At 45.8% G+C, this 57,671-nt stretch carries 51 protein-coding genes and 1 tRNA gene (1 of these 52 cut by a window edge); 26 read left to right on the top strand and 26 right to left on the bottom strand.

Annotated features, from left to right (window positions below):
* Both polX and NTX75_08655 read right to left on the bottom strand, forming a co-directional pair.
* Positions 1-103 carry the 5' portion of a DNA polymerase/3'-5' exonuclease PolX gene (gene polX, locus NTX75_08660; GenBank protein MCX5816298.1) on the bottom strand. 1,634 nt of this gene lie to the left of the window's left edge, so only the first 103 of its 1,737 coding nucleotides appear in the window; its start codon is at positions 101-103; its stop codon lies off the left edge, out of view.
* Between the two features lie 51 nt (positions 104-154).
* Entirely contained in the window at positions 155-367 is a 213-nt protein-coding gene (locus NTX75_08655; protein ID MCX5816297.1) for a cation transporter, read from the bottom strand.
* 185 nt (positions 368-552) lie between these two features.
* Here NTX75_08655 and NTX75_08650 point away from each other — a divergent pair, with 185 nt between their 5' ends.
* Complete coding sequence (locus NTX75_08650; GenBank protein ID MCX5816296.1) at positions 553-1,128, top strand: EF-hand domain-containing protein; 576 nt, start codon at positions 553-555, stop codon at positions 1,126-1,128.
* A gap of 275 nt (positions 1,129-1,403) precedes the next feature.
* Here the strand turns inward: NTX75_08650 and NTX75_08645 are convergent, their stop codons facing one another.
* From NTX75_08645 to NTX75_08615, 7 genes are all read right to left on the bottom strand, one after another.
* On the bottom strand, positions 1,404-2,087 hold the full coding sequence (locus NTX75_08645) for an ABC transporter ATP-binding protein (protein ID MCX5816295.1): 684 nt from the start codon (positions 2,085-2,087) through the stop codon (positions 1,404-1,406).
* Positions 2,080-3,279: a lipoprotein-releasing ABC transporter permease subunit gene (locus NTX75_08640; protein ID MCX5816294.1), complete on the bottom strand. Its 1,200-nt coding sequence runs from the start codon at positions 3,277-3,279 to the stop codon at positions 2,080-2,082. Before NTX75_08640 ends, NTX75_08645 begins: the two co-directional genes overlap by 8 nt.
* A gap of 12 nt (positions 3,280-3,291) precedes the next feature.
* Entirely contained in the window at positions 3,292-4,758 is a 1,467-nt protein-coding gene (gene lysS / locus NTX75_08635) for a lysine--tRNA ligase (protein MCX5816293.1), read from the bottom strand.
* 47 nt (positions 4,759-4,805) lie between these two features.
* On the bottom strand, positions 4,806-6,125 hold the full coding sequence (gene rimO / locus NTX75_08630) for a 30S ribosomal protein S12 methylthiotransferase RimO (GenBank protein ID MCX5816292.1): 1,320 nt from the start codon (positions 6,123-6,125) through the stop codon (positions 4,806-4,808).
* On the bottom strand, positions 6,122-6,928 hold the full coding sequence (locus NTX75_08625; GenBank protein ID MCX5816291.1) for a TIGR02757 family protein: 807 nt from the start codon (positions 6,926-6,928) through the stop codon (positions 6,122-6,124). The genes rimO and NTX75_08625 overlap by 4 nt, the downstream gene beginning before the upstream one ends.
* 74 nt (positions 6,929-7,002) lie before the next feature.
* Complete coding sequence (locus tag NTX75_08620; protein MCX5816290.1) at positions 7,003-8,562, bottom strand: acetolactate synthase large subunit; 1,560 nt, start codon at positions 8,560-8,562, stop codon at positions 7,003-7,005.
* A gap of 3 nt (positions 8,563-8,565) precedes the next feature.
* Positions 8,566-9,099, bottom strand: coding sequence for a hypothetical protein (locus tag NTX75_08615; GenBank protein ID MCX5816289.1), 534 nt, complete (start codon positions 9,097-9,099; stop codon positions 8,566-8,568).
* Between the two features lie 302 nt (positions 9,100-9,401).
* On the opposite strand from NTX75_08615, the gene NTX75_08610 reads away from it, so the two are divergent.
* Positions 9,402-10,184 carry a transporter gene (locus NTX75_08610; protein MCX5816288.1) on the top strand — a complete coding sequence of 261 codons (783 nt, stop codon included), beginning with the start codon at positions 9,402-9,404 and terminating at the stop codon, positions 10,182-10,184.
* 129 nt (positions 10,185-10,313) lie between these two features.
* On the top strand, positions 10,314-11,234 hold the full coding sequence (locus NTX75_08605; GenBank protein ID MCX5816287.1) for a sensor domain-containing diguanylate cyclase: 921 nt from the start codon (positions 10,314-10,316) through the stop codon (positions 11,232-11,234).
* Positions 11,235-11,401: 167 nt separating this feature from the next.
* Here NTX75_08605 and NTX75_08600 read toward each other — a convergent pair whose 3' ends face one another.
* Complete coding sequence (locus NTX75_08600) at positions 11,402-13,099, bottom strand: glycosyltransferase family 39 protein (protein ID MCX5816286.1); 1,698 nt, start codon at positions 13,097-13,099, stop codon at positions 11,402-11,404.
* A 192-nt stretch (positions 13,100-13,291) separates the two neighbouring features.
* Here NTX75_08600 and NTX75_08595 point away from each other — a divergent pair, with 192 nt between their 5' ends.
* The 5 genes from NTX75_08595 to mgtA all read left to right on the top strand — a co-directional run bounded on the left by NTX75_08595 (position 13,292) and on the right by mgtA (position 18,463).
* Positions 13,292-13,672 (top strand): DUF5329 family protein, encoded by a 381-nt coding sequence (locus tag NTX75_08595; protein MCX5816285.1) that lies wholly within the window; start codon positions 13,292-13,294, stop codon positions 13,670-13,672.
* 168 nt (positions 13,673-13,840) lie between these two features.
* Positions 13,841-14,374 (top strand): phosphatase PAP2 family protein, encoded by a 534-nt coding sequence (locus tag NTX75_08590; GenBank protein MCX5816284.1) that lies wholly within the window; start codon positions 13,841-13,843, stop codon positions 14,372-14,374.
* A 117-nt stretch (positions 14,375-14,491) separates the two neighbouring features.
* The gene (locus tag NTX75_08585) at positions 14,492-14,806 is read left to right on the top strand and encodes a hypothetical protein (GenBank protein MCX5816283.1); all 315 of its coding nucleotides are present in this window, start codon (positions 14,492-14,494) and stop codon (positions 14,804-14,806) included.
* Positions 14,807-15,279: 473 nt separating this feature from the next.
* Complete coding sequence (locus NTX75_08580) at positions 15,280-15,831, top strand: NAD(P)H-dependent oxidoreductase (protein MCX5816282.1); 552 nt, start codon at positions 15,280-15,282, stop codon at positions 15,829-15,831.
* Between the two features lie 100 nt (positions 15,832-15,931).
* The gene (gene mgtA / locus NTX75_08575) at positions 15,932-18,463 is read left to right on the top strand and encodes a magnesium-translocating P-type ATPase (GenBank protein MCX5816281.1); all 2,532 of its coding nucleotides are present in this window, start codon (positions 15,932-15,934) and stop codon (positions 18,461-18,463) included.
* On the opposite strand, the gene NTX75_08570 is transcribed toward mgtA, so the two are convergent.
* The 8 genes from NTX75_08570 to NTX75_08535 form a co-directional block, all read right to left on the bottom strand.
* Positions 18,416-18,700, bottom strand: coding sequence for a hypothetical protein (locus NTX75_08570; protein ID MCX5816280.1), 285 nt, complete (start codon positions 18,698-18,700; stop codon positions 18,416-18,418). The two genes, mgtA and NTX75_08570, sit on opposite strands and share 48 nt — an antisense overlap.
* Entirely contained in the window at positions 18,669-20,069 is a 1,401-nt protein-coding gene (locus NTX75_08565) for an efflux transporter outer membrane subunit (protein ID MCX5816279.1), read from the bottom strand. Before NTX75_08565 ends, NTX75_08570 begins: the two co-directional genes overlap by 32 nt.
* 174 nt (positions 20,070-20,243) lie before the next feature.
* Positions 20,244-23,372 carry a multidrug efflux RND transporter permease subunit gene (locus tag NTX75_08560; protein ID MCX5816278.1) on the bottom strand — a complete coding sequence of 1,043 codons (3,129 nt, stop codon included), beginning with the start codon at positions 23,370-23,372 and terminating at the stop codon, positions 20,244-20,246.
* The gene (locus NTX75_08555; GenBank protein ID MCX5816277.1) at positions 23,369-26,485 is read right to left on the bottom strand and encodes an MdtB/MuxB family multidrug efflux RND transporter permease subunit; all 3,117 of its coding nucleotides are present in this window, start codon (positions 26,483-26,485) and stop codon (positions 23,369-23,371) included. The genes NTX75_08560 and NTX75_08555 overlap by 4 nt, the downstream gene beginning before the upstream one ends.
* Positions 26,485-27,723: an MdtA/MuxA family multidrug efflux RND transporter periplasmic adaptor subunit gene (locus NTX75_08550; protein ID MCX5816276.1), complete on the bottom strand. Its 1,239-nt coding sequence runs from the start codon at positions 27,721-27,723 to the stop codon at positions 26,485-26,487. The genes NTX75_08555 and NTX75_08550 overlap by 1 nt, the downstream gene beginning before the upstream one ends.
* A gap of 135 nt (positions 27,724-27,858) precedes the next feature.
* Positions 27,859-28,434 (bottom strand): TetR/AcrR family transcriptional regulator, encoded by a 576-nt coding sequence (locus tag NTX75_08545; protein MCX5816275.1) that lies wholly within the window; start codon positions 28,432-28,434, stop codon positions 27,859-27,861.
* A gap of 237 nt (positions 28,435-28,671) precedes the next feature.
* On the bottom strand, positions 28,672-28,953 hold the full coding sequence (locus NTX75_08540; GenBank protein MCX5816274.1) for a hypothetical protein: 282 nt from the start codon (positions 28,951-28,953) through the stop codon (positions 28,672-28,674).
* Positions 28,954-28,981: 28 nt separating this feature from the next.
* A complete protein-coding gene (locus NTX75_08535; protein ID MCX5816273.1) occupies positions 28,982-30,964 on the bottom strand; it encodes an APC family permease in 1,983 nt (660 codons plus the stop codon).
* 368 nt (positions 30,965-31,332) lie between these two features.
* Between NTX75_08535 and NTX75_08530 the strand changes: the two genes are divergently transcribed.
* From NTX75_08530 to NTX75_08505, 6 genes are all read left to right on the top strand, one after another.
* Positions 31,333-32,073: a hypothetical protein gene (locus tag NTX75_08530; GenBank protein MCX5816272.1), complete on the top strand. Its 741-nt coding sequence runs from the start codon at positions 31,333-31,335 to the stop codon at positions 32,071-32,073.
* Between the two features lie 93 nt (positions 32,074-32,166).
* The gene (locus tag NTX75_08525) at positions 32,167-32,460 is read left to right on the top strand and encodes a hypothetical protein (GenBank protein MCX5816271.1); all 294 of its coding nucleotides are present in this window, start codon (positions 32,167-32,169) and stop codon (positions 32,458-32,460) included.
* Positions 32,461-32,585: 125 nt separating this feature from the next.
* Positions 32,586-33,839: a TolC family protein gene (locus tag NTX75_08520; protein MCX5816270.1), complete on the top strand. Its 1,254-nt coding sequence runs from the start codon at positions 32,586-32,588 to the stop codon at positions 33,837-33,839.
* Complete coding sequence (locus NTX75_08515; GenBank protein MCX5816269.1) at positions 33,836-34,915, top strand: efflux RND transporter periplasmic adaptor subunit; 1,080 nt, start codon at positions 33,836-33,838, stop codon at positions 34,913-34,915. Before NTX75_08520 ends, NTX75_08515 begins: the two co-directional genes overlap by 4 nt.
* The gene (locus NTX75_08510; protein ID MCX5816268.1) at positions 34,912-37,974 is read left to right on the top strand and encodes an efflux RND transporter permease subunit; all 3,063 of its coding nucleotides are present in this window, start codon (positions 34,912-34,914) and stop codon (positions 37,972-37,974) included. Before NTX75_08515 ends, NTX75_08510 begins: the two co-directional genes overlap by 4 nt.
* Before the next feature lie 33 nt (positions 37,975-38,007).
* Positions 38,008-38,238, top strand: a complete 231-nt coding sequence (locus NTX75_08505) for a hypothetical protein (protein ID MCX5816267.1) — start codon at positions 38,008-38,010, stop codon at positions 38,236-38,238.
* A 31-nt stretch (positions 38,239-38,269) separates the two neighbouring features.
* Here NTX75_08505 and NTX75_08500 read toward each other — a convergent pair whose 3' ends face one another.
* Complete coding sequence (locus NTX75_08500; GenBank protein MCX5816266.1) at positions 38,270-38,794, bottom strand: gamma carbonic anhydrase family protein; 525 nt, start codon at positions 38,792-38,794, stop codon at positions 38,270-38,272.
* A gap of 290 nt (positions 38,795-39,084) precedes the next feature.
* Here NTX75_08500 and NTX75_08495 point away from each other — a divergent pair, with 290 nt between their 5' ends.
* Positions 39,085-39,486, top strand: a complete 402-nt coding sequence (locus tag NTX75_08495) for a zinc ribbon domain-containing protein (GenBank protein MCX5816265.1) — start codon at positions 39,085-39,087, stop codon at positions 39,484-39,486.
* Between the two features lie 65 nt (positions 39,487-39,551).
* On the opposite strand, the gene NTX75_08490 is transcribed toward NTX75_08495, so the two are convergent.
* The 5 genes from NTX75_08490 to NTX75_08470 are packed head-to-tail and all read right to left on the bottom strand — an operon-like array spanning position 39,552 to position 45,048.
* The gene (locus NTX75_08490) at positions 39,552-40,775 is read right to left on the bottom strand and encodes an ABC transporter permease (GenBank protein ID MCX5816264.1); all 1,224 of its coding nucleotides are present in this window, start codon (positions 40,773-40,775) and stop codon (positions 39,552-39,554) included.
* Positions 40,772-41,995, bottom strand: a complete 1,224-nt coding sequence (locus tag NTX75_08485) for an ABC transporter permease (GenBank protein MCX5816263.1) — start codon at positions 41,993-41,995, stop codon at positions 40,772-40,774. The genes NTX75_08490 and NTX75_08485 overlap by 4 nt, the downstream gene beginning before the upstream one ends.
* Positions 41,964-42,638, bottom strand: a complete 675-nt coding sequence (locus NTX75_08480) for an ABC transporter ATP-binding protein (GenBank protein MCX5816262.1) — start codon at positions 42,636-42,638, stop codon at positions 41,964-41,966. Before NTX75_08480 ends, NTX75_08485 begins: the two co-directional genes overlap by 32 nt.
* Entirely contained in the window at positions 42,635-43,765 is a 1,131-nt protein-coding gene (locus NTX75_08475) for an efflux RND transporter periplasmic adaptor subunit (GenBank protein MCX5816261.1), read from the bottom strand. The genes NTX75_08480 and NTX75_08475 overlap by 4 nt, the downstream gene beginning before the upstream one ends.
* A 2-nt stretch (positions 43,766-43,767) precedes the next feature.
* Positions 43,768-45,048 (bottom strand): TolC family protein, encoded by a 1,281-nt coding sequence (locus NTX75_08470; protein MCX5816260.1) that lies wholly within the window; start codon positions 45,046-45,048, stop codon positions 43,768-43,770.
* 298 nt (positions 45,049-45,346) lie between these two features.
* Between NTX75_08470 and NTX75_08465 the strand changes: the two genes are divergently transcribed.
* From NTX75_08465 to NTX75_08435, 7 genes are all read left to right on the top strand, one after another.
* The gene (locus tag NTX75_08465) at positions 45,347-46,555 is read left to right on the top strand and encodes an HD domain-containing protein (protein ID MCX5816259.1); all 1,209 of its coding nucleotides are present in this window, start codon (positions 45,347-45,349) and stop codon (positions 46,553-46,555) included.
* 582 nt (positions 46,556-47,137) lie between these two features.
* A complete protein-coding gene (locus NTX75_08460; protein ID MCX5816258.1) occupies positions 47,138-47,542 on the top strand; it encodes a hypothetical protein in 405 nt (134 codons plus the stop codon).
* Between the two features lie 49 nt (positions 47,543-47,591).
* A complete protein-coding gene (locus NTX75_08455) occupies positions 47,592-48,944 on the top strand; it encodes a tetratricopeptide repeat protein (GenBank protein MCX5816257.1) in 1,353 nt (450 codons plus the stop codon).
* A gap of 192 nt (positions 48,945-49,136) precedes the next feature.
* The gene (locus NTX75_08450) at positions 49,137-50,033 is read left to right on the top strand and encodes a hypothetical protein (protein MCX5816256.1); all 897 of its coding nucleotides are present in this window, start codon (positions 49,137-49,139) and stop codon (positions 50,031-50,033) included.
* Positions 50,034-50,206: 173 nt separating this feature from the next.
* Positions 50,207-50,332, top strand: a complete 126-nt coding sequence (locus NTX75_08445) for a hypothetical protein (protein MCX5816255.1) — start codon at positions 50,207-50,209, stop codon at positions 50,330-50,332.
* Between the two features lie 59 nt (positions 50,333-50,391).
* Entirely contained in the window at positions 50,392-50,676 is a 285-nt protein-coding gene (locus NTX75_08440) for a type II toxin-antitoxin system Phd/YefM family antitoxin (protein ID MCX5816254.1), read from the top strand.
* Positions 50,666-51,004: a type II toxin-antitoxin system RelE/ParE family toxin gene (locus NTX75_08435; GenBank protein MCX5816253.1), complete on the top strand. Its 339-nt coding sequence runs from the start codon at positions 50,666-50,668 to the stop codon at positions 51,002-51,004. Before NTX75_08440 ends, NTX75_08435 begins: the two co-directional genes overlap by 11 nt.
* An 11-nt stretch (positions 51,005-51,015) precedes the next feature.
* On the opposite strand, the gene NTX75_08430 is transcribed toward NTX75_08435, so the two are convergent.
* Positions 51,016-51,088, bottom strand: a tRNA-Phe gene (locus tag NTX75_08430).
* A 116-nt stretch (positions 51,089-51,204) separates the two neighbouring features.
* Here NTX75_08430 and NTX75_08425 point away from each other — a divergent pair.
* The 3 genes from NTX75_08425 (at position 51,205) to NTX75_08415 (ending at position 54,236) form a co-directional block, all read left to right on the top strand.
* Positions 51,205-52,425: a DUF1015 domain-containing protein gene (locus NTX75_08425; protein ID MCX5816252.1), complete on the top strand. Its 1,221-nt coding sequence runs from the start codon at positions 51,205-51,207 to the stop codon at positions 52,423-52,425.
* 69 nt (positions 52,426-52,494) lie between these two features.
* A complete protein-coding gene (locus NTX75_08420) occupies positions 52,495-53,265 on the top strand; it encodes a methyltransferase (GenBank protein ID MCX5816251.1) in 771 nt (256 codons plus the stop codon).
* 2 nt (positions 53,266-53,267) lie between these two features.
* Entirely contained in the window at positions 53,268-54,236 is a 969-nt protein-coding gene (locus NTX75_08415) for a polyprenyl synthetase family protein (protein ID MCX5816250.1), read from the top strand.
* A gap of 88 nt (positions 54,237-54,324) precedes the next feature.
* Here NTX75_08415 and glgC read toward each other — a convergent pair whose 3' ends face one another.
* The gene (gene glgC / locus NTX75_08410; GenBank protein MCX5816249.1) at positions 54,325-55,551 is read right to left on the bottom strand and encodes a glucose-1-phosphate adenylyltransferase; all 1,227 of its coding nucleotides are present in this window, start codon (positions 55,549-55,551) and stop codon (positions 54,325-54,327) included.
* Positions 55,552-55,654: 103 nt separating this feature from the next.
* On the opposite strand from glgC, the gene NTX75_08405 reads away from it, so the two are divergent.
* Positions 55,655-57,637, top strand: a complete 1,983-nt coding sequence (locus NTX75_08405; GenBank protein ID MCX5816248.1) for an ATP-binding protein — start codon at positions 55,655-55,657, stop codon at positions 57,635-57,637.
* Positions 57,638-57,671 lie beyond the last annotated feature (34 nt).

Below are 57,671 nucleotides of genomic sequence, written 5' to 3'. Positions count from 1 at the left end.
TCGCAGCATTATAGTAAGCCCTTGTTTTAAATGGATTATCATCCTTTATCTCAAGAAGCGTACCAATCTCTTCCAGTATTTCAATGATTGATTTGTTTGACATAAATTATTGTTTTGCCGGGGCTGCACAGTACCTGCAGCTATATTGCTATGCTCACTTAAAGCCGCGGCTTACTTTAAACCCGGTCTTTTCTATGGCCGCCTCAATTTCTTCCTTTTTAACCTTCGATTCATCATATTTTATTGCTGCACTTCCTATAGCTACATCAGCATTCTCAATACCTTTCAACCCTCCAATGGCCTTCTTCACAGCCATTACACAGTGCTGGCAACTCATACCTTCAATTTTGATATCCGTTTCTGCCATGACGAAACCTCCATAATGTTTATTGCATTATCAACTTCCATTTTCCTACAACAAGAAAGAATTTACAACCAAAAAAACCTCCTCGATATGTAAAGGTCTTGACATGTTATATGTCCTCTTTATATAACACAACGTAATCAATTGAAGGTGTCTTGACAGACAATTTTATGAAAAAGGAAATATACATGAAGAAAACCTTAATAATAATCATCAGTATCATAGCCTGTATTACCCTGGTGTCGACAGGCTTTACTAAGGAAAAATCATCCGAAAACCCTCCAAAGATAAGGATGAGGGTAAGAACTAAGGGGGATTTCGTTGGTAAAGTCGTCAAGGTTGACACCACAGATAAAATAATATCCGTCAGAAACAAAGGAATAGTGGTCACATTTGATGTGGCCAATCCAAGATTGATAGGCTACAAAAGCCTCGACCAGATTAAAACGGGCGATCCAATTTCGGTCGGATATACCGGCGATGGCGCCATCATATCGAGGTTCACGGGAAAAATTCCGGTAATGCCGACGGGGCCCTCTCAGCAAAAAAGAACAGCCTCCGTTTCAAAGAAGGGAGGCCCTGTACGCGTGAAAGAACGGACAAACAGCACTGTATTTAATGATGTGGACCATAATGCAGATGGCAGGATCAGCCCTGCAGAATTGAGCGCCATTATCCCGGGCCTGACCATGGAACAATTCAAAAAATACGACAAAAATGGCGATGGGTGTCTCGACAGGGGGGAATATAACGCGGCGAGATAAGCGTTTGTTGGGTTTCTTGAGTTTATTGCGTTTATTGCGTTTCCTTAATCACTCAATTACTCAATCACTTAATCACTTTATCCCGGATATGTCATTGGAAGCGGTGTCGGGGTATCCCGGAGCAAACCGTCGAGAGGCGAGGAAGCTTGGTCTTTTGCTGTCAAGCAAAAGTTTCGAAGCCGAACGCGAGCGATTGAAGCCGCTGGAGCGAAATGAGCGTGTTTGAGAGGGATGGTCCGACACCGATACGTATCTTAATGGAAAATCCGGGTTAATTACTCTAACGAGAAGAGCTCCCCATCAACCATATTGAACCTTCTTTTCCCCAACAGACCTATTTCAGGATCATGCGTCACGAGTATAAGGGTTGAGGATATACGTTCATTTATGGAAAGGATATAATTAAGCACCTCTTTACCCGTCTTTCTGTCGAGGTTTCCTGTGGGCTCATCGGCAAGGATAATCTCCGGCTCATTCACTAATGCCCGTGCGATGGCCACCCTTTGCTGCTCCCCACCGGAAAGTTCTCCGGGTCTATGATTTCTCCTATCCTTCAGGCCCATAATCTCCAGAAAGGTTTCCGCCTTTGCAATAGCTTCGATACTGCCAACCCCTTTTATCAGGAGTGGTATGGTAATATTTTCAATAACGGTAAAATCCTGCAAAAGATGGTAAAACTGGAAGACAAAACCCACCTTTTCGTTCCGGAACTTGCTCGCTTCATCTTCGGTAAATCCGTTGATATTCCTGCCTCTGAAAAATATTTCACCTTCAGTTGCAGTATCCAACGTTCCAAGGATATGGAGAAATGTGCTTTTGCCGGCGCCTGAGGGCCCCATAATGGTGATAAAATCAGCTTCATAAATATCAATATCGAGCCCCTTCAATATATTGAGCTCCACATTGTTCTTGTTAAAGCTCTTTTTCAGTCCTGATACCCTTAAAACCGTCTCACTCATACCGCAATGTCTCCACAGGGTCGATTTTTGAAGCCTTATATGAAGGGTAGAGCGTTGCAAGGATACATATCAGCATGGTAACAGATGCAACGAGTGCAACATCAAAGAGGCTTATTTTGACAGGTAAACTACTGATGTAGTATATGTCTTCCGGCAACTTTATAATCTTGTATCTCCTTATAATCTCACATATGCCGTAGCCGCTTATTGAGCCGATCAGGGCGCCAAAAACTCCTATCGTCACACCTTCCACCATGAATATTTTCATGATGCTCTTCTTCTTTGCCCCCATGGCCTTCAGAATTGCAATGTCCTTTTTCTTCTCCATGACCGTCATGATGAGAGAACTTATGATGTTGAAACTCGCCACAAAAATAATAAGGGCGAGTATGATGAACATGGCAACCTTTTCGAGTTTTAACGCCGAAAAGAGGTTTTTGTTCATCTCGATCCATGTCCTTGCAAAATAGTTGCGCCCCAGCCTATTCAATATCTCTTTTCGCACATCATTGGCCTTATAGGCGTCCTTTAACTTTACCTCTATGCCGGTGGCGCCGATGCCCATGATACTTTCCACATCCTTGAGGGACATGATGATGAGGGTGTTGTCAATCTCATACATGCCCGTTTCAAATATCCCGCCAACCTTGACCCGTACAGTCTCGGGCATGGCGCCCATGGGGGAATAGCCGCCAAAAGGGACCATTATCGTGAAGGCATCTCCCGGAAGAAGGCCCATGTGTTTTGCCAATTCCTTACCGATAAGTATATTGCCCTTTTTCTCCAAGGCACTGATGCTGCCTTCTTTGAGAAGTTTTTCCATAAATTTAATATCTTCTGCGTTCAAACCTTTTACAGCTACACCGGATAATTGCCTGCCGCTTTGCACCATAGCCTGAAAGGTAATGAAGGGAAAGGCATGGGTCACGCCATCAACCTGTTTTATTGTATTGACAAGATCTCCCGGCGCTTTTACATCTCCCTCGATACTTAATACGAGAACATGAGGGTTAATACCGAGTATACGCTCCCGTATCTCATTCTGGAACCCTGTCATGACGGCAATAACAATAATCAACGCCATAACCCCTATCGCGATGCCAACTACCGCTATCCAGGTAGTAAAGGATATAAAGGCCTCTTTTCGTTTTGAGCGGAGATAGCGAAGCCCTATGTTAGTTTCGTAGTTCATGTTTTAGCTTTCTCATGGTCTCAGCAGTGGAAAAAGGATTACCTCACGGATGGAGGGGCTGTCTGTAAGGAGCATTGTTAACCGGTCAATCCCAATGCCTTCGCCTGCAGTCGGCGGAAGTCCATATTCGAGGGCCGTTATATAATCTTCGTCCATCATGGCGCCCTCTTCCTTTGCCCTTATCTGTTCCTCAAACCTTTCCCTCTGGTCCTGAGGGTCATTCAACTCATTAAACCCGTTGGCTATTTCCATTCCGCTGATATAGAGCTCAAACCTCTCCGTAATATCCGGATTATCCTTGCTCCGCTTTGCCAGCGGCGACACCTCGACAGGGTAATGGGTTATAAACGTAGGCTGTATTAACTGCTTTTCGCAGAGCTCTTCAAATATCTTCGTGATAAGCTTCCCCTTCGTTTCTTTTTCAGCGCCTTCAATTTCAAGTTCCTTTGCATAGGAGGCAAGTTTCCCTATATCGCCACCCACCTGGGTCAGATCAAAACCGCCTAATTCTCTCAACGCCTCCTCCATGGTAATCCTCCGCCAGGGGACTGAAAAATCTATTTCCTGTCCATTATATGTGACTTTATAACCACCAAAAAGTTCTTTTACAAGTGACGAAGCCATATTTTCCGTAAAGGCCATGAGGTCTTCAAATGTTGCGTAAGCCTGATAAAATTCAAGCATGGTAAATTCAGGATTATGGCGAACAGAGATACCTTCATTCCTGAAATTGCGGTTTATCTCAAAAACCCTCTCGAACCCCCCCACTACCAACCTTTTAAGGTATAACTCGGGGGCTACCCTGAGGTAAAGATCCATTCCCAGGGCATTATGGTGTGTTATGAATGGCTTTGCCACTGCACCGCCCGGGATCACATGCATCATCGGCGTTTCTACTTCAATGAAATCTTTATCTATAAAATAATTTCTGATGTATTCGATAATCTTTGCCCTTCTTATAAAAACATCTTTCACCCGCTCATTCACAATAAGGTCAAGGTACCGCTTTCTGTACCGTTCTTCCACATCCTTCAGGCCGTGCCACTTCTCGGGGAGGGGACGCAATGATTTTGTGAGAAGCTTTACGTTGCCGGCAAGGATTGTCAATTCCCCCGTCTTTGTCCTGAATACCCTGCCTTCAACACCCACTATGTCACATATATCAAATTTCTTAAAGATGCTGTATTCAGGTGACTTGAGCATATCCTTTCTCGCATAGACCTGAATTTTTCCTTTTCTGTCCTGAATGTGGATAAATAAGCTCTTTCCGAAATCCCTGAATGCCATAATCCTTCCCGCTACAGAGACATGCTCTTCTGTTTTTTCCAGTTCATCATGGGAAAAGGAACTGTATTTTTCTTCCACATCTCCTGTGGTTATGTAGGGCCCGTTATCCTGAGGATATGTCTCAATGCCAAGCTCCCTCAACGATTTTTCCTTTTCCATTCTTACAGCAATTAATTCATTAATCGGTTCCATATGTTTGCTCCTGTTATTTTGGACCTGCGAAGCGCTGTTCGTGCTTTTTACACTTCTACTATAACATCATAATCGAGGGTTTTCACTATTTTACCGTCTCTTATCTCTCCTATGGCGCAATCGCCACTTACAAAAGCTATGCCATCAATATCCGGGGCCTGTGTAAGAAGCCTCCCCACCATATGTCCCTCGCCTTTCCCTTCAACGATAACCTTCACTGATTTTCCTTCAAGAATTTTCATCCTCTTTTTTGATATTTCTTTCTGTATCTCCATGATCCTGTTGTATCTCGACTGCTTTATGCCTTTCTTCACCTGCCCCTTCAATTTGAATGCAGGGGTGCCTTCTTCCCTTGAATACATAAAAGCGCCGAGCATATCAAATTCCCATCTCTTTATGAAATCACATAAATGTGCAAAATCTTCGTCAGTTTCACCGGGAAAACCGACAATGACAGTAGTCCTCAATACCGCTTCAGACATAGCGCTCCTGATTGTATATATGAGGGTCTCAAGGTCTGCTTTACTGTAACCCCTTCTCATCAAACCAAGAATGCTGTCTTCAGAGTGCTGGATGGGTATATCCATATATTTGATAATCCTTTCCTCGCTCCTGATAAGATCTATCAGTTCTCTGTCTATGCCCTTCGGGTGCATGTAAAGAAGCCGCAAGAAAAAGTCTCCTTCCATTTTAAGGAGATACCTTAACAATTGTGCAAGACTAAGGCCGTCATGCCTTCCATAAGAAGTAATGTCCTGGCCTATGATATTGATCTCTCTAAAGCCGCTCTTTAAAAGCCATTCAAACTCTTTTCTGATATCCTCAAGGGTTCTGCTTCTAAGCCCACCCCTGATATCCGGGACAGAACAGTAACTGCACCTGTTATCGCAACCCTCCTGAATCTTCAGATAAGCTGAAGGCTTACCGGTGAGCACCTTTCTCGGAAATGTTTCCGCAAATTTACCTTCCCTCAGAAAAAAGCCTTTTTTGTCTGAAAATCCCCCCTTGCCCCCCTTTGTTAAAGGGGGGAATTGGGGGGGATTGAATGTTTCGTTAATAATGGTTTCGATTTCAGTATAAAAATTTCTGCCTATAAAAAGGTTAACCTCCGGTAATAACTCGCGGAGTTTTTCTTTGTAACGCTCAACAAGGCAACCCGTTACCACAATCTTTTTACTGTGTAACGCCTCCTCAAGTATGGTCTCTATAGACTCTTTCGCTGCATCGGCAATAAAAGCGCAGGTATTCACAATGACAATATCGCACTCTTCGGTCAACACGTGTCCTGCGTTTTCTAATTTCCGGGCAATATATTCCGATTCTGTAAGATTTTTAGGGCAGCCAAGACTGATAATCTTAAATTTCACTTGATGAACTCCTCATATTTGTTTAACTTAAACTGAGTATCCCTGGCTACTAAAACACACTTGTTCTCGCATTCAGGCATTCTTTTACCGGTACATCCGGCACCTATGCCCACCCCGTGGCACAGGAAAAAATCGTATTTCAGGGGATCTTCAGGAGAAAACATTTTCAGAGTCTTTGTGATCTCGGAGGCGGCCTTATATGAAGGGGTATTATACTCTATCCACCCCATACAGTTGGCTATCTTGAAAACATGGGTATCGAGAGGTATGATTAAATCTTTTTTATCTATAAATTCCCATAATCCTGCATCAATCTCATCTTTTCGCACCATCCATCTGAGATAGAGGTTCCATCGCTTCATAGGATTTGAGCGTAATGGTTTCGGAAAAAAGAATGTGAGCTTATCACTGCTACCGAAAAGATGTTCCCTTGCCCTCCACAGGGCATTCCTCACATCTCCTTCATAATAGAATTTCACCATATTGCCGATACCGCCGAACTCATTCATAATCCTTCCTAAAACTGTGAAAAGGAGAACGATATCCTCTTCCTTTTGAAATCTGTAATAAAGTCCTTTAAGGATTGTAAAGTCTCCTTTTATAATAAAGAGGTGCGGGCTGCTGCCCATACGCCCAAAAAGGTCCTCAAGAAATTTTTTGAATATATCTATCTTCCCGTAAGCAAACTGGGATGCAAGAAAACCAACAATTTCCTTGTCCCTGTTATCCTTATACCGGTACAAAAATTCTACAGGATCGTTGTTAACGAGATGAGCAAGGTTAGCTTTCTCCTGATTATAGATGTCATCGAGGTTAATCGTTTAATGCTCCAAAATCCAGCAATGCATGTTTTATTGGTTTGAACCAGTATCAAGTATCAAGTATTATTCAAAACCATCTCAATTAAATGAGGTCCCGGTTCAGCCAAGGCCTTACCAATCTCTTTTGCCAGTCCTTCTGCCGTATTGACAGTTACGGCCGGAACACCGAATCCTTCTGCTATTTTTACCCAGTCGATGGTCGGATTATCAAGCTCGATAAGCGATTGCATGCTTTTACCGGGTGATTCGATACCTGCACGCACAAGTTCCATCTTTAAAATATTATAACTCCTGTTTGAGCACATGAGCGTTGTTACATGTAAAGATTCCCGCGCTTCAGTCCAGAGGCCCTGTAAAGTGTATAAGGCGCTTCCATCAGCCTGAAGATTGATCACAGGTCTGTCCGGGCAGGCAATGGCTGCACCAACAGAGCAAGGGATCCCATAGCCAATGGAGCCTCCTGCTATTGTCATCATGCTATGGGGAGGCAAACCTGCCGTAAGGGAGTAATACGACAATGTCGAAGTAAGTCCTTCATCCACTATAATTGCATCTTCAGGCTGTAATGCAGCGAGGATAATGCACGCCTTTTCAGATGTCAATGCACCCTCAAGGAGTGGCGGGCGATTTAATTTTGTTACTATTCCATCCATAGCCTTCGTATTTATTGGGGCCCTCAGGAGGTCGGCCAGATATTCCATTGCTTCTGCAACATCCTCTTTACCCATACCGATAGAAACCTTTTCCTGGTTATGCCCCAGGATAAAGCTCGGCACACCATTATAGCCAAAGAAAGCGACCGGTTCCTTTGCGCCTGCCAGAATTACCGCTTCATACCGGGACAGCATTTCGATTGCCCCTTCGGGAAAATAGGGAATTCGTACCACATCCGGAAACCCTGCGCCTCGCTCCATATAACCGGGGAATGATCCTGCAAAAAGATCACATCCGGTAGCGGCTTTAATATGACCCGCAGCCTCCAAACCTCGCCTTCTCAGCGCCCGCCCGCCTAATATAACAGCCGTCTTCTTTCCGGATCGTAAAAAACCGGCTGCTCTTTCGATTGTATCTGTATCAACAGGGTCATAGGGAAACTCCGGTGAAACAGCCTTTGCATTTCTCCACTCACTCAATTGGAGGTCATGGGGCACAATCAGGCTGGCTATCCGGCCATACATCGTGGCAGCAATAGCGTCAGCCACATCCTGAGATAACATTTCGACAGAATTGCAGTTTTTAAACCATCCGGACACACTGCCTGCCAGCGCTTCAATATCCATTGTCAATGGCGCATCAGCATGGCGGTGCCAGGTTGCATGGTCACCTATAATATTGAGCAGAGGCGTCTGTGCGCGCCTCGCATTGTGGAGGTTGGCAATGCCGTTGGCAAAACCCGGCCCATGGTGAAGGAGCGTCATGGCAGGCTTATCCAGCATCCGGCCATACCCGTCGGCTGCTCCGGTACATACCCCTTCAAACACCCCGAGAATGGCCCGAATCCCGGGTTCTGAATCGAAGGCGGCAACGAGTGGTATCTCTGTAGTGCCGGCATTGACAAAACATACCTCAACACCTGCCGCGTGTGCTGTTTTTATTATAATTTCAGCGCCGTTCATATCTTAAACCAGCTTCTCTTTCCACTCAGCAAAACGACCTTTAAAAACATCCCTTACCTCTTCCATGCCCGCTTTCCATTCATCCCACACCTCTGTGTTCGGCTCCAATCCATCGCCGGAAACACTGTTCTCATTAAGGTGTTCCATTATTTCTTTCCGGATTAGCATCTCCTTCCGTTCCATCTGCTCGGCAAATCTCTTCTGCAGCATCTCAAATTCACGCTTTAAAGGCTCCTCGAGGTCACTACAGACAATGTCGAATAGCTCAAGCAGTCGTCCGTTCTTCTCTTTAATATCAAACTCATCGATGAATAAATCTATAAATACCGATCTCTTGAGGTTCTTATCTGCGTTAATGCCATCGAGTTCTTTTGTGACGCCATCAATCTCCGTCATGCCTTCAAGATACCGCCGGACCGCCGCCCTCACCTTACCTTCTATCTCCTTTTCAGCCAAGGCCCTCTTTTCTTCTTCCCCCAGAACGAGGTTTCTTGTTCTCTCCATTGCCAGTTCTATCGCACTTTTGATCACAGCCATATCTTCAACTCCCGTTACTCGTATCTTAACTGCAGTGAATAGTGAATAGTCGTTAGTCAAAAACCTATTTGCCATTCACAACATTTCATGTTTTCTGCCTTTTTCACTATTCACTATCTACTATTCACTATTCACTATCTACTATTCACTATTCACTATTCACTATTCACTATTCACTATTCACTATTCACTATTCACTGCTTAATATAAAGTTTCAGCGTTGTTTAATCAAGAAAAAGAGTTTTGAAAAAAGAAAAAACAGTTTGACAAAAAACTGCTCATAAAGGCTTAATAAAGGCAAGATGCCGGTTAGTATACTCATTATGCTTCTGACCATTCTCACGTTCTCCGGAACCGCCTTTGCCGGACGGCCTTTGATTACCGATGATACAAGCACACAGGGGACAGGAAAATACCTGCTTGAACTGAGCGGAGAATATTCCCATGACGATGATGAAGGTGTAACTGTAAACAAAAAATCAATAACGGTGGAATTAGATTACGGGATTAAAGACAATATCGACCTTACCGTCTCTTCAGGGTATCAGAACTTCCAGATTGATAATTTAGGAAATACAAGCTCACCGGAGGGTATCACTGACACTTTGATAGAATTGAAATGGCGCTTCTACGAAGATAAAAATGGTCTGAGCCTTGCAATTAAACCGGGCATTTTTATTCCCACCGGTGATTATACAAAAGGTTTTGGCGGCGGGGACGTGAGGCTTGGAACCGGAGAGGTGCGATACAGGCTCTATTTCATCGGCACGAAAGAGTTCAAACATGCTGCATTTCATTTGAATCTTGGCTATTTGAGAAATGAGGCCATGTATGATGCGAGAGAGAACCTGTTGCACGCATCCTTTGCAGGGGAATGGAAGATCACTAAAAAATTCAAAATTGTAGGAAATATCGGGGTTGACACAAGCCCTGACACAGACTCCTGCATCGATCCTGTTTTTCTTCTGGGTGGTTTCGTTTACTCACTTTCAGACAGAATTGATCTCAATCTGGGCGTAAAGCGCAACTTGAATGATCCGGGATATGACCTTACCTTTACCGGCGGAATATCAATAAAGTTTTAAGCATCTAATTTTATTGCAATTTTATGTTATTAGAGTTATTTTAAAGAATATGGGTAGCACAATATGCAGAAGAAACGAACTACCCCGCAGTACGTTGCGGGGCAATCGCTGACAAAGGGAGGGGGAACAATGGCAAGGGCCATCGCAGAAGACCAAAACAACAATTTTTATACGGAATTGCTATGCGAAAACAGCACAGCGGCGCTCATCCTTTGCGACAGTTCAGAAACGATCATTTACTGCAACCAGGCCTTTTTAAATATATTCAATTTTAAAAAACGCAAAGATGTCATCGGCAAAACCCTCTCTATCATACACACTTCCGGAGAAAGCTACAGATCATTTCTCAAAAAACTTCACCATGCGGTACAAGTAAGAAAACCACTCATATTTGAATGGGAATTATCGAAAAAGGACAAATCATCCTTCCATTGCGAAATCAATGTAAAGACCGTAGAAGACGATAAAAAATCAATTGCCTACTCTGTCCTGACGATCAAAGACATTTTACGCTGGAAAAAACACGAGACGGAACTTGCGCATAAGACAACCCACGATCTTCTTACAGGTTTTCCCAATCGTATCCTGTTTAGTGACCGTCTCGCTTTAGCCCTTATCCATGCCCAGCGCAACAGAGAAAGGCTTGCAGTGCTCTTTTTTGATCTCGATGCCTTTAAAGACGTTAATTACAAATTCGGGTATAATGTGGGGGATCTCCTCCTGAAGGAAACAGGCAAAATATTAACAAAGTATCTGCGAAAAGGCGATACCATTGGACGTTTTGGCGATGACGAATACGTTATATTGTTACCGGGCATTATCAGAAAAGAAAATGCTGCCCAGGTTGCAGAGAAACTTCTTCAGGCATTCCATTCCCCTTTATCTATTGATGGATATGAGCTTTCCATTACGGCCAGTATTGGCATTTCAATATTCCCTGAAGATGGTGAGACTTGCGAGGAGCTTGTAAAAAACGCAGACATCGCCATGTTTTTTGTGAAAAATATGGGGCGGGACAGCTTTAAGTTTTACTCAGCAGTAACAACGTAGATAGTTTCTCTGGTTTCTCTCGTTTCTTGTGCCAAGGGAGTTTTATCGCGCTATACGTAATAAAGTCTGTTTTGTTCTGTAAGATCGGTTAGTTAAATATGTTTTTCCTCCATAGTTCGTTATGGGGTGTTACTCTTAATTCTTTAAAGGATAAGGGTCACCAATTCTTACGGTTTTCTGTATTGTTTGTTTGAGAGAAGCACGAGTGTCCGGTCTGTTCCCATCTCTTGCTTCACCAGAACAGAGAACTTGCCTGTGGACAATAATTTCTTTTCCATTTCGTCTTTCTTATCCCTGATCATGATAAAGAAAGGTTCTTCTTTTTTGAGAAGATCATTCCCGAGTTCCTCAATTTCAATGACGTAACGCCCTGTGTAGAAAGGTACAGCGCCCCGCAAGGTTTCATCGGGCTGATAGGCATAAAGCGGCTGATCGGCTGGTACGGTAGCCATGACCTGACGGGAGAAAGGAACGAAGCTCTTGTGACCATCCAGGATGGGAACTATGGCTATCAGGGCAAAGAGCAGCACAATAATGATCGAGAGATTGATTGAAATCCAGTATTTTTTGAGATTCCCACGGTAAAGGCACCAGACCCCTGCAAGAGAGATTGCCGTGACAAGTATGGAAACAACAAGGACCGCAGCGAAGAAATTACCGGAGACACCGGTGAGGAACACCTTCTTCATAGAGAAATAGGCGGGCATCAGAGCAAGGCCTATGATAAGTAAAAACACATCAAAAGCCCAGAGGAAGACCTTTCCGACCCTGTTCAGCCCCTGGGGTGTCATAGTGGAATTGATATAGGCTGCGGTGAGCATGGCCATAGGCGTGAAGATAGGCATGAGATAAAGCGTCCGTTTCGTCGACGCAATACTCAGAAAGATGATGCCTGAAAGGAACCAGCATTTCGCGAATAGACGGCCTTTTTGCGATGCAGCATTGGCAGTATTTAATTGACCGGGTTTTGAAAAGGCATAATAAAAAACCGGCACAAGCAGGATACTCCAGGGGAGAAAACCGGTCGGAAACCCTGTGAGGTAGTAGTAGAAAGGGCTGTGGTGCCCCGATACACTTCCGGAAATGCTCCCGGCCATGCCGGCAGGAAGGAACCGCTGCAGATGGTTATGCACGAAGAAGACCTTGAGATGTTCCATACCGGCCTGCTGCCAGAGAGCAACAAACCAGGGAAGGGTCATAATAATGAAAATAAGGACACCAAGCCACAGCCGCATCTTAAAAAGTTCCCTGAGATTTCTTTCTACTGCCAGAAAGACGAGGATGGTCAGTCCGGGTATGACGATGCCGATGAATCCTTTCGTGTAGAAGGCAAATGTACATGACACATAGAGGAGGACGTAACAGAGAAGCTTCCTCCTGTTACTCCCGGAAAGATATCCTGCAATAAAAAGACCCATGGCGCACATAACAAAGAATGTAAGAGCGCCATCTACTATGACCCAATGGGCTACCCGGAAGTATTCCCCGGTTGTGGCAAGGATAAGTCCGGAGAGGAGGGCAACCCTCGAACCAAAGAGGAGATTTGCCGTGAAGAAAATAACGAGAACAGATGTGAAAGCGAAGACGGCGGATGGGATTCGCACCACTTTATCGGAAACCCCGAAGGCCTTGAAAGTGAGCGCCAGAGTTCCATAGTAGAGAGGAGGCTCTTCAAGAAAGGGCTTCCGGTTCAACGTCGGAACGGCCCAGTTGCCTGTTTCTGCCATTTCCCGGCCAATCTCCGCAACCCTCGGCTCATCGGCTGTCCAGAGTCCGTGGTTGGAAATACCCAGAGAAAAGAGCGGGATCGCTACAATTAAAAGCAGTATCAAATATTTTAGCATATCATTCTTTTTATCGGTCATAGCTGTTTTCCTTTTTAGCTGAGGGTTTTCTCTTTCGCCGATAGTATAGCATAAAAAAGCTGACGAGAACGTTACCCGGATGAAGGCATACATTTTTTTCGTGTCCAGGTTGATTTCACAATAACATTTGTGATATTTGGTATAAAATAATTGTATCAGCACCGGCCGATTTTGATTAGCACAGGATAAAATATGAACAGAAACTTCATTATTATTGCCATCGCAATTGTTCTTGCTGCGACTATGGTCCTTGCCGAAGATATGAGACCTCAGAAAAATACAGACGAGACAATTGCTTATCTGCTGGCTTTCGTTGCCAAATCCGATTATACCTTTATTCGGAACGGTCAATCCTACACTGGCAAACAGGCATCATATCACATGAATACCAAGCGTCAGTATTTCAAGGATAAGATCGTAACCCCCGAAGATTTTATCCGGCTTGCTGCCACTGAGAGCGTTCAGACAGGTAAACCATACCTGATCAGGACGGAGGAAGGAAAAGAATCACGTTGTGACGAGTGGATGAAGCAGGTCCTGGAGGAGTACAGAAAAACCAGGAAAAACAATTAAGAAAAGAAAAATTACAACTAACAACGGCATGCAGGATAGTGCCCTGACCACAGCAAATCCGGATGTGGCGGTCCTTTTACTTGAGACAGAATTCGTGATTTCACTTTTCATCCGGGGGTCTTCTATGATAGTCTGGGTAATACTAAATTTTGGGTCAATGGGGGTAAAATGATCGGGTTAAGGGCTCTGGTAATTGGAATGCTATTCTGTCTCGTAACCGGCACCGGCGTTCACTCGGGCAACAGCATTGAGGCGGCCGGCGAGGTTCTCACCCTTCTTTTACCGGCCACTGCGGCGGGATTAACCGCCGGTTTTAAGGATGGCCAAGGCGCGCTGCAACTGGTGGAGTCGGTGGCGCTCACAGCCGCCATTACCTACGGTTTGAAATACACGGTAACTGAATCTGCCCCCAACGGAGACAGTCATTCCTTTCCTTCGGCGCATACCTCGCTTTCCTTCTCATCGGCTGAGTTCTTGCGCAAACGTTATGGCTGGGGATACGGCATACCGGCATATGCTGCTGCAACCTTTGTCGCCGTGAGCAGGGTTGAGGCAAAAGACCATTACACGCACGATGTGTTGGCCGGGGCAGCTATCGGCATCGCGAGCAGCTATCTTTTTACCCGGCCATACAAGGGTTGGAACATTCAGGCAGAAGGCGATCAGAAATATCAAGGTATCAGACTGAGCCGCACCTGGTAAGCGGCAACCTTTTTGCGCCATTTCTTTCTGCTAAACCATAAGCAAATATAAGGTTCAACGTTGAGCATAAAACATTGAACGGTTTCTTTACGCTCTATGCTCAACGGGCATCCTTCCATGGATCAGGCCAAAGGGATATTGGCATATGTTCAGGTAAAATTACCTGATAAAAACTACGATGTGGCCGGAGTTATGAACGAGTTAATGAATTACAACCTCAAGCCCGACTCCGTATTGAAGGAAGTGACGGACACATTGTCCGTCATCGCTGATATCTCCGGAAAGTCAATACGGACAATGTCTCGCACAATTTCACTTTTAAAACTTCCTCCTGAAATTCAGGCTGCTATTCGGCAGGAAAATCTCCCTGTTTCACAAGGGCATCTCTTCGCTGCCAACCTCGATTGCCCCGATCTTAGAAACAGTGAATAGTGAATAGTAGTCGCAGACTTTAGCCTACGTGGGCTGAAGCAGGAGTCAGGTTGTGGAAGATAAGATTAAAATTTCAAGGATTTTAAAATATGGCAAAAGACTCCTGTCCCCGAACGGGGGGATGACAGTGAGCTTGATAAAATGCCTTTAACTGTTCACTATTCACTGAATCACTGCCGATATTCGCAATCGATATATCCCGTACGATTTAATCCTGCCGAAGGCGGGACAATGGGATGGGGGGGAATAAGTAATTCTGTAATAGTATTTTGACTTGTAAATTAGATAAAATTGCAGGAGAATTATGAAAAGGAGCATATTACTTTTCCAATGATATTCAGGGAGCACCTGCCGAGTTGGGGAAATCTTCCGGACACCTCGATGGCATACGAAAGCGGGGAGATGGTGCCGCCCCGGGGAAAATAGGATACTGAAGGAAATCTAACATCTATAACCTTTAAAAGGAGATCATCATGAGCAAATACCAAATTGCCGTTATCGTAGGCAGCCTTCGTCAGGATTCATTCAACCGCAAGCTGGCTAACGCCATTGTAAAGTTGGCGCCCTCGGAGTTCTCGTTCAAGCAGGTACAAATCGGCGACTTGCCGCTCTACGACCAGGACGACGATGCGAACCAGGCCGAGTCCGTCAAACGGCTGAAGATCGAAATCAAGGCCGCCCAGGGCCTTCTGTTCGTTACGCCCGAATACAACCGTTCGATACCTGGTGTGCTCAAGAACGCAATCGACCACGCTTCGCGTCCTTATGGCCAGAGCGCATGGGCTGGGAAGCCGGCTGGTGTTTTGGGCGCTTCTATCGGTGTCATCGGCACGGCCATGGCACAACAGCATTTGCGCAACGTTCTCGCGTATCTGGACGTACCGACGCTTGGCCAACCCGAAGCATTCATCCAGGTAAAGGATGGGTTGTTTGACGAGGCCGGTAATATCGGTGCAGACAGCAAGCAATTCTTGCAGAACTGGATGGACAGGTATGTCGCATGGGTGAAAAGGCACGCTGCCTGATGCAGCAAAGTAAAAAAACAAGTTAAATTACGATTACAGTGATTGGCACGCTATACAAACCATTGCATAAAAGATGTGGAGAAACTATAATGATTTACGTATGATCAAAGCAACAAATGGATTGCACGCCTTTTGGGCGCTGTCCCCAAATACCTTGCTTACCCGCCTTCAAACAACACTTGACGGCTTGACCCTGACCGAGGCACAAAAACGGCTTCGTGTCTACGGCTATAATACCCTTAAACCAAAGAAGCGAAATGATTCACTCGCTCTTCTCATCGCACAGTTCAAAAGCCCGATCATTATCATATTACTTTTTGCAACAGGGCTCTCTTTTGTACTCCGTGACGTCACCGATGCACTGATCATACTGGCAATAGTCCTGGTTAGCGGCTTACTCGGTTTCTGGCAGGAACGTGGGGCTGTCAATGCAGTTCAGAAATTACTTTCCATTGTCCAGGTCAAGGCAACGACACTTCGTGATGGAGATTTCAAGGAGGTACCGGTTGAGGAAATAGTTTCCGGCGATATTGTCATGTTGAACGCTGGAGACATCATCCCCGGCGACTGCCTGATCCTTGAATCCAAGAACCTCTTTGTTGATGAGGCAACACTGACCGGGGAGACCTTCCCGGTGGACAAGGAAGCAGGGATACTTAACGAGGCAACCTCTCTCAGCCAAAGAACAAACATACTTTTCATGGGCACCCACGTCGTAAGCGGCGATGGGAAGGCAGTTGTTGTACATACCGGGAAGGATACAGAGTTTGGCAAGGTCTCTGAACAGCTTAAATTCAGGCCGCCTGAGACGGAGTTTGAACGTGGCGTCAGTCGTTTTGGCTACCTCCTGTTAGAGGTCACCCTGATACTCATCATAGCGATCTTCGCCATCAACGTATATTTCCACCGGCCGGTACTGGAGTCGTTCCTCTTTTCCCTTGCCCTGGCGGTAGGGCTTACACCTCAGCTTCTGCCGGCCATTATCAGCATCAACCTTGCCCATGGGGCGAAACGGATGGCTGACCAGAAGGTTATCGTAAAGCGGCTTGCATCGATCGAAAACTTCGGAAGCATGAATGTCCTCTGTTCCGATAAAACGGGTACCTTGACCGAGGGCCTGGTGCAGTTGCACTCCGTCCTCGACACAGAGGGCCAGGAAAGCGAAAAAACCCTTCTCTACGCCTACATCAATGCCTCCTACGAAACAGGCTTTACAAACCCTCTTGATGAGGCAATCCGCCAGCACCGACAGTTCGACCTCTCGCGTGTGAGCAAGCTTGACGAAGTGCCCTACGACTTTATCCGCAAACGTCTGACCATACTTGTGGCGAAGGACAATACCCATCTCATAGTAACAAAAGGTGCCCTTTCAAACGTGCTCGCTGTGTGTTCGACCGTCGAAATGCCAGGTGGGCAGGTTACTGACATAGGGGCGTTTCAGGAGAAAATCAATCAGCAGTTCACCGATTTGAGCAACAAGGGTTTCAGGACCCTGGGTCTCGCATACAAGGACATGGGTTCTCAATTTTTCATGACAAAAGGCGATGAGGTCCATATGACCTTTCTCGGTTTCCTCGTCTTCTTTGACCCCCTCAAGGAGGGCATCATCGAAATTATTAAAACCCTCAAGGAATCGGGTGTCACGCTGAAGGTCATCACCGGAGATAGCGAGCTTGTCGCCGCCAGTATGACTGAGCGTATGAGCTTCCCGAACCGTAGTATACTAAACGGTGCCAGTATTCGTGAGATGAGTGATGAAGCTCTGATGAAGAGGGTCAACAACGTGGATATCTTCGCTGAGATTGAGCCGAATCAAAAAGAGCGTATCATCCTTGCCCTGAGGAAATCGGGAAATGTGGTCGGATACATGGGAGACGGTATCAATGACGCATCCGCCTTACATGCCGCAGATGTAGGGATTTCGGTAAACAGCGCGGTGGATGTGGCCAAGGAGGTGGCTGATATCGTACTTCTTGAAAAGGACCTCCGTGTCCTGGCAAACGGTGTGCTGGAGGGCAGGAAAACCTTCGCAAATACCCTCAAGTATGTCTTCATGGCCACAAGCGCCAACTTCGGCAACATGTTCAGCATGGCAGGGGCCTCACTCTTTCTTTCCTTCCTTCCTCTCCTTCCGAAACAAATTCTATTTACGAACCTATTGACCGACTTTCCCGAGATGGCAATCGCCACTGACAGCGTTGATCAGGAGATGCTCAGTCAGCCCCGGAGATGGAACATCAAGTTCATCCGCAACTTTATGCTTGTTTTCGGTTTACTTAGCTCGGTTTTCGACTATCTGACCTTCGGTGTCCTTCTTCTCATCCTCCATGCATCGGTCGAAGAATTCAGGACTGGCTGGTTCATAGAATCTGTTATCTCTGCATCAATGATCGTGCTGGTCGTCCGAACCAGGGGACCTTTCCTGAAAAGCAAGCCGGGCAAGGCTTTGCTGACAGCCACTCTCCTCGTCGCTGTAGTTACAATCCTTTTCCCTTATACCCCTATCGGAACACTCTTAGGATTTGCACCGATACCACTCCCATACCTTTTGACGCTCCTTCTTATTGTCATGCTCTATATCATTTCAGCAGAGGTGGCAAAAAGGTTCTTCTACAAACGGGTAAAGTTCTGACAAAAGAGCAGCCTTTCGTATGACAGCATGGTTGAACCCGGTACGGTTATTCAGCACTTCACATATATCGGCATCTTCTTTCTTCTGATTCTCGGTGGACTGTGATTTCCCCTCCCGGAAAGGGTTGAAGAGGTGCTTTTCTCTCTGTGGAGCACGAGACCGAGGGGGCAATACAATCCCCCACAGACCTTTTTCTACGTTTCTATCAACGAGACTGGAAAACCTCTTCTTCACCATTCCTTTCCCAGCCTCCGCCGAGGGCTTTGATGAGAAGAACGCTGGCAGTCATCCGGCGAGCGAGGATATTCACTGCCGTCCTTTCGTTGTTCAGGGCAGCGGCCTGCGCCACGTTAACCGTGAGGTAGCTCGCGGTACCCTGTTTATACTGGTTAAGGGCAAACTCCACGGATTTCCGGGCCGCTTTTACCGCCTCGTCCTGTGCCCGGGACTCTTCCTCAAGTATTCTAAGTGCTGCCACATTGTCCTCTACCTCCTTAAAACCGATAAGCACAGTTTGACGATAGGATGCCACGGCCGCATCGTAGGCTGCCCGTGCCTGGTCCGTCATCGCCCGCCGCAACCCACCGTCAAAGAGGATCTGGGAGATGGCAGGACCGACAGCCCAGAAGCGGCTCGGCCAGGTGAGCCAGTTTGATACGTCAATACTCTCGTATCCTCCTGATGCACTCAAGATCACCGTAGGAAAATACGCCGCCTTCGCCACTCCGATCTGTGCGTTTGCCGCCGCCATGCGCCGCTCAGCAGCGGCAATATCGGGTCTGCGCTCAAGGAGTTCCGAAGGGATACTTGCAGGTGCAGCGGGCGGGACCGCATTAAGCGGTGCCGGAGGTAGCGAGAACTGCGACGGCGGCTTTCCCACAAGCGCTGCAATAGCATGTTCATACTGGGCACGTAAGACTCCCACGTCAATTGCCTGGGCCTGAGCGGATTTAAGCTGTGTCTCCGCCTGGAGTACATCGCCCCTGGAGACCACTCCGCTTGAATACTGGTTGGTCGTCAACTCAAGGGATCTGCGGTAGGCTTCCACTGTTGCATCAAAAAGCTGCTTCTGGCGATCCAGGGTACGGAGCAGGAAGTAGTTCTCTGCAAGGGCAGCCTTGACACTAAGACGCACTGATTCCAAGTCTGCAGCGCTCGCCTGGGCGCTCGCGCGGGCCGCCTCAACAGTACGGCGTATCCGGCCCCATATATCTGCCTCCCAGGACACGTTGCCAGTCAACAAATAGGTCGTGGTGACATTCGTCGGGGTCGCAAGCCCCTCCCTACCAAGATTTGAGGACCCGCTGGCCCGGTTCGCGGAGGCTCCTGCAGTAGCCAGAGGGAAATAGGCTGCCCGGGCTGCCAGAACCAGGGCGCTCGCTTGTCTGAACTGTGCTTCGGCAATTGCAATGTTCTGATTGGCAATATCGACCTGTCCTTCGAGTTCGTTCAGTTGGGGATCATTAAATACCTCCCACCAGGGACCCCGGATAATCTCGTCCTTCGGCTGTGCCACCTTCCAGCCGTCCATCTCCTTGTAGGTTTCGGGAATGGTTACTGTGGGCTTAACATAATTTGGACCCATCGTACAGGCTGTCAGGAGCATGGGAATCCCTGTAACCATCAGCAGCATGACAAGCCGGTACACTCCCCTCCGCGTCTGTCTCAATATCATCAAAAGATGTAAGAACCGCCCCGGTCGGATGCTTTTTTCACATCTGCCTTTTGTTCGTTTGATTAATACTGCTATCCAGTCAAACATTACAATCACCTCAATTTATCACAGACCATGCAGGTCCGGTGTTGTATCATAATTCATCTGTTTCATGCACCATCCACGCCTGCCCTTGCACCATAGTCTGAACCGGTCAAGGTAGAGATACATCACCGGCGTCGTGTAGAGGGTAAGCATCTGGCTGATCGCGAGCCCGCCGACAATAGTAATACCCAGGGGACGGCGGAGTTCCGATCCTACCCCTGTTCCGAGGGCCAGAGGGAGGGCACCCAGCAGTGCCGCCATGGTAGTCATCATAATGGGACGAAACCGCAATAAACAGGCCTCATAAATCGCATCCTCCGGCCCCTTTCCTTCCTTGCGCTCTGCTTCCAGGGCAAAGTCGACCATCATGATCCCGTTCTTTTTCACGAGACCAATGAGCAAGAAGAGACCGATGAGGGCGATGAGACTCATTTCCGTACGGCAGATGAGCAGCGCGAGCAGCGCCCCCACTCCTGCTGAAGGCAGTGTGGACAGGATCGTTATGGGATGGATATAGCTCTCATAGAGCATGCCGAGGACAATGTAGACCGTTACGAGGGCCGCAAGGATCAGAAACGGTTGATTGGCAACCGAGTCCTTGAACGCCTGGGCCGTGCCCGAGAAGCTGCTCTGGATACCGGAGGGGAATCCCATTTCCCGTTCGGCTTGTTCAATCGATGCTACCGCGTTCCCGAGGGGCACCTTCGGCGCCAGATTGAAGGAGATCGTGACGGAAGGGAACTGTCCCTGGTGAGGAACGGCAAGAGAAGTGGCAGTCCGTTCGAACTTCACAAAAGCGCTGAGAGGCACCATTGCCCCATTGGTAGACTTTATGTAAATTTCCTTAAGTGTATCCGGACTTTGCCAGAAACGGGGTTCAACGACCATGACCACGCGGTATTGGTTCAAAAGCGTGTAGATGATAGAAACCTGACGCTGGCCGAAGGCGTCGTAGAGGGCATTATCTATCATTGCGGCAGTAATCCCGAGCCGCGAGGCCGTATCCCGGTCGATTACGAGCGTGGCCTGCAGCCCCTTCACCTGCTGGTCACTGCTCACGTCAACAAGCTCAGGCAATGTACGCATTTTCTGGACAATGCGCGGGCCCCATGTATAGAGTTCCGAGATTTCGCCGGCCTGGAGTGTATACTGATAGAGGGCGCTGCCCCCTCGTCCTCCGATACGCAGGTCCTGTACGGGCTGAAGATAGGTAGGCGCCCCAGGCAGTCCTGCAAGCTTCTTCCGGAGCCTTGACATGAGCTCACTTAAGCTGCTTTTTCGTTGTTCAAAGGGCTTTAGTGTAATAAACATGGATGCGGTATTCGCGGCGCTGCCGCCTCTGCCGCCGCCGGTAAAGCCGGCCACGTACTCCACATCAGGGTCTTCTTTGATGATGTTTACTACAGCCGCCAGTTTTGCCTTCATGGCCTGAAAGGATATATCCTGTTCCGCCTGAATGGTGCCTCGAATGCGTCCGGTATCCGTTTCCGGGAAAAAACCCTTCGGGACAATGAGGAAGAGGCAGATATTGACTATGAACGTGGCCACTGTTACGCCAAGCATGAAGCGCGAGTGGCGGAGCGCCCACCTGAGCGTCACATCGTAACGATCCCGCATCCGGTTAAAGACACTCTCACTCGTCCTGTAGAGCCAGTGGTGAGCATAGCTTTTCTCAGGCTTAAGAAGCATGGCGCACATCATAGGTGTTGTGGTGAGCGAGACCACAAGGGAGACCATGATCGCGGCGGAAAGGGTCACAGCAAACTCGCGGAACAAACGGCCCACCATGCCGCCCATGAGGAGGATGGGGATGAATACGGCAACGAGGGAAATACTCATGGAAAGGACCGTAAAAGCGATCTCCTTTGACCCCCGCAACGCGGCTTCCATGGGGGACAGCCCCTTTTCCATATAGCGGGTAATGTTCTCGAGGACAACAATAGCGTCGTCCACCACAAATCCTGTCGCGATAGTGAGCGCCATAAGGGAGAGGTTATCGAGATTATAGCCACAGAGGTACATGATTCCGAATGTACCGATGAGTGACACTCCTACTGCAACAGCAGGGATAACGGTGGAGCGGATGTGCCTTAAGAAGCCGAAGACCACAAGAATTACGAGGGCAGCAGAAACGATGAGCGCCCTCTCAACGTCCTTAAGGGAACCGCGTATGGGCGGTGTGCGGTCCTGGACGACCGACACCTTAACGCTCCCCGGCAAGGCGGCTGCCAATTGAGGAAGCAGATCACGAACGCGATCCACGGTTTCGATAATGTTTGCCCCCGGCTGACGGAAGATAATTACCATGACAGACGGTTTACCGTTCACGAGCCCCGTAGTATTCACATCCTCCACCGAATCCTCCACAGTAGCCACGTCCGGCAGCCGTACTGCCGCACCGGCCCTATAGGCAACGATCACCTGCCGGTACTGAACGGCCTGTCGAAGCTGATCGTTGGCCTGGATCTCCCATGTTTTTGTATCATCCGACACCTGCCCTTTCGGCTTATTTACATTAGTGGAGGCCAGCACACCGCGCACGTCCGCCATACTAATCCCATACTTGTTCAGTGCTGTGGGATTTAGCTCCACACGGACCGCCGGGAGTGAGCTGCCTCCGACAAATACCTGACCTACACCCTTTACCTGTGACAGTTTCTGCTGCATTATACTCGATGCGACGTCATACAGTTGGGGCGTGCCTATCACATCGGATTGGAGGGCAACGATGAGGACGGGCGCATCGGCCGGGTTGACCTTACGGTATGTCGGATTATTGGGAAGATTCGGCGGCAAGAATCCCCGGGCTGCATTGATTGCTGCCTGTACATCACGAGCGGCACCGTCGATGTTGCGGTTCAGATCGAATTGCATCGTGATGTTTGTCGTACCGCGGAAACTGGTGGATGTCATTTCGGTTACACCTGCTATACGCCCGAACTGGCGCTCAAGGGGCGCGGCAACGGATGTTGCCATAGTCTCAGGGTCTGCCCCCGGCAGTCCCGCCGATACCTGGATGGTCGGAAAATCCACCTGGGGCAAAGGAGCGATAGGCAGCATCTGAAAGGCAATCACTCCGGAGAGCACTATTCCGAGGGTAATGAGAGTGGTCGCAACAGGTCTATGGATAAAAATCGCCGAGATATTCATGGATGGTTCGGGTCTCTCCCCTCTCTCTCCGCTCCTTTGGACCGCCGCAGCCTTACCCGCTTTGCCATGCGGTCAAAGGCGAGATAAATGACGGGCGTTGTGTAAAGAGTCAGTATCTGACTGATGATCAAACCGCCGACAATCGTGATGCCAAGAGGCCGGCGAAGCTCAGACCCCACACCCGTTCCGAGGGCCAATGGCAGGGCACCGAGGAGCGCTGCCATGGTGGTCATCATGATGGGACGGAACCTGAGGAGCGAAGCCTGATAAATCGCATCTTGAGGGCTCTTCCCTTCCTTGCGCTCGGCATCCAGGGCAAAGTCCACCATCATGATGCCATTCTTCTTCACTATTCCTATAAGCAGGATGATGCCGATGAGGGCGATGACACTGAACTCGGAGCGACAGACCATAAGCGCGAGAATCGCCCCCACTCCCGCGGAGGGCAGTGTAGACAGGATGGTAATGGGGTGGATGTAACTCTCATAAAGTATCCCGAGGACAATGTAGACCGTGATAAGGGCCGCGAGGATTAAAAGCGGTTCATTTTCAAGGGAGACTCTGAACGCCTGGGCAGTCCCCTGGAAGCTGCCCCTGATGCTGGCCGGAAAGTCCATCTTTTTCTCGGCGGATTCTATGGCCGTTACAGCATGTCCGAGGGCTGCTCCGGGCGCCAGGTTGAAAGAGATCGTCGCAGCGGGAAACTGACCCTGGCGACTGATGACGAGTGGTCCTGTGGTCTCTGAGGTTTTGATCAATGCCCCAAGAGGTACCTGTCCGCCGTTTATGCCGCGAAGATAGATGGATTGCAGCGCCTCCGGGCCTTTTTGAAAATCGGGTTTAACGGCCAGGACGACACGGTACTGGTTTAACTGGGTAAAGATGGTGGAGACCTGCCGCTGACCGAATGCGTCATAGAGGGCATCATCGATCATCTGTGGTGTAATGCCCAACCGTGAGGCGGTGCTGCGGTCGAATTCAACAGAGAGCTGCAGTCCTTTGTCCTGCTGATCACTGCTCACATCACGAAGCTCGGGATGGGTACGAAGCGCATCGACGAGTTTGGGGGCCAATGCATTCAGCTCATCGATGTCAGGGTCCTCAAGGGTATATTGATACTGGGTACGGGCCACCCGTGCGTCGACAGTAAGGTCCTGTACCGACTGCATGAACAGCGTGACCCCTTCGATCTTCGCCAATTCCGGCTGGAGGCGCCGGATCACCTCATTCGCATCCACCTTCCTCTTTGAGAGAGGCTTAAGGTTGATAAGAATTCGTCCGCTGTTGAGCGTAACGTTCGTTCCATCTACGCCGATGAAAGACGACAGACTTTCGACTGCCGGATCCTTGAGGATCACACGGGCGAGGGCCTGCTGACGGTCGGCCATAGCCGCGAAGGAGACGGATTGTGGCGCTTCCGATATGCCCTGGATAACCCCGGTGTCCTGGACCGGAAAAAAACCTTTGGGCACAAAATAAAACAACAAAATCGTAAAGACCAGCGTACCCACGGCCACCCAGAGGGTAGATCGCTGGTGTCTCAGCACCCATGTCAATGTCCTTCCATAGAATCCAATCACCCGGTCGAAAACCCTCTGTGACGACCGGTAGAACCTTCCCTGCTGAGCCTCGGTCTTGTGCCTGAGCAGCTTTGCACACATCATGGGCGTAAGTGTGAGTGATACGACAGCAGAAATGACTATCGTAATACCAAGGGTAATTGCAAATTCACGGAACAGCCGTCCCACCACATCACCCATAAACAGGAGCGGAATGAGCACGGCGATGAGCGACACAGTCAGGGACAGGATGGTAAAGCCTATCTGCTTGGAACCTTTCAGGGCCGCCTGTAGCGGAGGTTCTCCTGCCTCAATATATCTGGCCACATTCTCGATCATGACAATCGCGTCATCCACCACAAAACCGGTGGAAATAGTAAGCGCCATCAAAGAAAGGTTATTCAAACTGAATCCGAGCAGATACATGACACCGAAGCTTCCCACGAGGGACAGGGGCACGGCCACACTGGGGATGATCGTTGCAGCGACGTTACGGAGGAAGAGAAACATAACCAGAATGACAAGCACCACAGCAAGCATCATCTCGAACTGGACATCATGGACCGACGCCCGGATTGTGGAGGTACGGTCGGTTAACACGGAAACCTTTACGGCCGGAGGCAGAGCGCTCTGGAGCTGCGGGAGAACTTTCTTAATCTGATCAACAACCTCTATAACGTTTGCTCCCGGTTGCCGCTGAATGTTAACAATAACCGCGGGGGAGCCATTCATCCATGCCGCCTGCTTCACGTTTTCGGCATCATCAACGGCCTCGGCCACATCAGACAGCTTCACAGGTGCCCCGTTACGATAGGCGACGATCAGGGACTGGTATTCCTTACTCGAAAAAATCTGATCGTTGGCCCCGATAATGTAGGACAGGCGAGGGCCGTCGAAGCTTCCTTTTGCCTGGTTGACATTGGCAGTCGCAATAGCAGCCCTCAGGTCTTCCAGGGTCAGACCATACGCTGCCAGGGCTACCGGATTGGCGTGGACCCGCACGGCAGGCCTCTGCCCGCCGCTAATACTCACCAGCCCTACCCCCGGGAGCTGAGATATTTTTTGCGCAAAACGGGTATCCGCAAGGTCCTCCACTTGTGTCAGGGGCATAGTTTCAGAGGTCAAACCAAGCGTCAGGATCGGGGCGTCAGCGGGGTTTACTTTGCTGTACACAGGCGGAATCGGAAGATCCCGCGGCAGATAAGTGAAGGAGGCGTTTATGGCCGCCTGGACCTGCTGCTCGGCTACGTCAAGGCTTAAGTCCAAAGTGAACTGGAGCGTAATTATCGAGCTGCCGCTTGAACTTGTCGAGGTCATCTGAGTAAGGCCGGGCATTTGACCGAACTGTCTCTCCAATGGGGCCGTAACAGATGAAGCCATGACGTCAGGGCTTCCGCCCGGGTAAAAGGTCCGCACCTGAATGGTCGGATAATCCACCTGGGGCAGGGCAGAGACCGATAGCTGCTTGTATGCTACAACACCGCTCAAAAAGATGGCGACCATCAGCAGTGTTGTCGCCACGGGCCGGGTGATGAAAAGGCGGGAAAGGTTCATCAGCGCCCCTTTTGAGGAGTTTCCGCACCCCCGCGCTTTGGCTCTACCTTCGCCCCTTCTCTGAGTCTGTCTGCGCCATCTATCACAACCGATTCGCCCGGTAAAACCCCTGTTTTTATAGAGGCTTCGCCACCCTGAATCTCACTGACGCTGACCGGACGCACTGTGACTGTCCGGTCTTCCTTCACCACGTAGACAAAGGTGCCCTGGGGACCACGCTGTATAGCGGATGAGGGCACAATAGTGGCCCCCCGCCTGATGTCGACAAGCAGTCGCGCATTCACAAACTGATTCGGAAACAGCTCGTTCTGTTTGTTCGGAAAGGTTGCCTTAAGCTTAACGGTCCCCGTGCTTGTATCGATCTGGTTATCAATGGTCAGCAGGAACCCCATGGCAAGTCTTTCCTTTTGTTCACGATCATAGGCTTCTACCGGCAATTGCGAGCCCGTTTTGAACCTGCGAAGCACCTGCGGAAGGCTGTCTTCAGGGATGGGAAACACAACAGTCATTGGCTGAAGCTGGGTAATCACAATGAGGCCACTCGTATCGCTCGCGCGGACCATGTTACCCGGGTCCACAAGACGAAGCCCGATACGACCCGTGATCGGTGAGGTGATCCGGCAATAAACCAACTGCAGTTTTGCACTATCAATAAGCCCCTGGTCAACCTTGACGGAGCCTTCATACTGTCGAACCAGCGCCTCCTGCGTGTCGAGTTGTTGTTTGGAGATTGAATCCTGCTGCCAGAGCGCCCGGTACCTCTGCAGATCGATTTGAGCATTTTTCAGGAAAGCCTGATCACGCGCCATTTGTCCTTCAGCCTGGCTCAACTGCACTTCAAAAGGCCGCGGATCGATTACGGCCAGCAGATCTCCACGGTTGACAATTTGGCCCTCCTTGTAGAGAACCTCCATCAGTTGCCCATCCACACGGGTTTTAACCGTCACCGTACTGAGCGGAGTAACTGTTCCTAAACCGGTGAGATAAACGGCCATATCACCTTTCTTCGCTGCCACTGTCGTGACCGGCACGCTGCGTAATTGAGCGTTCATTCCTTTCTTGGCAGCATTTGATTGCGACATGCCCGGCTTTATTATAAACACGTACACCCCGACGATAAGGATACAAACCGCTGACAGTAAAATCCACCAGCGTCTGAACAATGTGGCAAAATGAACCCTTTTAGGAATGTCGTTTTTTTCAGTTTCTTGTGTATCCATAGTATATATGTCCTCCAAAGATTGTCGTAAGCTTATCTATGACTCCTATTATGGCGGTCATTTGTTTCATCACAATGTACCTGAGTATTGTATTCCGGTTCCATAATGTGAATCGATATTTAAAACATAAACTTTTGCAATATGTATACCGGCTCATACGCTCCTTAACAGCCCGCGAAGCACAAACTCACAACAGCCTTTGACGCTAAAAAAGCCATCGGGTTCGAGGAGCATAGAAAGAACAAATCCGCGCAGCACGGCGATCACTATTTTTGTCACTTCCGCCACGTTGCATTCAAAGAAATCACCTGTCCGTACACCCTCCTTAATTATCTTCTCCACAAGCTTCCTCTGTTTTCGGAAAAACTTTTTTTTCACATCAATCCCGAATGCAAACCCTTTATCTCTGTTCTGAGCCAGGATGATTTCTCTGTGTTTTCTTGCATACTCAAGGTTGATCGTAATAACTTTCCCAATTGCCTCAGCGGGGTTGTTCACGCCCTTAACGGCCCTTTCCGTTTTTTCGGAGAGTTCATCCAGCCGCTCATTCAAGAGGGTCAGACACAAATCTTCCTTGTTTCTGAAATAGAGGTAAATACCGCCGACACTCATATTGGCATTATTGGCAATCATTCTCATATTTGCACCGCTATATCCGTGCTCTGAAAATGCCTTCAATGCGGCATTAAGAATGTTGCTTTTTGAATCTTTTGCTGAACGTCTGTTCATATGAACTTATGTTCAGAATATAAAAGTCATCATAGAATGTCAAGAACTATATACATGAATAAAACATGCTGTCTGTCTCAGAGAGAGGATTGATGAAGGAATGGATTTTCAAATACAAATGTAGACATGCCAACAGCCGCTGTCGTTGTACGTTACTGCGAGAAAGAGTGAGCTTGAGTTGTACGTCTCAGCCGTCCCCGCCGAGGAGCGAATCCATCCACCGAACTCATTCTACCTCTACTTGACCTGCATGAGCTCCCGACAATTGGTAAGGCATCGAAAATAGCGCGAAGCCTCATCTTCCACTGCATCCTGATACTTCATCTTATCGCCTATCTTCGCATACTCCTCCGACAGAAGCTTCATCCTCGCGGAGTGTGTAGCCAGGCATTCCTCCTGGCACCGTGGTTGCTCACCTCGTTTGGCTTTAGCTGTCGTAGAGGAAACCATCACAATAATCGAGAAAAGGGACAAGAGTACAAAGAAGACGAGCTTTCTCGAACAGGACTTTCTCAGCACCGGGCAACCTCCTTCTCACACGATAGATCTATACGTCCACCCGGATCGGCAAAATGACCGTTGGGATGCCGTTCCACTGCAGCCTGCGCTGAATCGAGTGGGCTGTTTCATTATGGAGTATCTTCTGGAATGGATTTTCATGCCGAAATACTAATTTTCCTGTAAATACGGTTGATCTTGGAAACTCTTTGACCGTTGCTTCAACAAGATCAGAGGCTTCATCTACCACATCGGTCCCTACGATTGTTCTGCAGTCAGCAGGGAAACCGTGATGGCGGGTAACCTTTACATATTTCATGAGATCATTTTTGACAGATTCTTTTAAGGCTTCTATTTCAGCAACGCCTTTAAAGGAACCGGAATCAATCTCTGCAACAGAGAGAAAAATATAGTTTTTATAAACATCGGGGAAATAGCGGACAATAGAAAGCAATGTGTGCAAACCAAATCCATTATACCCGCTAACGAGAAGGATAGCGGTCATTTCTTTCGGGTCAATAGGGTCATTATTGAATGGTTCCGAGGCAGGAATATCTGAGAGCATCTCTTCAAGCTTTTTTACGCCAAGCCTTACTTTACGGTAGTGAGCACGAATCAGATAACATAATCCTATTACCATTGATGTAATTACGATTGTGACCCAGCCGCCTTCACCGAATTTTTCGTAAACAGTAACGGTGAGAATTGTAAGGCAGAGTATTAACCCTACGATATGAATCACGATATGCTGTTTCCATTTTTTGTCTTTTTCTCTGTTATGGAGAAAGAAGCGGACCATGCCGAGCTGGGAGAGGGAAAAGGTAACAAAAACATTAATGGAGTACATAATAACAAGGGCTGTAATGGAACCATGCGTGTATATAAGTAAAATAAACGCTGCAAGCCCCATGAGGATAACCCCGTCCTGCATGGTGAGCCGTTCAGATAACGATGCGAAACGACGGGGAAGCCAGGAGTCGATAGCCATATTTGACATAACCCTCGGACCGTCAATAAAACCGGTTTGAGCGGCTACCGTGAGAAGTGCGCCCTCAGTGAGAATCGTTATAAGGGCCAATAATCCTCCAAGAGGCCAATGCGCAAAAACCTGTTCGGACAGGATTGCATTGAGTGTCCTGCCTTCCTCGGGTTTTATCCTGAAAAGAAGATAGCAGACCAGAAGACCGCCAGCCGTTATGGCAAGGGATGTTGCAAGGTATACCATAGTCCTTTTCCCTGTTTGAACTTTTGGTTCACGCATAATCTGCATGCCGTTTGAGACCGCTTCGATACCGGTGTATGTTCCTGCACCCATGGAGAAGGCCCGCAAAAAGATAGCCATAAGTCCAACAAATCCCACACTTGCCAAACCGGTCTGGAGATTTCCTTTCATTTCAGTCACAAGTGGCTTCACCTCGCCGATATGGCTGAAAATGCCGGAGCCGATAAGCAGGATATGGGTAATAATAAAAATGACAAAAATCGGTGCAAGTAGCGTTACCGATTCCTTTACCCCTCTTAAATTCAAAATAACGAGAAGAACAATAAGAAATCCTACAAAAATTAACTTGTACTTCTGGAAGGGGAGGGGAAAGAAACTGAATATGGCATCACCGCAGGAGACAAGGGAGACCGTTATTGTTAACATATAATCAACGAGCAGCGCACAGCCGGAAATAACCCCTGCATCCTTGCTGATGGTGTGGGTTGCAACGATGTAGCCTCCGCCTCCATGAGGGAAGTGTTCGATGATCCGGGTATAAGAATAGGATATGATAACTACGGTAAACGCCGTTGCAAGGGCGATAAAAATGGCAAGGTATGTATGGGACCCCAATGTCCTGAATGCCTCTTCGGGACCATAGGAAGAAGATGAAAGACCGTCTGCCCCGAGGCCAATCCACGCGAGTATCGGTATGAGTGAAAGTTTATGAAATATGGAAGGTTCATTGACATCCTTTGGCGCACCTATGACTTTTCGCTTAAACCTTTCAAATAAACTCGGTTCCGGCTCTGAAATGTCTGGCTCCATATTAATACTCTCCTTTGCTGTTGATGTGCTTGATTTTTATGTTGGGATTTATAATAGCTGATTTTTCAAGTGACATACCTTTGAGATAATTGTAACTCTAAAAGGAAAAGGAATGCAAATCGAATCTCTTCGGGTCCATTCCCCGATGCTTGCCTCGTTCACGTCATGTTGCGAAGCAACATCCAGTTATTTCAGTATCTTATCGACTCAGAGGTGCAGGGGGCTGCAAAAAAGAACATATCTGAAGAGGTAGAGAATTGTGATTACGGATTGTGGCATTGACAAAACACCACCATTTGTTTTAAACAATGGCTATATTTTTGTGGTAAAGAATGTTTATTTAGTGGTCTATTCAGGATGAAAAAATCATGAATTTATTGAAGGCCTTATTTTTTCCATTGTTTATTTTTCTGTCCCTTGCTATTGTTCGGCCGGTATTTGCCGTCCGCCCCTTTGTTACCGATGATGCCCGCGTTGTGGGGGACCATCAGGGACAGGTTGAGACCTCTGTACGGTACACAAAGGACTCTTTTTCGAACCTGAACCTGGCTGCCATTGGTCCGACAGCCCGATCTGAGGTGACAGTGGGTTTTGTCGATGGCTTCCCCCTCGACAAGGAATCGAACCGCAGCTTTTCTATTACCGGACCTCTCGTGCAGTTTAAGTACCTCTTATGGGAGGCCAAACCAAACAGTTATCCCGGGATGGCAATGGCTGTCGGCGCCTCTCCGCCATGGGGCAGAGGCGATTTCAGGCCGGAGCAATGGAGCGGATTTGCCTACGCCGCAATGACGGAATCCCTTTTTGACCGGGAACGGGTGCTTATCCATGCCAACATCGGCATATCCACCAGCAGCGAGATTACCGTTGGCACATGGGGACTCGGCACCCAGATCCGCATGATCGGGGGTCTACACGCAGTTATGGAAATATTCTGTAATGATCCCTATGCAGGAAAAATTGGAGGCGCATATCAGGCAGGTTTTCGCCACATAGTAAGCGACCATATCCAGATTGATTTTACGGGCGGGTCAGGACTCTTCGGGAGCGACCAGATCAACACATTTGTGGGAATGGGCTTGAGGGTGGTAAGCGATAAACTGTGGTAAAGCAGGGATGCGTATGCGTTTCAACATTTAAATTTACATTCCCCCTGTTCTGTGCTATTTTTTCACAAATATATTCGGTAAACAGGATTTTTAATGGTTTCTACAAAAACTTTTTTTAAAGTCACTGCGATTGTTTTTGTCGCTTTTTTTCTGACCTCCATTTTAACCATCGAGTCCGAGCAGATAAACAGGAATTCAAAAATCAAATTCCCTGTTTGTGTAGATTCCGGGGTTGAGTTGGCCTCAACGGCTTACTACGACCCGATGCCATATCTTCTCAATGCTTCTTCAGGGTTCTACCTGTCTCCCAGCATAGAGCACATCGTAAGCCAGCTCCACTTATCATCCCACCTTTACAGAGGTCCACCGGCAACACATACCGTGTAATAATCCTGCGCGCCTGCCAAAACCTGCCGGCACATAAATACTATTGTAATCATCTGAGTAATTCAGATGAAGTTTTATCAGGCTTATCCGGGAATTGAAGGGAAAACTTTTTTCTGAGGTAGTCAATGAAACTGATAAAAAAACCGATACTGCATATATGTGTAATTATACTCTTAATCACACTGGCTGTTACGCCTGTGGCATTGTGCTATGAAGAGATCGGGCTCGATGAGGCCCTTGTCCAATTTTACAAGAGCAACTTTGACATTGTTGCAAGTAAATATGAGATTGACAAGGCGTATGCCGATTACGTAACCGCAAAATTACTACCGAACCCGAACCTTACCGTAAACTACAACAACCTGGCCATGTCTCAGTGGAAGACTTCCCGATGGGACAATACCCAGTTGACCGTACGGGTAGACCAGCTCATCGAAACGGGCGGCAAAAGGGCTTTGCGGACAGGTGTTGCCTCTGAGGTCCTCGAGGCGACACGGATATCCCATAAGGATGTAATCAGGAACCTTCTCATTGGCTTCTACAACCTTTATTACACCCTCAACCTCGATGATTTGAGTATTGAATTTGCCCGCAATGAACTTGCCCGGTATAACAGGCTGCTTCAGGTTGCAGAGAAACGGTTTAGCGCAGGGTTTCTCTCTTCAATCGATTATACAAAGCTCAAGGTTGGTAAAATCGACCTTGAGAACAACCATACAAACCTTGCAAACCAGTTGCTCAACGACATCGATTCATTCAGCCTCCTCTTGGGCAGCGATGTACGGCGCAAGCCTGCAAGAGTTTATATACAGGATCGTTATCCGACCTTTGTTGAGGCAGACCTCTTTGCCGTTGCAAACGAAAACAGGCACGATCTCCTCTCTCTTCAACGTCAGCGTAAGGCGGCTGAGAACAATATTTCGCTTGCTAAGGCATACAGGATTCCCGACTTTTCGATAGGCGGCGAATACGATTCTACAGGCAACCCGGCCACATCGGGGATCGGTATGGGCATAAGCGTCCCACTGCCAATCTTCAACAGGTATCAGGGGGAAATTGCGAAGCGCACCGCCGAAATGCAGCAGCTCGATGTCCAGCTTGCAAAGACAAAGAGGAGAATAGCGTCGGATGTACACCTGGCACTCAACAATTACACTGCGGCCCTGAAGGTCTTCGAATCCTACAGGGACAACAAGGATCAGATGGATACCCTCATGCAGAACAGTGAAAAGGCCTTTTCTTTAGGAGGAATCACGGTGCTTGAACTACTTGACACCCAGAAAACATACAGAGATTTTATCACAAAATATCACCAGACCTTTATCCAGTCGGTGCTCAACGGGCATCTCATAAAAGTATATACAGGAGAAATAAAATGATGAGGCGGATTATTCCATCACTCGTTGTGCTCGTGCTCGTTCTTCTCATTTCGGGTTGCGGCAGGGCAGGTGAAAAAAACGCAAAAGCAGAGAAACAAGAAATAAAAACCTATAAGGTTACTACCACAGAATTGCGTTCCTACGTTGAAGCAACGGGAAGCATCCAACCAGACATTGAAGGCACATCCAGGATACTTCCTTACCTTGCCGGTACTGTCAGTAAAATATTTGTGAAAGTCGGCGACAAGGCGAAAAAAGGAGATGCCCTCATTAGCATTACAAGCCCCGATGTGACCGATACACACTCAAATTATCTATCAACGCTCACACAGTCGAAACAGGCAGAGCGTATATACAACCTCAATAAACAGCTCTTCGAGATCGGTGCGGTTACAAAAAATGACCTGCTGAACAGTGAATCAAACTATAAACAGTTAAACGCCATAGCAGAGGGGTTGAAGAGTAAGCTAAGCATATATGGCTTTTCAGCGGACAATGATGCAGTCGGACTGAAGCAAGGCCGGATGGATACGGTGATGATTAGGGCGCCCATGAACGGATATATTGCAGACATCCAGACACACACGGGCGACAAGGTGGATGCATCAACGCCATTAATGACGATGGCAGACCCCAATAATATAATGGTTGTGGCAAATATATACGATACAGACATTCAAAAAGTAAAAAGAGGGAGTAATGTTACCTTCCATGTAGATACCCTCCCGAATGTAGCATTCAAAGGCATTGTCACATATGTGAGCGATGTATCGGACGTAGATCTTAAGACTGTAAAAACCTACATCAGAATTATGGACAAAAAGGACCTCTTCAAACACAATATGTTTTTACAATTAAAAATAGAAGGAGAGAAGAGGCAGCTCTCCTTGATCCCGCAATCGGCGATGGTCTATAAAGAAGGAAAATTCTATGTATATCGTCCTGACAAGGATGGCAAGAATAATCTGAAAGAAATAAAACCTGTCAAAGAGATCCCGGGAAAACTTATGGCAGTTGAGGGTGTTGCCGAAGGAGAGGAGATTGTCCTTACTGCCATAGAACTGGAAAAGCCATGAGAAAACTGACCGTTTTTGTTGCTACCCACAGTGGCATCCTGCTGGTTTTAACGTTTACCATGTTCATTATGTCGCTTTTTGTCGTGAAAAGCCTCAATGTTGAGGCTTTTCCTGATCCATCTGCACCGAGTATTGAAATTGTTGCCATTTATGAAGGGAAGTCTGCCGAAGAGGTGGAGAGGCGCATTACCATACCGATGGAGGTTGGCCTTGCAGGCATGAGGGGTATGGAGCGAATAAACTCAATCTCTATATATGGCCTTGCAGATGTGAAGTGTAAATTTTCATATGACATTTCATACAGAGAAGCAAAACAGGAGGTTATAAACAGACTCGCCGGCATATCGCTCTCCGATGGAGTGCAGGGCAATATCATCGCAGGAGACATGGGTGAGGTAATGCAGTATGTCGTCTCCGGTTCCAACAACCTGATGGAGCTGAGGACACTCCAGGACTGGACCATAGGCCGTTATATCAAAACTGCCCAGGGTGTTGAGGACGTGGCAAGCTACGGAGGGTACATCAAGGCCTATGTTGTCAAGGTAATCCCCGAAAATCTGATAAAATACGGCATAACCCTGTCACAGGTAATGGATGCACTGTCAAAATCGAATGTGAATGTAGGCGGGAGAACTATCGAGCTGGGCGATCAGTACTATATGGTAAGGGGTATAGGGCTCATAAAGAGTCTCGAGGACATAGAAAACAATGCCGTTATATATAAAAACGGTAAAGCTGTGCTTATTAAAAACATAGCACAGGTGAGCCTCGGAAATATTCCAAGAACAGGCATCATACTATTCAATAAAAATGACGACGCGGTAATGGGGAACGTAATACTCAGGAGGGGCGAAAAGAGTATCCCCTCCATACAGTCCATTAACGATAAAATCAAGGAACTGAACACTAAGATACTTCCGAAAGGTATTCGGATATCCCCTTACTACGAGCGGTGGCAACTTATAAGCACGGTAATAAAAAAGGTTATTGAGTCTGCTTCCCTGGGTATAGCCCTTGTAGCCATCACACTCTTTGTTTTCCTGGGGAATATCCGTGCAGCGATTATGACGGCCCTTGTCATACCTATTTCACTGGCAATTACCCTTGCGGTAATGGCTGTCACGGGGGATTCTGCAAACCTCCTTTCAATCAGCGCCATCGATTTTGGTATCATTGCAGATATTGCCCTTGTTTTAACTGAAAACTACATACGCGTTGCGAGGAAATACGGATCTATCAGCGGAACCCAGGCAAAGGCAGTACATGAAAGATCCCTTGTGAGGGCAACAAAAGAAGTAGGGGTTCCCATTATCCTTCTTGTTTGTATCATTATCATTGCATTCATTCCTATTTTTACCATGAAGGGCGCTGAAAAACAGATATTCTCACCCATGGCAAAAACATATTCCTATGCCCTCATCTTTACCTTGTTGCTCACCTTTACTTACCTCATCGCATCCATCCACACATTCCTTGAAGGGCATGAAGGGAAGGGTTTTCGATTTGTTGAAACAATGAGTGAACATTATGTGCGGTGCGTAACATTTTTGATGCAGAGGTCCCGTCTCGTTCTTATAGTCACTGCCGGTGTAATTCTTGGCGGGTTCGTAACCAGCTTTGCCGTAATAGGTACCCAGTTTCTTCCGAAAATGGATGAAGGGAATGTATATATCAGGATCACATTGCCTTATTCCGTGTCACTCAGCAAAACGCATGAAGTCGCCAAAAAAGTAAGAGATATTCTCATTGGTTTCTCTGAAGCAAAATCGGTTGCTATCCGTGTCGGAAGGCCTGAAGATGGCACAGAGGCAACAGGGCCGTTCAACAGTGAGTATTATATGAATCTCCACCCTTACAATAAGTGGAAACGGTCCATAACAAAAGAACAATTAGAGGAAGAGGTAAGGGAAAAACTTACCCGTTTATTGCCCAACGCCACTATTAGCTTGTCCCAGTACATGCAGGACAATCTTGATGAGGAAAGCTCGGGAATAAAGGGTGGCGAGAATGCGATAAAGGTATTCGGAGATGATCTTAATGAACTCGACAGAACTGCAAGGGAGATCAAGGAGAAGATTGAAAAGGTTCGGGGGATAAATGACGTTGACATATACAAGGAACTTGGCCAGCCAAACCTCCTGATAGAGGTTGACAGGGAAGATGTGGCGGCTCTTGGTTTAAGCGTCCAGGAGGTACTCGACATGGTCTCGGCTGCACTGGGAGGGAAAGTTGTAAGCCAGATTATAGAAGGCGATAAAAACTTTGCACTCCAGGTAAGCTTTCCCTTTGATTACAGGAATGAGCCTCAAAAGATAGCACATATTCCAATAGTTCTGCCAGGTGGAGGGGTGGTGCCGCTTTCCAGGATGGCGAAAATACGGTATGATACAGGGGCATCATCAATTTTCAGAGAAAACCACAGGCGCTTCATACCAATTAAATTCCGCGTATCTTCAAAAGATTTGGGGGGAACAGTGGAGAAGGCGCAGAAAGAAGCCGTAAAGGCCAATATTCCCGAAGGGTATTTTATGGAATGGAGCGGTATATTCAATGAAATGAAAGAGGCCTTCAGAAGATTCTATTTTTCTATCCCTCTGGCAATTTTTCTTATCATTACATTGCTTTATATGTTTCATGGAAACATGAGAAATGTTCTGCTCACCATAGTCGCTCCTGTCTGCGCTGTCTTTGGCGGACTCGTCAGCCTCCTCGTTACGGGTCAGTCTCTTAGTATCTCTGCGATAGTCGGTTTTATATCGATCATCGGCATATCAACATTTAAAACATGTATTTTAATAAGTCATTATCTTGAAGTATACAAGGAGAAGAAAAGCCGTCAACTGGCAATCATTGAAACAGTGAGGGAAAAATTCAGGTCGATTCTTATGGTCGGTCTTACCGCCTCATTGGGACTTCTTCCTGCCGCTCTGGCTCATGGCGTGGGGAGCCAAATTCAGAAGCCCCTTGCCATTGTAGTGGTTGGCGGCATGCTGATAGGCACCGGTATCATTCTCCTCGTCATGCCATTGCTTTTTAAATTTGTCCGTATTGAGGAATAACCGGTCCATAAAATACAAAAAAGGGGGTGTCGCGTGTCTCAATTTATAAGAATCAAACACTACATCATTAATCTGGAAACACTGACCTATATTCGTGTGGGAGAAAATTACATCGACTTCGGGTTCACCTTCCCTACCGAAAAGCCCGGCGGTCACAACTATATACGGCTTGAAAAGGGTGTAGATTTAGATAGTGCAGATTTTGAGGAGGTGAAGGACTTCGTTCTCAGCCTTCCCGACCCTGACAGGGTTATCGTTGTATAAGTGTTATGAAGTTGATGGCCGTTGTGCAAATTTAATCGATCCTCTGCATCCCTATACCAAGATATTTTTTGGCCAGGGCGATATAGAGTTGCTTTGCCATGCCCCAGTATTCTTCATCTTTCGGGGCGATTTTACGTATCACCTTTGCGGGATTGCCTCCTGCCACAACGCCGCCGGGTATAATCTGCCTCATCTTTACAATGGAACCTTCCGCAATGATGGTGTTTTTGCCGATTTCAGAATAGATGCTCAGAACAGCTCCCATGCCTATGACGCTCATCCGCCCGATGATCGCTGAATGAATAATAGCTCCATGGCCGATAGTAACCCTTTCGCCGATACTGCAGACTTTATCTGGCGGGGCATGAACAACAACCCCCTCTTCAACGGCCGTGCCCGAACCAATCTCGATGGTACCGTAATCACCTCGTAGTATTACCCCGTGCCCGATATAGCACTCATCCCCTATTTGTACATCTCCGATAACAAGGGCATGTTCGCTTACATATGTGTCCTTGCCCACCCTTGGTTCTTTTCCGTCAAAACTGTATAGCATATAATACTCCTGTAATTTAGAATTGGCGCTTAGTGCTTACTGCATAGTCGCTCTCTGTCTTCTGCTCTCTGTACCTGTCTGGATATGGCCACTGAAGGCTCCTTTCTTCGGATATTTGCTATGGGATTATTATATCGAAACAAGGCCTGTTTTTCCATAAAATGTTGGACATTTATGCAATTATATCATACCGTTACCTTTTAGGTCTTGTCCATTTCTACGCAGAAATGTATACTACTCTTTAAGAAAGAAAAGATGCCCTGAATATTAAACAAAAAAAGGAGGGGATGATGGCGTATAAAGAATGTCTATCGTGTGGGAAAAAGGTTCATCCGAATACCAAAACATGCAAACACTGTGGCGCTAATCCTGATGTTGCAAAGGTTGTTAAGGAAGAAATTGCAAAAGATGATGCTCTTTCTCGCTTCTCATCTACATATAAATCTTCGAGAATGATGGCACAAGTTTCTTCATTGGCCGGATGGCTGATATTTGCCTTCAGTATAACAGGGTTAATTATGGCCTTTGCTGAAAAGGGAATGCCTTCATCACTAATAATATTTGGCCCGTTACTGGGGGTTGTTGGTGGCATTATTATTATTGTTTCAGGTCAGTTGACGCGTGCTGTTGCTGACGTTGCCGATCACTGCAGTGAAATACTTGCGATACTCAAATCGAAAACTCCGAAATAAACCACCTGATAATTTGAATCTGACAGGATAGATTATTGAAGAGATATTTCTGCCCTCTGCCATTATCATGAATACAATGCCTTCACAGGCTCGTACTTGGTACCCTGGATGGCAGGATAGATACCTGCGAGGACACCTACGATCATACTTATGAAAAGGGAAATGAAAATATTCTGCAATCCGAACACAATGGGAAATCCCCCGAAATAGTCTACTATGATGGTAATCGCAAAACCAACGGCAACGCCAAAGGCGCCTCCAATAAGGGCCACAATAACCGATTCGGTGAGAAACTGGAGGACAATATCCCTTTTCTTTGAGCCAACGACCCTCCTGATGCCGATCTCCATCTTCCGTTCAGAAACAGAAAGGAGCATAATGGCAAAAATGCCCAGCCCCCCTATGAGAAATGATACCGTCGAGGCAATAATGGTTAGAACAGTTACAAGACGTATCCCCTCTTCCCTCGTCTTTAGTATGTCTTCCATGGTAAAAACTGAAAAATCGTCTTTCTCGCTGGCTTTCATGTTATGGATCTTCCTTACAAAGGCCCTGAGCCTCGCCTTCATCTCGTTGAGCGGTATACCATCCTGTGCCTGTATGTAGGCGCCCTTAATATAATCAATGTTGCTGTACCGCCTCATGAAAGTATTCAGCGGGATATACACAATAATATCCTGATCCTGACCCGTTAAATCTGTACCCTTTTCTTCCATGACACCGATAATTTCGGTTGGCACCCTGAAGAGAAGAATGTATTTGCCGATGGGGTCCTTCAAATCAAAAAGGTTGTCGTACACCTTGTATCCCACAACAACCTTTTTTTCTGTAGTACGATCATCATCTTTTGTGAAGTACCTTCCCATGAGAAGGCTTGTATTTTTTATGGAAAAAATGTTATCCGTCACGCCTATCACGCTCACCCTGAGCGTCTTATCCTCATAGCGTGCAGGATATGTCGTATCATAATACGGGGCAATCTCATCTATGCCTTGCAAGGACTCCTTGATCCGTTTTATATCTGAAAGCTTCAGGGTCCTGGCCTCTGAAAACTGTTTCGTTGCCCTTCCAGCCTGAAAGACAAGACCAGCCCTGAGGATAACAAGATTTTTCCCGAACCTGCCAATCTCATCATCGATTTTCCGTTTCATACCGCTGCTGATATTCCCGAAAGCAACGAGACTCATGACAGCAAAGAGTATACCAAGGAGGGCAAGCATCATCCTTGCCTTGTGGACAACGAGGTTTTGCAGGGCTATTTTCAGATAGAATTTGAGCGAATATATCATCCGCGAATGGCCTCAATGGGTTCGATTCTGCTCGCCTTCAATGCCGGCTTCAGACCAGACAAAACTCCTGTAAGGAAGCTGAAAACCAGTGCAAAAATAACGACCTTAAATGAAAATTCCATCGGGATATTAAAAAGTTTCTCAAAGGTGCCTTCAAGGGTGATACTCAGCAACACACCGGCAATACCCCCAAGGATGGTAATAAAGACTGATTCAAAGAGAAAAGAGAGCAGGATGCCTTTCCTCGTTGCCCCATATGCCCTCCTGATACCGATATCCTTTTTTCTCTCTTGGATTGTAAGGTAAAAAAGGTTGGCAAGCACAAATCCGCTTACCACAAGCGCAACAATAGATGCAGTTCCGAGGAACAAAAAGAGCGAACCGGAAATTACAGAAACAAACTGGAGTATATCCTTTGAGCTTCTCGTCATGAAATTGTCTTCGCCCTCATCCGGTATACCATGGTTGTTCCGAAGCACCATTTTTACATCTTCAATGGTTGCATCCACATCTCTGTTTGTCTTTAATCGTATCATGCTGAGAAACCGCTTTTCATTGGAAAGTCTGCTCATAACAGTGGTCAACGGCATAATCACCCTGTCATCCATGTTGGGGCCGCCGACAGAGCCGCCCCTCTCCTCAAGGACACCTGCAACCTTTGTCGGCAACTGACCGATTTGTATGACCTTGCCGATGGCATTTTCACCTTTAAACAACTCTTCGGAAACCTTTGCGCCGATCACACATTCCGCCTCTGCATTGTCATATGCTTCACGGGAAAAGTATGAGCCGCTTTGCAGTTCCCACTTAAAGGATGTAAAGTAATTTTCGGTTCCCCCGACAACCTGTGTCTGCCATTTTCTGTCCCGATATTTCATATTGACGCCTCTCACCTGAAAGACCTTTAAAACATCGTAAATACCTCCAATCCTCTGAAGCAAATCCGCGTCGCTGACCGTCAATGTATTGACCCTTTCCCTTGCCGTACGCTGTCTTTCGCTTCCGCTGAAGATCATGATAGAATCCGGCCCCAGGGCTTCGAAAATCTCATAGGCCTTCTTATTTGCACCATCAATTGTAGTTACAATGACACAGATGGAAAGGATCCCAAGGGCGACACCGGAGAAGGAAAATACCACCCTGCTCCTGTAGTAGTAAAGGATCTTCAATGTTTCTTCTAAAAATTCTCTAAGTTGTGATATCTTCTGAGATAGTCCCATCCTCTATCCTTATCAGTCTTCTCCCGTAGGATGCGAGTTTTGGGTCATGGGTAACAACCATAACAGTCTTGCCATCCTCATTGAGCATGCGAAAAAGCTCCATGATTTCATTCCCTGTTTTTGAATCAAGAGCTCCGGTAGGCTCGTCTGCGAGAATGAGGTCAGGATCATTTATGAGTGCCCTTGCTATGGCAACCCTCTGCTGCTCGCCCCCGGAAAGCTGTGAGGGACGGTTATGGGTCCTCTCGGCAAGATTGAACCTCTGGAGTAAATGCCTTGCCTTGTCTCGCGGGTGTTTTATCTCCTTTGTTGAATACACCATGGGTATCAAAACGTTTTCGATGGCGCTTAAGTAGGGGAGAAGAAAAAACTGCTGAAATACAAATCCGATATGCCTGTTTCTGAAACCCGCAAGCGCCTCATCATCAAGACCTTCAACGCTGGTATCCATGAAATAAAACTCACCCTCAGTCTGCTTATCGAGGAGTCCGATAATATTCATGAGGGTTGTCTTGCCTGATCCGGAAACACCCATGAGGATTACAAACTCCCCCCGCTTTATCTCAAGGTTTATTCCTTTGAGAATCGGAAGTTCTCTCTCACCGACGAAATAGCTTTTTCTGATGTTTTTAAGGGTGATCACTTTTTGGCGCCCGGGGCAAGTCTTTTTACTACAGGGATCACAACACGCTCTCCTTCGCTGAGTCCTGCAACGATTTCGGTAGACTTGTCATCCCTGATGCCCGGCGTTACTTCTTTCCGCTCAGTTTTGTCTTTTGCCTTTATATAAACAACATTTTTCCCGTCTTCAAAACGTACAGCGCCATTCGGGACAATTAATACATCTGTTTTTTCACTTATAATAATCCTCACGTGGGTGGTCATTTCCGGTTTCAGGAAAGTTGTATCTTTCGGGTCTATCTTCACTATGGCAAGGTAATAGACAATATTTTCCTTAATTTCAGGCTGCGGGTAGATAAGGCTGATATTCCCTGAAAACCGCTTGTCTCTGTATGCATCGACCCAGTATTCAGCCTTCATAGCTGGCTTTACCCTGCCGATGTCTGTTTCATCGACATATATCCACATTTCCAGCTTTGAAGCATCGATGACTGTAATAAGATTTACCGCAGCAAGACCAGCCACAACCGTCTCACCTTCCTGGGTTGTCACCTGTGAAACATATCCGGAAATGGGGGCATAAATCTTATTATAGCTTAACGAAACCTCAAGGGCCTTCAGGGCTTCTATGGCTTCAACTACTTTGGCCTTTCCAAGCTCTACCTGGGCTACCGATACATCGAGTTCCCTCTTCGCCTTGTCAACACTGTCCCTTGTTGTAAATTCCTGCTTTAAAAGCCGCTCCTCCCTCTCATAATTTACCTTGCTGTATTGATACTGCGCCTCTTTAGCGGCCAAATCCTTTTTTTGTTCTTCTATCTGAGCCTGGAGATTTCTTATGTTTGCAAGTTTCTCCCTGTCATCAATTTTCGCAATGAGCTCGCCCTTCTTTACATAATCACCGACCTGGTATCTAAGCTGGATAAGTTCACCGGTAGCCCTTGTACCTACTTTTACGATAGCGCCTACCTGTGCCTTTACGATACCTGTCTGCTCGGCAAAATTTGTCACATTGCCTTTTTTAACGGTAAATACCTCACCGCTGATCTTCTCTGATTTGCCCCGTTTGCCGGTAAAATAAAAAACAACAAGGGCCGCTATGATTACCAATAAAACAATCCCTACGACACGTTTTTTTGTCAATTTCATAGTTAATTCCCGTCTGAATAGGATACTTTCTGAAGGTAAGCAAGGGCATTATTTGATTTATACATTGACACAACAAGATTCTCTTTTGCCTTTGCCCAATCCTTTTCTGCCTGAATAAGTGTGAGAATATCGCCTTTCCCTGCCTTGTACTCACCAAGAGCCTGGTTAAAGTTGCTTGTCGCTTCTCTTAACAGTTCGGTATACATCCTGATGTTCTCAAGACTCAAATCAAAATCCTTGTACGCCTTTATGATATCAAGCTTCACATTTCTCTTTATTTCTTCAAGCTTGTATTTCGCAGCATTAACATCCTTTTGGGCGCCTTCCATATTGTAATATCTTCCAACACCATCAAAGAGAGGGTAGCTAAAATTCAGCATAACCGTATCTTCTCTGCCATTGGGGAAAAATGAAGTATCCTGTCTCGCCTGTTGTAAGCCAACATCAATCTTCGGCCACCAGTTGCTTTTCTTTTCCTTATACACGCTGGTTAAACGGTCTATTTCCTTTAACTGGTAAGTAACATCGGGCCTCGTTTTAATAGCCTTTTCTGTCAGACTCTGATAGCTTTCCTGGAATTGCGGCGCTTCGAGTAACCCTTCAACATCATGTTTTTCATCAGGCTCTATCAAAAGAAGGGATTTCAGGTCCTCCATCGATTTCTCGTAATCAGTTACTGCATCGACCACATCGATCTTTGAAGATGTAACCCTTACCTCCGCCTGCAATACATCGCTTTTTCTGACTATTCCCTCTGTAAATCGGGCCTTTGTCAAATCATATAATTTTTTGGTTGTTTCATATGCCTCGTTCCTTTTCTCAACAACAACCCTTTTGCCCAATGCCGTGAAAAAAGCTGCCCTGATATTAAACAAGACATCATTCCTGATACCTTGCAGTTTCTCCTTCTCCCTGCCCATAAGGGAAAACGAGCCTTGCCTTTGTGCATATCTCAGTCCACCATCAAATAACCTGTAGGAGATAGCACCTGTAGCATTGTAAAATTCATTGTTGACAAGGGGCGTGAACCCTGACGTGTAAGTAACCGGTGCTCCGTACAAATAGCGCGTATATCCTGTCTGGATGGTGACGGTTGGCAGAAACGGGTCAATGGAAGAAATATATGAAAATTCCGTTCTTTTAACGGTCTCTTTCTGCTCTTTTATGGGATAAGAAACATCGATTGCCCTCTTGACTGCCTCATCGAGGGTTATTGAATAAGAATGGGAAGATATAAGGGAAAGGGCAAAGAAGATAATACAGATAAAGAGGTTTTTTTTCATCAATATGTTAGACTGGGACCCTTTTCATGTCAGATTCACATCGAAACAGTTCATTTATACCACAGTTACGGCAAATTTTCAAAATAACACCAGCCCTTTTCATCTCGATATATATGAACAATCGTTCATGTGAATACATGTTCAGTTTATACAATGGCACGATTCGTGTCAACAATAATTTTTGATTATTGTACAGGTAAGTTACAATGTAAAATTGTTTACTCTCACCGCATCATGGAGTAATGTTTTAGAAGATTAAAGAAATAAAAGTGACCGGGATAAAATAAAGGGGGTAACAGTGATTAGCAGATATCTCATCCTTAAGCTTTACAACGCTGCCGTCATGCAGCGGTGGAACGATAAAATACGGCCTGTTGAATTGAGGGAGCTCGACAAACAGGCGCATAAGATGATGATTGCATATTTTCTCGGAAAATTTGAGGAAGGGGAAAAAGGATTCAACTGGCTGGAAGTTATCGAAGGCGGCTTCTTCGAATTTCTTCAGCGTATCGTCATTACAGATCTGAAGCCCCAGATATTCAACAGGATAAAAGAGAACCATACCCGATATGATAAACTGAATGCATGGGTTTTTCATCAGCTTGAAACTGTCATATTTCCATTGGGGGAAGGTTTTGTGGAGAGGTTCAAAGGGTATTTCTCGACAACGGATGATACAATCAACAAGAAAATCCTGAGCGCCTCCCATTTTTATGCTACCCGCTGGGAGTTTGACATTATCGAGAGGGCAAACCCGGGAGGATATGAAATACCGAAGATAAAGGACCTCCTCCAGGAAAGGCAGGAAAAGTACTATGACCTGAAGGGAATCCAGCAGCTTGCCCTCTATCCACGATACAGGAACTTCATTGACCTCTGCGGTCAGTTGAGATTCCAGTTGCGCTGGAACTATGTGAACATGAATCCCCGCATATCGGTATTAGGGCATATGCTTATTGTGGCAATCCTGTCATACCTCCTCACGCAGGAGATCGGCTCCTGCACCCGTCGATGCGTCAACAACTATTTCACCGGATTATTCCATGACCTCCCTGAGGTCCTCACAAGAGACATCATCTCTCCGGTGAAACGTTCTATTGAGGGTTTGGATGAACTCATTAAAGAATATGAAAAAGAGCAGATGGAAAAAGAGGTATACGGCCTTATTCCTGATAAGTGGCATCAGGAAATGAAGATGTTCACCGAAGATGAATTCAGCAGTATCGTGACAATAAACGGTGAAACAAGCCGTGCAAGTTCCGATGAGATATCGGACCGTTATAACTCAGATTCCTGTAATCCCCGTGATGGAGAACTCATAAAGGCTGTAGACGAACTCTCTGCCTTCACAGAGGCTTACCTGGCGCTGGAAAACGGTGTAAAATCAAAGGAATTGAACGAAGCAAAGGCATCGATAAGAGGGAAATACAAAAACAGGATAATTGCAGGGATCGAATTTGACAGGATTTATGCAGACCTTGAAGCAAATTCTGCTGTTGCAGGGTGATACCGCCATTATTGACTTTACGACAATTTCACCAATCGTTAAAACAGTTTTAACAACTTCTTCCGGGAGGGCAGTTATTGCGGCAATGAAAAAACTGCTCCTTATTGTCCATGTTGTTTATAAGAGCAGAGAACCGTAACGTGATGCTGCATAAAAGATATTATTGAAAAAAGAGTTGCAGTCAGACATGTTATTCGAAGCCAGCTTCGGGGAATTTGACCCTTAGAGATTAAAGTGCCGAGGGACGGAATTGAACCGCCGACACGGGGATTTTCAGTCCTGAAAAGTCAATATTTTCAAGGTGTTAACCTTTTTGAAATGATTGATAATTTGATAATATTAAAAGAGAATGTGAATTTTTCTCTTTTGGTTGCCGTGAGTCAAAATGAGGTGGTTTTTGGTAGGCTTGGGCACATTTTAGGCACATAAAAATATCGGCAACACACAAGGCCCCGCTTAGAAATAGGCGGGGTTTTCTTATAGATATTATAGGGTGTAATACAATGAAAAGATTGAAGTACATCGTTTCGTGTTGTAAGATGAAATAAAGAGGTGCCATTTGAAAATATTTGGATGGGAGCCATGATTTACATTATCGCCATACTCCTTCTCATCCTTGTTCTTGCCAATGAAACTGCACGTAAACTGCTGGGTTTGTTATTAATCGGGGCCGTAATGTTAGCAATTGCAGCCGCCATTCTTTTTGTTATTTTTATGATTGTAGTATGGGTGTTAACCTCAAAGCGCTCAGCAGATGTTTCAGCGCCAGTTACTGCTTCGGTTCCAACAATTGCAGCTTCTCCATATAGTTTTAACGAAAACACTATTAACATTATTGCGGTCGTAATCATTGTTGGTATTATCGCTGCAATCATTTTTGACCAATACAAGCTGAGAAAAAATAAAATTAATTTCTTCATTGAATTAAAAAGTGAACGGAAAAATGACGAAACAGGTGTAAAATATATTCAAGGGATGCTTCTGTAGAGCGACAAGGCCGGAACCCTTAAATAAATAGGGATGCACGGGGGGCGATATGAGAAGTACAGTTTCAAAGTATATTCCAACTATTCAGGTATGTTCCTTCTTCTGTTTTGCTGTTATCATGGCGGTTATGCTGAGCCTTATCCCTTTCCCTGTCAGGGGAGAGATTCAAACCATCACCCGCACCGTCAAAGAACAATTCGGAGGCAGTAGGTCAGCCGATGATGCACGTATTGCCGCAGTAGCAAGAGCAAAACGTGAAGCCTTGGAAAAGGCAGGGGTTTACGTGGAAAGTCTCGCTGTTGTTAAAGACTTTCGTGTAGAGAAAGATGAGATTCTCGCCTTGTCGGCAGGTGTCTTGAAAACTGAGGTTGTATCAGAAAAGAACTATGTCAGCGGGAACGTCAAAGGCATTGAAGTCGTGGTCGAAGTGGTTGTTGATACGTCCTTTCTGGAAGCGAGAGTCAAGAAACTTTTGGAAGACAGAAAACACCTGAATGACCTCAATCAGGCCAGGATAAAAGAGAAGGAATATCTGGACAAGATAACTAAACTGGAAGTGGAAAACCTGCGCCTAATGGCACAGAACAAAAGCAGCGACGATTTGAAGAGGCAATTTCAGGAGGCATCCCAGGGGCTCACAGCGGTGGACTGGTTTTATAAAGCCTCAGCACTCTGGCAGGACGAAAAATTCTCTAACCCCAAAAAAGCTATTGAATACCTGAATAATGCCATCCGCCTCAAACCTGACTTTGCCGTGGCGTACAACAACCGGGGGGTAGCATACAGCGCCCTTGGTCAGCACCAGCATGCAATTGAAGATTGTAACGAGGCTGTCCGGCTTGAACCTGATGATGCCAAGGCATACTACAACCGGGGGTTGGCATACTTGAGTCTCGGTCAGTACCAGCAGTCAATTACAGATTTCAACGAGTCCATTCGCCTCAAACCTGACGTTGCGATTGCATACTCCAACCGGGGGTCAGCATACGGGAAGCTTGGTCAGCACCAGCGGGCAATTCAAGACTTTAACGAGGCTATCCGTCTCAAACCGGATTATGCCGCTGCCTACTTAAACCGAGGGAATGCATACCATGGCCTTGGTCAGCACCAGAGAGCAATCGAGGATTTTAATGAGTCCATCCGTCTCAAACCGGACAATGCCAATGCATACTATAATCGAGGGAATGCATACTTGAAACTCCGCCAACCCCAGCGAGCAATAGAAGATTACAACGAGGCTATCCGTCTCAACCCAGATGATGCCGGGGCATATAACAACAGGGGGTATGCATATTTGCTTATGGGCAATACCACCCGTGGATGCAGTGACGCTCAAAAGGCGTGTAGTTTGGGGGATTGCAAGTTATACGAATTGGCAAAAAGGAAGGGGGATTGCCGTTAAGCGAAAATTACCTTGTTTGTACAATCCTGAACGCACCTATCGCGGGCATGGATGAGAGGTAAGAACTCATTGATGTTTTTGAAATTGCAAGCATAGAAATTTCAAAAGATAGCCAGGCCAAGTGACAAGGACGGGAACCTTGCCCGCCTTTTCCTTGAATAAAAAAGGAACTGCTAAAGGGGCAGAACGTAAATGGCAAAGAAGAAGAAAGACCCTCGTTTTACCATCAAGAACTATTATCCCGAACTACCCGAAGGCTGGGCATTATACAGCGAAGCCGACTTGGAGGCGTACAGGGTAACACGATTTATAGAACAATCGTTGCATTATCAAGAGAGGTTTCTTGCCGGTGATGAGAACGCTATCTATGAATTTGTGAAAAGTAACGAACATTGTTTCCGGGAAGTGTGGAAAATTGACACCGGGATTTTAACTTGCTATTCGGATAACAACGTTGCTGGTCAGAATCAAGACCAATCGTGGGTAATTAAGCAGATTGAGAAATGGAAGGCCGAAGGCACAAAACAATCTAAAGCTAAATTAAAAAAGCTATTTACAGCATATATCGATAGCCGAGGCAATCCCGGTGTTGGCTATGACTTTGATAACTTGGTAGTTTACCGATACATTGAAGATGCGAGGCTGAAAGGGCTTACTGTTGAAGAGGCTATAAATAATCTGACGAGAGAAGATTATAAAAAACTGGGTATCTCTTGCAAAGGCTGGGATGCCTTTCAGAAAATATATTATGGGCTAAAAGCACTGGAAGACGATGTAAAAACCACAGAGGCAAATTTGAGGTTTGAATATTTTTTCCCGACAAAAGGCATAACCATTTCTAAAAAATATAAAGAACAATTTCTTAGGGAACTATCCCTTTATTGGCAAGTTGAACTACTAACAACAGGGGCAATTTCTTTTCCTCACTATCGTCATGAAGCATATATTTACCCGGATTACAATTTTAATTGTCCAATGCTTCCATTAGACGAGGCCATTAACAAAGTGTCCGAAGATAAAAATATCAACATTGAAAACTTAACAGAAATATATCGTATTTATAGCCGCTTCGCTTCGTATAACCGCTAAACTACCACAATCATTAATATAACTTTGTGCCTGAAAAACCCCGCTTTTTGATTCCATAGACCAAAGCAATAAAACTATCGTTTACTTACCGTAACGATACGGTAAGGAGGCACGATAATGGCAAATGTTCAAAAGATTCCACATAAAAGGTGAACAGAAAGGAGATGTCATTAATGGGAAGAATCAATCTCGATGAATTAAAAGAAATGTTATCAAGCGGAGCAACCCAAGCATCACGTTCACGATATTTTAAAGTCAGTGAACCTGCGATTACCAAGGCAGTCAGGAAACTCAAGTGAAGATACCCCTTGACATACATATTATTCCATGTATAATAGTAATTATATATGGAGGTGTAATGATGCTGGTTAACACGAACAAGATGATTTCCGTAACCCGACTACAGAGAGAACTTACCCAAAAGTTGCGTGACGTCTCGGATACGAAAGAACCGCTCTTTGTTCTGAGAAATAATGAGGTTGCAGCCGTTATGGTATCGCCTGATGAATATTCTACCTTAAAAGAGCTGGAAGAGGTTCTTGAGCACTTCGAGATATATGAGATGGTACAACAACGCATGAAACACCATGATTCTTCTCAGAGCGTAACCCTTGAAGAAATAAGGGAACGTTATGGCCTATAAAGTCATATTTACAAAAGATGCCCATAATGACCTCAAAGGCCTCGATAAATCAATCAGGACTCAGGTTATAAAAAAGGCTATTGCCTTACAGGAAAACCCTTTCCTTGGGAACCCGCTGGGAAATAAATTCGGCCTTGACCTTACCGGCTATTACAAAATATATGTGGCAAAGAAAGCCTACAGGATTGTGTATCACCTCATTGGAGAGCAGATTGAAGTCGTCGAGATTGTTGGTATAGGAAGAAGAGACAAAGAAGAAGTGTACCGACTTGCAGTAAAAAGGTTGAAGGGAATCGTCCAAAAGGAAGAAGATAAAAGAGGAACTTAATGAGATTAAAGTGCCGAGGGACGGAATTGAACCGCCGACACGGGGATTTTCAGTCCCCTGCTCTACCGACTGAGCTACCTCGGCACAATGTTTATTTTAAACATAATTGCCGATTGTATGTCAAGACATTCATCGTACAAGCAGGATTGCGCCTCTAAAACCTTTTGACATTCCCCGGGGCGTATGTTAACAAATTCAACATGCCGGAACTGTATACCAAACCATTCAGAGGAATCGTTTACAACAAAGAAAAGATCGGTGATATTGCCTCCTGTGTCTGTCCTCCGTATGATGTCGTCTCAGATGCAAGGTCTTATTACAAAAGGAACAAGTTTAATGCCATCAGGCTTGAGCTTCCGCAATCTCTTCCTTCCATGGACAAATACAATGCCGCCAAAAACACAATGGATGAATGGTTACGCAAAGGGGTGCTGGAGTTGGACAGCAAAGACACTGTATACGTGAACGAACAGGAGTTTGATGCAGAAGGAACCTTATGCCTGAGAAGGGGATTTATTGCCCTCAACAAACTTGACAGGAACCGCATCCTTACACACGAAGAAACGAGAAAGAAGGCAAAAGAAGATAGAGAGCGTCTTATCACAACATTAAAAACGTACACAAGCCTTATTTTTGGTCTGTATGAAGATAAAAACGACGAGATGGAAGATATACTCGTGAACGCCCGAAAAGACATAATGTATGACTTCATCGATGAACAAGCCATCCGTAACCGCTTTTACAGGATGACCGATAGTGATGAGATTAAAAGGCTTTTAGCGCTTATGGATGAAAGGAATATTTATATTGCGGACGGCCACCACCGCCTCGACGTTTCATATAAACTCAACATCCCTTACGTTCCGCTCTATTTGACCAACATGTATTCGAGTGGCATTGTAATCCTCCCGTACCACAGGATTATCAAGTTCAATGCCAGCAGAGGCATCCAAGAACTGTTACATTCTATCGGGAGCCACGGCGAAATCGAGAAGCATCCGTTGATTGATGACAACTCAATCAAAAAGGTCCTGAAAGATATTTCTGAATCAGCAAACCTTGCCTTTGCGCTTTGTTCAAAGGATGATTTAGAGAACCTTTATGTACTGAAAGAAAAAACTCCTATTCCAATGGATAGCGATCTCCACGAGGGTTTAAAAACGTTAAAAGTAAATGTAGTTCATACCGGGGCACTAAAGCGTCTTCTCAACATAAGCGATGAAGAGATCTCCTTCACACAGGATCCATTCAAATCCATTGATTCCTTAAAAAACGGCACCATTGATCTCGCAGTTTTTCTCCCGCCGACAACGGTTCGGGAAGTCAAGGGTATCGCCGATAACAGCCTCTTCATGCCACCCAAATCCACATTTTTTTATCCAAAGATACTAACAGGTCTCGTATTTTATAAGTATGCCTGAAAACAGTTCGGAGAAAAGACCGTTATTCGTAAATCGTGATGTCCCTCCGCTGTCGGGATTAAACTGTACGTGATTAGTCAAACCAACTGCCAATTACCAATTACGAATATTGACGTGGCCGCTGACGAAACCCTCGATATTCTCTGTAATGATGAGTTAAAGCTCATTCAAAAGAAAAACGGGTACAGATTCTCTATTGATGCAATCCTCCTTGCTAATTTTGTTGTCCTAAAAAGGGGTGATAGATTATTGGATATTGGCTCCGGATGTGGTATCATACCTGTCTATATGTCAAAAAAAGGCTACCAAAACAGCATGCTTGGGATAGAAATCCAGGGAGACCTCTTCGATGTGGCCCAAAAAAACGCATCTTTAAATAATTTCGGGAATATACAATTTACACATGGCGATATTACACTGATGGAAAAGGAATTAAAAAAAACACCCTTCCACGTGGTTGTCTCAAACCCCCCCTATACCAGAAAAAGTACAGGGAGAAAAAGCCCTCAATCTTCGAGACTAATAGCAAGATATGAGTCGCAGCTTGACCTTTCAACTCTTATTTCCGTTGCATCATCACTGCTCTTCAAGAGAGGACGCTTTTATACCATATATCCGTCAAAAAGGCTTGGTGAGTTGATTCATGCTGCAAAATCGCATAAACTTGAACCAAAGAGGCTGAAATTTGTCCATCCAAGGAAGGGTGAAGGGGCAAATCTTTTCCTCGCTGAGTTCATAAAAGAGGGTGGTATGGAAGTTATGGTTGAAAAACCTCTTTACATATACGATAATGACAATTATACAGAAGAACTGCAAACCTATTATACGTTAAAGGGTTAAATATGGAAAACGTTATGAAACTGATTGAACCGGATTTAACAAAACTCGAAGTATCGATTAACAGGCTTGTTACAACAAAAGTTGGTTTCATAAAGGAGATCGTCAATCACATTATTAAATCAGGCGGAAAAAGGGTAAGACCAGTTCTCGTCATTCTCAGTGCAAGGCTCTGCGGCCACAAAGATGATGAACATATACCCTATGCCGCAATCGTAGAATTTATTCATACCGCCACCCTGCTTCACGATGATGTGGTGGATAATGCCCAGACGCGGAGGGGTGCATCCACAGCCAATACTATCTGGGGGAATGAGGCAAGTGTCCTCGTTGGAGACTTTTTATATGCCAAATCTTTTGAACTCCTGGCAGATGAAGGCAACGATAAAATCTTTGGCGTAATGGCAAGTACTACAAAGTCCCTTTCAGAAGGAGAAATCCTCGAACTAATAAGGACATCGGATATAGAGACATCAGAAGAGGATTATTTTGAAATTATCGGGAATAAGACTGCGGTGTTATTTTCTGTAGCATGCGAGATAGGCGCTATATTAGGGAAGGTTGATAGTAATAAGAAATCTTCACTGAAAAACTTCGGGTACAATCTCGGTATGGCTTTTCAATTACAGGACGATATTCTTGACTATACTTCCTATGATAATGTCCTCGGGAAACGGGTAGGTACAGACATTAAAGAAGGAAAGGTAACGCTTCCTCTCATCTATGCGATAAAATCATCAAATGACAAGGAAAAATTCTCTATTCAAAAAGTTCTTAAAAAATCAAATGTTACGGTGAAGGATTTCGAGAGCGTAAGAAAGATTATTCTCAAATACGGCGGGATTGAATATGCGATCAATACGACAAAGAAATACACAGAGGCTGCAAAAGGATGCCTGAATGCCTTTGGGGCTTCGCCTTATAAAGAAGCCCTGCTGACCATCACTGATTATATGCTGAGCAGGAAAACATGATATAAAAATTTAAGATTTAGAATTGCAAACTTAGGATTTACTTGGTTCTTCTTTTAATTCAAAATTTATCACTCAAAATTCAAAACTATTACAGTATCTCTCCTTTCGGTATTACCACTACTCCTTCATCTGAGACAAAAAAGCGCTCCCGGTCTTTCTCGAGGTCATACCCGATCTTCATGCCATCGGGAACCCTCACACCTTTATCAATAATAGCTTTCCTTACTTTTGCCCGCATCCCGATCGTAACGTCATGGAAGAGAATAGATTCTGTTACCTCGGCATAACTGTTGACTCTTACACCCGGAGAGAGTATCGATCGATCAACCCTGCCCCCGCTGATGATAACACCGCTGCAAATGATGGAATCCAACGCCTTTCCTGCCCTTCCTTTATCTTCATCGGCAAAAACTGTCTTTGCCGGAGGGTATTGGCCTTCATATGTCCTTATGGGCCATTTTTTATCATAGAGATTAAATACAGGGCTTACCGAAGCAAGGTCCATATTGGCCTGCCAGTAAGCATCAATAGTTCCGATATCGCGCCAGTAGCTTGCATCCTTATTTGTCCCGGCACCGAATCTGTATACAAAGACCCTGTGTTTCGGGTACATGTAAGGCATAATATCCTTTCCGAAATCATGTGTCGTCTTCATCCTCGAGTTTTCGTTAAGAATATCTATGAGAGTTTCTCTGTTAAAAATATAAACACCCATTGAAACGAAGGCCTTTTTAGGTCTTCCGGGAATCGATTTGGGTTTTTCAGGTTTTTCTTCAAATCCGCACACCCTTCCTGTTTCATCAACTTGTATCACACCAAAGCGGGAAGCCTCATTAATGTCCACTTCAATGGCCGATATAGTAAGATCGGCCCTCTTATGCTGATGGTATCTGATAAACTGGCCATAATCCATCTTGTAAATATGGTCACCGGAAAGGATTAATATATGCTCTCCGTCAACCTGATCGAGATGGTACAGGTTCTGGTAAACCGCATCTGCGGTTCCTTTATACCAGTCTTCTCCAACCCGCATCTGCGGTGAAAGATGGGTTATAAATTCCCCCAGCTCAGGGTTTAATATACTCCATGCGTCCCTCGTATGCCGTATAAGGGAATGTGATTTATACTGGGGAAGCACAAAAATTTTCCTGATTCCGGAATTTATGCAATTACTCAATGTAAAATCAATGACCCTGTATTTACCGCCAAAGGGAACGGCCGGTTTTGCCCTGTCTTTTGTAAGGGGGTGGAGACGAACGCCCACACCTCCTGCCAATACAAATGCTACAGCATTATGAATAATCCTCGGCTTCATTGCGTCTGTTTAAATAAATAGCATATTATGACAAATAATCAATAGAAATGAAGAATTTTCTTGAACATGCCCATAACATATTGTAATGTCACAGCAACCAGCTATGAACATCTACAGCATCCCGCCGCTTTTGAGCGCAACCATTCTGTTCATACTCTTCCTCATGGGCATATTCAAGGCCAAAAAATCGCCTATCAACCTTCTTTTTTCACTTATCTGCTTTGTAGGCTGTCTCCTCAATACAGATAAGACGATCCTTACCATCATACAAAACGAAGCAACGGCTATCAAAATCAGCAGAATCGACCATATGTTTCTGGTGTTTATCATCCCCTTGTATCTCCATTTTACAGTACTTGCAACAGGCTACAGAAAATGGATGCCCATTGTTAAAGTATTTTACGTAATCGCCATTCTGTTGGTGCCATTAGCACAACATCCGTTATATTTGACACACATGAGAAGATACTATTTTGGCTATTTTGCCATTTCAGGCCCACTTTTTTACATTTTTGGGTTTTTCAGCACTGCAAGCCTCTTCATGTCGTTATATCTTCTCGTAAAAAGCCTTAAAGAAGTGAAGGTATCCATTCATAGAACACGTATAAAATATATCCTGTTGAGCTTCGGCCTTGCCGCATTTGTAAACCATTTCGATGTCATTATCATGAGCGGGTATGAAATATATCCTATGGGTAATTTTGTTTTTGTGCCTATGTGCCTGTTAGGCTACGCAATATCAAGGCACGATGTGATGGAATGGAAAATTTTCCTGAATAAAGGTCTTACTTTCGTAACATTGCTTTTGATTTCCACAGGGTTTTACATCGGCCTGGAGGTGTTTTTAAAAAATATCTTTCATGATTTTATGGATATTGACCTCATTTACATTGCATCCATGGTCCTTACATTCGTTTTGATCTACATATCCAAAGACAGAATCCAGGACTTTCTCGTCCAGTTCTTACAACAAAAATTTATCAGAAACAGAAAGGCCGTAAAGGATTTAAGCTTTGAGATATTAACCCTGCACAACATTGAACATATCAAGAAAATCATTGTCGAAAGTCTCACGAAGATGTTTGGTCTTGAAAAATGCAACATAAAAGCTATCCCTAAAACTGACGATTACGAGGCTTTCAGCATCGTCAGAGAATCAGATCCTTTGTGGAATCTTGGATTCAGGCTATCCATACCAATATTATCCAAATCTTATCCCTCCTGTCTCTTGCTGGGCGAGAAAGATGATATGAGCTTATATATAGGGGAAGAAATTGAGATTATATCAATTCTCGCAAACCATATCGCACTCGCCTTTGATAATGCAGATGCGTACAAAAGGATTCATGATTTTTCCGAGTCTCTTGAAAGGCTTGTTGATGAAAGGACAAAGGCGCTTATCCAGAGTGAAAGTCTCGCTGCAGTTGGCAGACTTGCTGCGGGGGTAGCACACGAACTGAATAACCCCATTGCAAGCGTCATGAGCACATTGGAATTTCATATCGACCACCTTGAACAAAAAGGAGACTTATACGAAGACCTTGCATTTTCCTTGAAAGAATTGAAGAGGGCAAGGGATATCGTAAAAAGTCTGCTCGATTCTGCCAGACAAAAAGATGAAGCAAAGGAAATAATCGATATTCACAGCCCCATAGAAGATGCACTCAGGATACTCTATAGCCAGTACAAAACTAAGAAAATCAGTATAATAAAGGATTTTAATGCCGGAGAGGGGATTATTAAAGGAAGTCAGCCAAGGCTCTGCCAGGTCTTTATAAACATTATAAAAAATGCCATTGATGCTATTGGCGAAAAAGATGGTACCATAATCGTCAAGACATACAACAGGGATGATAAAAAGCTCGTATGCACAATAACAGACAATGGTGAAGGGATAGAGGAACATCTTCTCAAAGATATTTTCAAACCATTTTTCACCACTAAACAGACAGGTAAGGGGATTGGCCTTGGATTATACATTGTATATGAGATTATTAAAAACCACGGCGGCCTCATCGAAGTAAAAAGTGAAAAAGGGAAAGGAACTGACTTTTCCATTATTCTTCAATCGGGTACAATGTTCTAAAACACTTGACAAGTACGAAAAAGTTTACGAAAAT

The organism is Pseudomonadota bacterium (assembly GCA_026388315.1).
In the GTDB taxonomy this organism is placed as follows: Bacteria; Desulfobacterota; Syntrophorhabdia; order Syntrophorhabdales; family Syntrophorhabdaceae; genus MWEV01.
The sequence above is the reverse complement of the archived record's forward strand: the minus strand, read 5'-3'. Positions and strand labels throughout refer to the sequence as shown.

What these genes read in the sequence shown, in the direction of transcription:
- NTX75_08405 (MCX5816248.1), top strand. Translation starts at nt 55,655, where the DNA reads ATGAACATCTACAGCATCCCGCCGCTTTTGAGCGCAACCATTCTGTTC.
- NTX75_08590 (MCX5816284.1), top strand. Translation starts at nt 13,841, where the DNA reads ATGATCGGGTTAAGGGCTCTGGTAATTGGAATGCTATTCTGTCTCGTA.
- NTX75_08450 (MCX5816256.1), top strand. Translation starts at nt 49,137, where the DNA reads ATGGCAAAGAAGAAGAAAGACCCTCGTTTTACCATCAAGAACTATTAT.
- NTX75_08560 (MCX5816278.1), bottom strand. Translation starts at nt 23,372, where the DNA reads ATGAATATCTCGGCGATTTTTATCCATAGACCTGTTGCGACCACTCTC.
- NTX75_08580 (MCX5816282.1), top strand. Translation starts at nt 15,280, where the DNA reads ATGAGCAAATACCAAATTGCCGTTATCGTAGGCAGCCTTCGTCAGGAT.
- NTX75_08535 (MCX5816273.1), bottom strand. Translation starts at nt 30,964, where the DNA reads ATGGAGCCAGACATTTCAGAGCCGGAACCGAGTTTATTTGAAAGGTTT.
- NTX75_08645 (MCX5816295.1), bottom strand. Translation starts at nt 2,087, where the DNA reads ATGAGTGAGACGGTTTTAAGGGTATCAGGACTGAAAAAGAGCTTTAAC.
- NTX75_08585 (MCX5816283.1), top strand. Translation starts at nt 14,492, where the DNA reads ATGGATCAGGCCAAAGGGATATTGGCATATGTTCAGGTAAAATTACCT.
- NTX75_08515 (MCX5816269.1), top strand. Translation starts at nt 33,836, where the DNA reads ATGATGAGGCGGATTATTCCATCACTCGTTGTGCTCGTGCTCGTTCTT.
- NTX75_08520 (MCX5816270.1), top strand. Translation starts at nt 32,586, where the DNA reads ATGAAACTGATAAAAAAACCGATACTGCATATATGTGTAATTATACTC.
- NTX75_08570 (MCX5816280.1), bottom strand. Translation starts at nt 18,700, where the DNA reads ATGGTGAAGAAGAGGTTTTCCAGTCTCGTTGATAGAAACGTAGAAAAA.
- NTX75_08495 (MCX5816265.1), top strand. Translation starts at nt 39,085, where the DNA reads ATGGCGTATAAAGAATGTCTATCGTGTGGGAAAAAGGTTCATCCGAAT.
- NTX75_08470 (MCX5816260.1), bottom strand. Translation starts at nt 45,048, where the DNA reads ATGAAAAAAAACCTCTTTATCTGTATTATCTTCTTTGCCCTTTCCCTT.
- lysS (MCX5816293.1), bottom strand. Translation starts at nt 4,758, where the DNA reads ATGGAACCGATTAATGAATTAATTGCTGTAAGAATGGAAAAGGAAAAA.
- NTX75_08455 (MCX5816257.1), top strand. Translation starts at nt 47,592, where the DNA reads ATGAGAAGTACAGTTTCAAAGTATATTCCAACTATTCAGGTATGTTCC.
- NTX75_08485 (MCX5816263.1), bottom strand. Translation starts at nt 41,995, where the DNA reads ATGGGACTATCTCAGAAGATATCACAACTTAGAGAATTTTTAGAAGAA.
- NTX75_08595 (MCX5816285.1), top strand. Translation starts at nt 13,292, where the DNA reads ATGAACAGAAACTTCATTATTATTGCCATCGCAATTGTTCTTGCTGCG.
- NTX75_08525 (MCX5816271.1), top strand. Translation starts at nt 32,167, where the DNA reads ATGGTTTCTACAAAAACTTTTTTTAAAGTCACTGCGATTGTTTTTGTC.
- NTX75_08425 (MCX5816252.1), top strand. Translation starts at nt 51,205, where the DNA reads ATGCCGGAACTGTATACCAAACCATTCAGAGGAATCGTTTACAACAAA.
- NTX75_08510 (MCX5816268.1), top strand. Translation starts at nt 34,912, where the DNA reads ATGAGAAAACTGACCGTTTTTGTTGCTACCCACAGTGGCATCCTGCTG.
- NTX75_08655 (MCX5816297.1), bottom strand. Translation starts at nt 367, where the DNA reads ATGGCAGAAACGGATATCAAAATTGAAGGTATGAGTTGCCAGCACTGT.
- NTX75_08445 (MCX5816255.1), top strand. Translation starts at nt 50,207, where the DNA reads ATGGGAAGAATCAATCTCGATGAATTAAAAGAAATGTTATCAAGCGGA.
- NTX75_08615 (MCX5816289.1), bottom strand. Translation starts at nt 9,099, where the DNA reads ATGGCTGTGATCAAAAGTGCGATAGAACTGGCAATGGAGAGAACAAGA.
- NTX75_08440 (MCX5816254.1), top strand. Translation starts at nt 50,392, where the DNA reads ATGATGCTGGTTAACACGAACAAGATGATTTCCGTAACCCGACTACAG.
- NTX75_08650 (MCX5816296.1), top strand. Translation starts at nt 553, where the DNA reads ATGAAGAAAACCTTAATAATAATCATCAGTATCATAGCCTGTATTACC.
- NTX75_08415 (MCX5816250.1), top strand. Translation starts at nt 53,268, where the DNA reads ATGGAAAACGTTATGAAACTGATTGAACCGGATTTAACAAAACTCGAA.
- NTX75_08435 (MCX5816253.1), top strand. Translation starts at nt 50,666, where the DNA reads ATGGCCTATAAAGTCATATTTACAAAAGATGCCCATAATGACCTCAAA.
- NTX75_08475 (MCX5816261.1), bottom strand. Translation starts at nt 43,765, where the DNA reads ATGAAATTGACAAAAAAACGTGTCGTAGGGATTGTTTTATTGGTAATC.
- NTX75_08545 (MCX5816275.1), bottom strand. Translation starts at nt 28,434, where the DNA reads ATGAACAGACGTTCAGCAAAAGATTCAAAAAGCAACATTCTTAATGCC.
- glgC (MCX5816249.1), bottom strand. Translation starts at nt 55,551, where the DNA reads ATGAAGCCGAGGATTATTCATAATGCTGTAGCATTTGTATTGGCAGGA.
- NTX75_08490 (MCX5816264.1), bottom strand. Translation starts at nt 40,775, where the DNA reads ATGATATATTCGCTCAAATTCTATCTGAAAATAGCCCTGCAAAACCTC.
- NTX75_08640 (MCX5816294.1), bottom strand. Translation starts at nt 3,279, where the DNA reads ATGAACTACGAAACTAACATAGGGCTTCGCTATCTCCGCTCAAAACGA.
- NTX75_08555 (MCX5816277.1), bottom strand. Translation starts at nt 26,485, where the DNA reads ATGAACCTTTCCCGCCTTTTCATCACCCGGCCCGTGGCGACAACACTG.
- NTX75_08620 (MCX5816290.1), bottom strand. Translation starts at nt 8,562, where the DNA reads ATGAACGGCGCTGAAATTATAATAAAAACAGCACACGCGGCAGGTGTT.
- NTX75_08500 (MCX5816266.1), bottom strand. Translation starts at nt 38,794, where the DNA reads ATGCTATACAGTTTTGACGGAAAAGAACCAAGGGTGGGCAAGGACACA.
- NTX75_08460 (MCX5816258.1), top strand. Translation starts at nt 47,138, where the DNA reads ATGATTTACATTATCGCCATACTCCTTCTCATCCTTGTTCTTGCCAAT.
- mgtA (MCX5816281.1), top strand. Translation starts at nt 15,932, where the DNA reads ATGATCAAAGCAACAAATGGATTGCACGCCTTTTGGGCGCTGTCCCCA.
- NTX75_08605 (MCX5816287.1), top strand. Translation starts at nt 10,314, where the DNA reads ATGGCAAGGGCCATCGCAGAAGACCAAAACAACAATTTTTATACGGAA.
- NTX75_08530 (MCX5816272.1), top strand. Translation starts at nt 31,333, where the DNA reads ATGAATTTATTGAAGGCCTTATTTTTTCCATTGTTTATTTTTCTGTCC.
- NTX75_08610 (MCX5816288.1), top strand. Translation starts at nt 9,402, where the DNA reads ATGCCGGTTAGTATACTCATTATGCTTCTGACCATTCTCACGTTCTCC.
- NTX75_08565 (MCX5816279.1), bottom strand. Translation starts at nt 20,069, where the DNA reads ATGCTCCTGACAGCCTGTACGATGGGTCCAAATTATGTTAAGCCCACA.
- NTX75_08600 (MCX5816286.1), bottom strand. Translation starts at nt 13,099, where the DNA reads ATGACCGATAAAAAGAATGATATGCTAAAATATTTGATACTGCTTTTA.